We start from the raw sequence: 57,671 nt of genomic DNA on the forward strand, positions 1-57,671 counted from the left end.
ATATTTACTACCTTAGGATTCGCAAAATGGAATTGGTCCATCGGAATAAATTCATAGAAAATACCATAATCCAGCATCAGAAGCATCTCATCACTGTCTGATCTGTCCTGAATACCAAAAAAACCTTCGGAAGCATTATAAATTTCATAGTAATTGATGTTTTTCCCGATGATTTGCCTGTATTGTTCTCTATAGGGTTTAAAACTAATTCCACCATGGAAAAAAACCTCAAGGTTTGGCCACAATTCGGAAATATTTTTGATATCAGTTTCCTTTACAATTCTTTGTAAAAGAACCATCATCCAGCTTGGAACCCCCAAAATACTTCCTACATCCTCATTTTTAACTTCTGAAACGATCGCCTGCAATTTACTTTCCCACTCAGACATCAGGGAGACTTTTTTACTCGGAGTCGTGGTAATTTCAACCCAGAAAGGAAGATTATCGATCAGGATAGCCGAAAGATCTCCAAATTTGGTATTAAAATCGGCATACAATTCCGAACTGCCTCCCAAACGAAGATTCTTATTGGTGAAAAGCTGGTTTTCGGGGTGGTTGTTGGCGTAAATGGAAACCATGTCTTTTCCCGCCTTCATATGGCAGTATTCAAGGCTTTCAGCCGAGATAGGAATAAACTTACTCTTAGCATTCGTTGTTCCTGAAGATTTAGCAAAATGCTTGATGTAGCCCGGCCAGCTTACATCTTTTTGGCCTTGTCTGGCTTTTTCTATATACGGTTCAAAATCTTCATAGGCAACGATGGGAACCTTATTTTTAAAATCCTGATAGCTGGAAATAGAACTGAAACCGTATTTCCTGCCGTATTCCGTGTCTTCCGCATGAAATAACTGGGAAAAAAGGATCCCTTTTTGTGTTTCTACAGGATGATTCATGAAATTCTGTATCTGCTCTATCCTTTGACGGATAAACCAATTGACCACAGTATTGAAAAGTGCTTTCGTTGCCATTTTCAAATATAATGATATTTAACTTTTTAGAGAAAATTTTGCCATTGATAAATAAAAAAACCGCTACAATTCTGTAACGGTTTTTATGAAGGAATATTATTGATTAACAATATTCATCATAAGCGGCCTGAAGGTTGGCTGCAATAGCTCCTGCAGGATTTCCCTCAATATGATGTCTTTCCAGCATGTGAACCAATTCTCCGTCTTTAAACAGGGCTACGCATGGTGAGCTTGGAGGGAATGGAGCAAGATGTTTTCTTGCTTCTACCACAGCTTCTGTATCATAACCTGCAAAAACAGTTGTTAAATGATCAGGTTTTTTATCTCCTGTTAAAGAATAGATTACTCCCGGTCTTGCTGCTCCTGCAGCACATCCGCAAACAGAGTTGATTACTAATAGGGTGGTTCCTGACTGTTTTAATGCTTCTTCCACCTGTCCGGGTGTTGTTAAATCCTCGAAGCCTTTATCTGTAAGTTCAGCCTTCATCGGCATTACTAAATCTGTTGGATACATTTTTTGCTTTTTTAAATCTTGACAAAGTTAATCAATTATTTACTTTTCTTCAATTTATAAAAACTATCAATTTTATTTTAGAAATAGAATGAAAAACAACCTTAAATATCAATATGATATGCATAATTATTTTTTTTTAATAAAAAATTATGAAAAACTGAAAAAAAGTGTTAAATTTGAAATGATTCTAAAAGCAAATAACCACGGAAAAAACTATTCAACGTTTCCCTCAAATTAAATAGAGAGTTTATTAAATCTCTGTACACGAAAAATGAAGGCCGGAACCATTAGTTCCGGCCTTCTTTAATCAAATCGATATGCAAAGGTTGAATATCCGTGTTGGGGATCGAGATTCGTGTTACGTGGTTCAAATAAAATATTACAATATAATTTGAAACCCGGAACTCGCACCTCGACTATGAAAGCAGCTTTTTAGCCATTTCGGAAATGCTTTTTCCGTCGGACTTCCCTGCCAGTGTTTTTGAGGCGACTCCCATTACTTTTCCCAAATCTTTTATGGAATCAGAGGCAGTCTCTCCGATAATTTTTCTTATTTCAAGCTCCAGTTCCTGAGGCGTAAGCTGTTTAGGTAAAAACTGCTCGATCACTTTCATCTGGGCATCTTCCACTTCAGCCAGATCCTGTCTTCCCTGTGCGGTAAACTGCTCGTAAGAATCCTTACGCTGCTTGATCATTCTCTGTAAAATAGCAATTTCCTGCTCTGCCGAAACCTCTGCTCCTTTAGCTTCTGTCTTTAGAAGCAGGATCTGGGATTTCACAGCGCGTAGAGAATCCAGCGCAATTCTGTCTTTCTCTCTCATTGCTGTTTTTATAGCTTCGTTAATGGTATTTTCTAAGCTCATTTTTTAAAATTTAACAATGTATCAATGTAACAGTTTACCATTTGAAATACTTCGACAAGTTCAGTATGACATTTGTTATTGTTACATTGGTACATTTCTACATTGTTATACTATTTAGTCTACGTCTTTATTTAAAAATCTGTTTTCTCTGATCTGTATGGAACCATTGTTTTCAGAAAGGTATGTATTGATATTTTGGTCTGATGCATTAGTCCCGTCAATAGAAATATTTTTTCTTTTAAAAGCAGGAACAGATTCGAACTCGTTCACATTGTCGAAACTTTGGTAACGTGAATTGAATTCTTTCAGTTTATTTCTTCTTTCCATTACTTTCTCCTGGTCAATCGATTTATTCACAAACGTGAATTCATTTTCTGCAGACTTTGGAGTTTCAATTTCCGTTTTATTTTCAAAAACAGGCTTTTCTTCGGCTTTCGGTTCTTCTTTTACCGGCTGGAAAAAAGCTTCCGTTTTCTGAACCGGTTCTTCTACAACAGGAGCAGGAGTCGTGAAGTCTGCTTTTGGCTCATGAACAGGCTCATTGACAAAGAAGCTGAATTCGATAGGCTTTTCTTCCTCATAAGTGTTGGTGAAAGTATTGGTTGAAGGTTCTTCCTTTTGGCCCTCCGTTTCAAATGAAAAGGATTGGATTTCCAAATCGGTCTCTTCTTCTGCTTCTTCATCAAAAGAGAATAAATTAAAAGCCTCCTGTTGAGGTTCTGCTTCATTTCTCCAGCTTTGTTCAGGATTGTTTACCGTATCTTCCTCTCTATCAAAGAATTTGATTTCTGTGGTAACCTCTTCTTCCTCAACAATCATTTTTTTTTCAGTAGACGTCACCTTGAATTGTGGCGTTTCCTGATCTTCATCGTCTAATCTGAAAAGATTTTTTCCTCCGAAATCGGAAGTAGGCTCGGAAGCGATTTCTCTTTCTTCTCTTGTTTTGAATGGCGATGCTTTTGGAGTATCTAGGGCATCATTCAAGCCTATTCTGATTTTCTCAGTGGTCCCTGAAAATTTTTGATTGTCATTGGAAAAACCCGTAGCGATAACAAGAACACTTACAGAATCTCCTAATTCTTCATCGGAACCCACCCCGAAAATGATATCTGCAGTATTTCCCGCTTCTTTCTGGATATGATCCATAATGATACCGATTTCATCCATGGTTACTTCTTCTGCACCACTTCTGATCAGTAACAGTACATTTTTGGCACCGGTGATCTTATTATCATTCAATAATGGAGAATCCAATGCTTTTTTCACGGCTTCTTCAGCTTTGTTTTCACCTGAAGCGGTTCCTGTAGACATTAAGGCAGTTCCTGAATTCTGAAGTACTGATTTAGCATCTCTAAAGTCGATGTTTACATCAAAGTAACCGGTGATAACTTCTGCCATTCCTTTTGCGGCATTGGTCAATACTTCATCGGCCTTTGAGAATCCCTGTTTGAAGCCAAGGTTTCCGAATTGCTGTCTCAGCTTATCGTTATTGATGACAATTAATGAATCGACATTGTTTCTTAGTTTATCAAGACCATTTTCAGCTTGTTCCAGTCTTCTTTTACCTTCGAAGCTGAATGGCACCGTAACAATACCTACCGTTAGGATTCCCATATCTTTTGCTACTTTAGCAATAACAGGGGCCGCGCCGGTTCCGGTTCCACCACCCATTCCTGCGGTAATGAAAACCATTTTGGTATTCTGGCCCATAGCCGCTTTGATCTCTTCGATGCTTTCGATCGCTGATTTTTCTCCTACTTCAGGATCAGCTCCAGCACCAAGACCTTCTGTGATGGTGGTTCCCAGCTGAACTTTATTGGAGACCGGGTTATTATCCAGTGTCTGCGCATCCGTATTACAGATGACGAAATCAACACCGTGAATCCCTTTTTCGTACATGTGCTTTAGCGCGTTGTTACCACCGCCTCCAACACCAATTACTTTTATGATTGATGAATTTCCTTTTGGCAAATCAAATGAAAACCCCTGTGTTCCTATATTTTCCATAACTATATTTTTTATAATTATAATTGATAATTGATTGATGATAATTGATAAGGAAAAAATCATTTATCGCTTATCACTCATCATTTATAATTTTACTCTACTTCTTCAAAGAATTTTTTAACTTTTTCCATTAGTGACTGCCCGAAAGTTAACCTTGCCGCTTTTTTGTTATCATGATGCTCACTAACAATTTCCTGTTCCTGAACCGGAGCTTGCTGAGCAACCGTATTGGCTTCAGAGGCTACTGCCGTTTCTGGCTGAGGTTTTTCCTGAGCCGGTTCTTCAACGTCTACCGTCTGTTTTTTGTCTCGGATTTTTAAACTTTCCATCAATAATCCAATAGAAGTTGCAAATTCAGGACCTTTCAGATACTGGTTTTTATCGTTGGCAACATATTCGTTGGCAAAACCTATTCTGCTGTCGAAACCTGTTGTATAATTGGCAAGCTGACGAAGGTGCTTCAAATTAGAACCACCACCGGTCAGAACAATTCCTGCAATCAGTTTTTTCTTTTGTTCGAAAGCGCCGTAAGCTTTTAATTCCGTATTTACCATTTCAAGGATTTCCTCCACTCTGGCATTGATGATCTGCGCTAAAGTTTTAAGGGAAATTTCTTTATCCGGTCTTCCGTGAAGTCCGGGAATGGTTACGAATGTGCTGTCTTTTTCTAACTCAGGAACGGCAGAACCGAATTTTACTTTCAGTTGTTCCGCATGTTTCTCGATAATAGAACAGCCTTCTTTGATATCTTCAGTTATAATTCCTCCTCCGTAAGGGATTACACAGGTATGGCGGATGATATTGTCTTTAAAGATAGCAATATCCGTAGTACCACCACCAATGTCTACAATGGCAACTCCTGCCTCTTTTTCTTCTTTGGTAAGAACGGCTTCTGAGGATGCTAATGGTTCTAATGTAAGGGCTTCCATTTCCAATCCGGCTTCTCTTACACATCTTGCAATGTTCCGGATACTGCCCATTTGCCCAACAACGACGTGGAAGTTGGCTTCTAAACGTTTTCCGTGCATACCGACAGGCTCCTGGATCTCACCTTCAGAGTCTACCTTATATTCCTGAGGAAGAACATGGATAATTTCTTCACCGGGAAGCATCACCAGTTTTTTCACCTGATCTTTTAATGCTTCAATGTCATCATCTGTGATAAATTTGTCCGGATTTTCACGCATAATATAATCAGAGTGCTGGAGTGAACGGATGTGTTTTCCTGCAATACCTACCGTTACTTTACGGATAGGAACTCCAGCGCTGGACTGTGCTTCAGCCACAGCAGCTTTGATTGAATTAATGGTTTGTGAAATATTATTCACAATACCTTTGTGAACCCCAAGACTTTTGGCCTTTCCAACACCGAGAATTTCTATTTTCCCGTGTGCATTCCTCCTTCCGACAATCGCGACAATCTTCGTTGTCCCGATGTCCAGACCTACTGAATACTCTTGATTTTCCATTGTATAACGATTTGATTTTTTATTCTATTTTAATTTTTGCTTTAGGCTTCGCAGCCGGCTTTTTCTCACTTGTTTTTTTTATTTCTTTTGGTTTTGTGACCGTTTTTGGTTTTGTGCTTTCTTTTGGCTTGGATGAAGTAGCTTTTTTAGGAACCGTTGTTTTCTTCACTTCCGCCATTTTGGGTTTGGTGTCTGTTTTTTTGACAGTCGCCGGAGCCGCAACATTTGCCGCCAATTCTTTATGTCCTGCTTTTAAAATGCTGTCGTTTTCTTTAAAATAAGGGTTTAAGGTTGTGACAATCTGATTCTGGTACTTTACAGAAACCATGCTGTACTTTTGAGGGTCCTGGTAAACAAGATATTTCTCTACAAATTCTTTAAATCCTTTTACTTTAAATTCAATATTATCTAAATCTCCGATCTCCACTTTATAATTCCCTTCACTGGTAAGAAGATTATAATCTTCTTTATCTTTTGAAATCCCGATGAAGTATTTTTTACTGAAATCATCTTTATCGATTTTTTCGACCAACTCAGCCAGTTTTGCATACTCTGATGATTTCACATCACCCGTTACCAACATGCATGGGTGTGAATAGGTTTTTGAAATCGGGAATTCTACGCCTTTTCCGTCTACATAGAAGTCTTTTCCATTTTTATTCAATCTGAAAACAGGGACTCTTTGCTTGATATCAAGATTGAGCTTTCCATTCAGATTCAAATAGACATTCGCACTGTCAACCGCAGGAAGTGCATTAATCTTTTTTTCCAGGACAGGTATATTAAGATCCCCCACCTTTCCGGAAGGGTTTTCTTTCTTTACAATTTCTTTGATGTCTTTTTCATCAATGAAATACACCGGCGTTTTTTCATTCATTTTTACAGAAATCTTGTTATCCGTAATCTTCTGGCCACTGAACCTCTTCAATGAGAAGCTCAGCAGAAGTCCTAGAATGATTATTGTGATAACAATTTTTAATATTCTGTATTTATTTTTCATATTTTTTTGTATTCATGTACTGATATATAATGTATTCATGAATTTTATCTCACGCATACGTTATTACATTACTACTTTTTACATTTCATTCAACCACTTATGGATAGGATCATATAAGGTGTCTATGTTTCCTGCTCCTACCGTAAGAAGAATATCAAATTCTTTTTCTTTTATTTTTTCAAAAGCATCGGATAATGTTGATACTTCTTTTTTATCTAAAGTCACTTTATCTAATAGCCAGCTAGATGTAATTCCTTCAAAATTTTCCTGAAGCTCTCTTGCGGGGTAAATATCAAGCAAGATCAATTCATCAGCTTTGCTTAAGCTTTCCGCAAAACCGTCTGCAAAATCTCTGGTTCTGCTGAACAAATGCGGCTGGAATACTACCAAAAGCTTTTTATCAGGATAAAAAGTCCTGATTGAACCCATTACGGCATTGATTTCGGTCGGATGATGCGCGTAGTCATCAATATATATTTTGCCGCTTTGATAAATATGTTTGGTATATCTTCTTTTAATTCCTTTAAAATTGGCAATGGCCTTTTTCAATGTTTCAAAGTCTACTCCTAAATTGTGAAGGATAGCCAAAGCAACGGTTGCATTTTCCACATTGTGAATTCCCGGGATTTCCCAGATAAAATCTTTTACGGTTTCGGTTGGCGTATGAAAATCAAAATAGATCTTATCATAATCCATTCTAAGGTTGTCGGAATAATAATCCGCTTTCTCATTTACGGCGTAGGTTCTATGATCCCTGCCGATTTCGATTCCTTTACGGATAAACAACTGTTTACTGTCCGGAACTAATGAGGCAAACTGTCTGAATCCTTCTTCAATATGGTTTTTATCCCCGTAAATATCCAGGTGGTCTGCATCTGTGGAAGTCACTACAGCCCAATCCGGAGAAAGGTTTAAGAAACTTCTGTCGTATTCATCCGCCTCTACTACAGAATAGGTTGAACCGTTATATAAAAAGTTCGATTTAAAGTTTTCAGAAATACCGCCTAAAAAACATGAAAACGGAAGGTTGGCTTCTTTACATAAATGGGAAACAAGGGTAGACGTGGTTGTTTTACCATGTGTTCCTGCCACCGCAATACAATCTGTATTCTCCGTAATTAACCCTAAAACTTTTGCCCGTTTTAAAACTTCAAATTGATGTTTATTGAAGTAATCTAAAATCCCCAGCACCTTAATGGCAGGCGTGTAGATTACTAATGTGTTCTCTTTTTGAAGGGATGTTATTCTTTCATCTGTAAGATCTTCGAAAACAATATCAATACCCTCATTCATCAGTTCCTGAGTGAGTTTGGTGTTGGTCTTGTCATACCCCAACACTTTTTTACCGGAGGCATTGAAATAGCGTGCCAAAGCACTCATTCCGATCCCTCCGATCCCAACGAAATAAAAAGTATGATATGTTTCTAAAATTTTCATGTTCTGCTATTGTAATATTTTCTGTTCTTTATCCAAATCCAGTGCATCACCTACGTATAAACCGAATTCAGAAAGGGAATCTTCAAGCGATTCATATGTAAATCCATATTTTATCCAAAAAGAGTATTGAAACATGGCTTTCTGTTTTTCCTCCACATATACTACGCTAAACAAAGGTATCCTGTCATTAACCATTTCTATATACTCTCTGATTTTATCTTTACTTGCAGAGGTATTGACAAGAATATTGGTGGAGTAGTATATCACCTGCTTTTTAACATCAACATCCAGAAAAACATCGGCGTTGTTTTTTGTTTTCACCTCAATATACTTCGGAGTTTCTTCCACAATAGTATATCCTTTACTCTTAAGATATGATGCTACACCAGAAAGCTTAAAATCTGCCGGCTTCACAAGGGTTTGTGCATTCCATAGATGAGCAAAAAAGCCAATCATAAGCAGTATTAAAAATCTTGTTTTCATATTCATGGTTCTAGTTTTTATATTGTATTAAAAATCTCATCTACAATTTCCTTCGCTGCATTCGGCTTGGCAAAATAGAGCAGATTTTTAGACATGTCTTTTCTTATGGTTTCATTTTCACAGATTTCCTCCAGGGTTTCCCAGAATTTGATCTGCATTTCAGAGTCTTTTACCATTTTTGCGGCATGTTTTTCTACCAGATTCATGGCATTTTTTGTCTGATGATCTTCCGCTGCAAAAGGAAATGGCACCAATAAGACAGGTTTCTGTGCAACGGCCAACTCTGAAATGGCAATGGCTCCGGCCCTTGAAACAATAACATCTGCTGCAGAATAAGCGAGTTCCATTTCTTTGATAAATTCAAGAACCTGTATATTTCTGTTATCAATGTCTTTCGTTTCTTCAATAATATCTTTATAATCCAGTTTCCCTGTTTGCCAGATCAGCTGATACTCTTTACTGATAATGTCATTTAAATGTGCCTTCCAGGCATTATTCAATGTTCTTGATCCTAAAGACCCCCCAACGGAAAGTATGGTAAGCCTGTCTTTATTAAGACCCATTTTTTCTTTTGCAATGGTAGTTTCCGTCATTCCCGAAACAATATTTTCCCTGATCGGGTTTCCCAGGAACTTTATCTTTTCATTAGGGAAACCTTCTACTTTCGGATATGCGGTAAATACAGCCTTTGCCTTTTTGCTCAGAATTTTATTGGTAACTCCTGCGTGGGCATTCTGTTCCTGAATAAAAATCGGGATTCCAAGTCTGCTGGCTTCATATAAAGCAGGGCCGCTTGCAAAACCTCCTGTTCCTATCGCTAGATCGGGAGCAAATTCTTTAATGATCTTTTTGGATCTGGATAAGCTTTTCAGAATCTTGAAAGGTAATCCTAGGTTGGATAGAAGATTTCCTCTGTCGATCCCTGCAATATCGATTCCTTCGATCTTATAGCCTGCCTGCGGAACTTTTTCCATTTCCATTTTTCCGTTGGCTCCGATGAACAAAAATTCGGTATCAGGAAATCTTTTTCTGATCTCATCCGCAATAGCGATGGCCGGGAAGATATGTCCTCCTGTTCCTCCGCCGGATAGTAATACTTTCAATTTTTTGCTCATCTTACTTTCTTGTGTTTATGCGATATCGTTTATTTCTGCAACACTTTGCTTTTTCCCCATTCCTTCTTCATCATATATCTGGATTCTGGAACTTACGTTCAGAATAATTCCTAACTGTATATAGGTTACCAACATGGATGTTCCTCCATAGCTTATTAATGGCAACGGCTGTCCTGTTACCGGGATCAGGTTCACAGCAACGGCAATGTTTACCGAAAGCTGTATGAAGATCATTACACCGAGACTGAGAACAAGCAGCGACCCGAAAAATGCGGGCATTTTACTGGCTATCATCACGATCCTGATCATCATGATCAGGTACAGACTGATCAGAAAGGCTGCTCCAATTAATCCGTATTCTTCCACAATAATGGCGAAAATGAAGTCGGAGGCAGATTGCGGCAGCATTTGCTTTAAAGCACTTTTTCCAGGTCCCATGCCTGTGATTCCACCATGAACGATGGCTGCTTTTGCCTGCATTACCTGATAATTTTTGGCTTTTACGCTTTCGTCATCTACATCTGCCGTTTTTGCTTTACTTGAGGTAAATGTTTCTATACGGCTCATCCATGTATGAACACGGTTTCCGCCGATTAAATTGGTGTTTAATGCGATAACTAAGAATAGAACTATAGCAATAAATGAGGCGGAAATAAAGCCTGCAATGTACTTCCAGTGAAGTTGTCCAATGACTAGAACGACTACGGAAACCATTAAGATCATTAACGCTGTAGAACCATTATCTTTTGCCACTAACACAAAAACAAGCAGGATAGGTCCGAAGATGTACATGATATTCTCAATCGGGAGCCTTTCCCTGGTTATTTTCTTTGTCAAATACCTGCATAGGTAAATAACCAACATCAGGAATGCAAAGGACGATGGCTGGAAGGAAATAGGTGTTCCCGGAATTTTCAGCCATCTGGAAGCACTGGCTCCGTCAATCGTCTGTCCCGTAAACATGGTTACCACGAGAAGTAAAATCATCAATCCGAGCAGAATGCTGCTGAGTTTGCCGATATATTCATATTTCACGGTTCCTACCAGTCTCATAATTCCTAAACCAAGAAGCACAAAGAACATGTGTTTGATAACGTGACCGGTTGTGGTCCCGTTATTAACAATATATTCCAGATTCGAACTTGCAGAATATACAGGGAAGATGGAGAAAATGGAGATCACAAGAATGACCATCCAAAGTACTTTATCGCCCTTTAGAAATTCAAATCTGCTTTCTGTGTTCTGTTCGTCCATATGTTTGTATTCATGTATTGATGTACAATGTATTCATAATAAAAAAGCCATTGATACACCTCTACTTTTTACATTTATTTTAATACTTGCTCTTTAAACTGATTGCCTCTGTCCTGATAATTTTTGAATAAATCAAAACTTGCGCAACAAGGGGATAATAAAACAGTATCTCCGTTTTTGGCAATAGATTTTGATACTCTTACTGCTTCTTCCATACTGGAAGTATCATAAATAAACTCTTTTTTATCTTTAAAGAAGTCTATAATTTTTTGGTTATCAATTCCCAAGCAAACAATAGCTTTTACTTTTCTTTTAACCAGATTCTCGATTTCCGAGTAATCGTTTCCTTTATCCTGTCCTCCCACAATCCATACTGTCGGAGTTTTCATGCTTTCTAAGGCATAATAGGTTGCGTTTACATTGGTGGCTTTACTGTCATTGATATATTTTACTCCATCAATTTCAGTTACAAACTCCAGTCTGTGTTCTACTGCCTGGAACGTCATTAATGAATTCCTGATGCTTTCATTGTTGATTTCCAATATTTTACCTGCAATAGAAGCGGCTAAGCTGTTGGCAACATTATGGTTTCCTAATAATGATAGTTCATCAATTTTCATGGAGAATTCATCTTTCAGTTTTACCACGATCTTGTCATCATCAACAAATGCTCCTTCAGACACCATTTCTTTGGTTGAAAAAGGAATCATTTTGGCTTTGATTTCCAGTTTTTCCAGGATTGTTTTGCTCATTTCATCATCTTTGTTGTAGATGAAGAAGTTATCATTCTCCTGGTTTTCAGCTATTCTGAACTTTGCCAATGCATATTCTTCGTAGTTGTAATTGTACTGATCCAAATGATCCTGTGACAAGTTCAGCAGTAAAGAAATATAAGGTCTGAAATTCTGAATATCATCTAGCTGGAAAGAGCTTACTTCCAATACATAATATTCAAAGTTTTCGTCAGCAACCTGTTTGGCAAAGCTGTATCCGATGTTTCCTCCTAAACCTACATTCAATCCGTCATTTTTCAGGATGTAGTAGATCAGAGAGGTAGTTGTTGTTTTTCCGTTGCTTCCTGTGATCGCAATAATTTTAGCATTCGTGAACTCCGAAGCAAATTCAATTTCAGAGGAAAGCCTGATCCCCTTCTGATGAATTTTATGAATGATATCTGCTTTTTTCGGAATTCCGGGACTTTTTACGATCCAGTCTGCATTTAAAATTCTTTCTTCATTGTGGTTTTCTTCTTCAAACTCAATGTCATTGTCTACCAAAAACTGCTTATAGTTATCTTTAATGGCTCCCTTGTCTGAAAGAAATACTTCCAAACCTTTCTTTTTCGCCAGATATGCAGCTCCGCAGCCACTTTCTCCACCTCCTAAAACAACTATTTTCATATTTTTCTTTGATTTAATGATCGAAAGATTTCAAAATTTAAATTATTAAATCTTTCAATTTTTAAATTAACTTATCTCATTTTCAATGTAATAAGACATACAATAGCCAACATTACACCGATGATGATCATCCTGTTTACGATTTTACTTTCGTGAAATCCTTCTTTCTGATAATGGTGATGTAATGGTGACATCTTAAACAATCTATTGTTTTGGGCATATTCCAGCCCGTATTTTTTCTTTCTATATTTGAAAACCGCTACCTGAAGCATTACAGATATGTTTTCTATTAAGAAGATTCCGCACAGAACAGGAATCATTAATTCTTTTCTCAAAATAATCGCTAAAACGGCAATTACTCCTCCCAACATCAAGCTTCCCGTATCTCCCATGAACACCTGTGCAGGATAGGTATTGTACCAGAAAAAGCCGATTACCGCACCAACCATCGCTACCACAAAAATGGTGGTTTCCCCCATGTTCGGGAGGAACATAATATTGAGGTAATCTGCAAAGATGATGTTCCCTGAAACATAGGCGAAAAAGGCCAATGCGAGGAGGATGACTGTACTTGTTCCCGCTGCAAGACCATCAATTCCGTCGGTAATATTGGCTCCGTTGGAAACAGCGGTTACAATGAAGATAACGATAGGAATGAAAACAATCCAGGCCCATTCATGAGCATCTTTATCATTCATCCAGAATAGAATTCCACTGTAATCGAACTCGTTATTTTTAGCAAAAGGAACTGTGGAAACAGTGATTTTTTCTGTAGGCATAAAGTTCTGCTCCACATTATTTCTGTTTACCACTTTGGCATCCGCATATTTTCTTTTAACCGTAATATCGGGATGGAAATACATGGTAACTCCGACAATTAAGCCTAATCCAACTTGTCCTACAATTTTGAATTTCCCGCTTAATCCGTCTTTATTTTTCTTGATCTTTTTCAGATAATCATCCAGGAATCCAATGGCTCCCATCCAAAGAACTGATACAAGCAACAGAACAATATACACATTGGTAATCCTTGTAAACAGCAAAACCGGGATAATAGTGGCCAAAATAATGATCAATCCTCCCATCGTAGGAGTTCCTTCTTTCTGCTTTTGGCCTGCTAATCCAAGATCACGGACCAATTCTCCCATTTGTTTTGTTCTAAGGTAATTGATGATTCTTTTACCGTATACAAGAGCTATGGTCAAAGACAAAAGAACTGCCATTCCGGCACGGAAGGAGATGTATTTCAACATTCCCATTCCCGGAATATGAATTCCCTGACTTGTTAAATATTCGTATAAGTAGTATAACATGCTCTTTTTTTGATTTAAAGATTTAAATGATTTAAGAATGTAAGATTCTAGGCTCTTTCAATATTCTCGGTTAAATATTTAATGAAGTTTGATATATTAGAAGAAATTTCCCTTGACAGGTTTATTATTTCTTCTGCTTTATTCTGGTCTCCTAGTCTTAATCTTTTGCTCACAATCATCATACTTCTAACTTCGGCACAGCTGCCTTTTGCTATTTTTAAATATTTTATAAACTGTCTGTTATTATTATATTCCGAACCTTGCAATATTGTTTGATATTGAAAAGCCGGCTCTTTTTATTTGATTATTAAATTCAAATTCTTTTTCAAAATTTTTAGCTTCAAGAAAATGATAAACCTTTTCAATCAAATCTAAACTCCTGAGATAAACAGGGAACTCTTCAAAATTTTTTGTCATCCTTGAATTTTTAAATGTTTAAATAGTTCAATGTTTAAATCATTTCATTTGCTCATTAATTTCCAAAGCTCATTAATTACTTCTTTATCGTCAAAATGGTGTTTTACGCCATTAATCTCCTGATAGTTTTCGTGGCCTTTTCCGGCAACCAAAACAATATCTTTCGGTTCTGCAAACTTGATCGCCATTTTTATGGCTTCTCTTCTGTCCGGAATTGAAGTGTATTTGCTGAAGTTCTGAGGTTCAACGCCTGCTTCAATTTCTTTTATAATCTGTGCCGGATCTTCTGTTCTCGGATTATCTGAAGTGATGATCGCCAATGTTGATTTTTTAGTGGCAATATTTCCCATTTCAGGCCTTTTGGAATGATCCCTGTCTCCCCCGCATCCGAAAACTGTGATCAGTCTTTCGTTTTTAGTTCTGATATCATTAATGCTGTCCAGGATGTTTTCCAATGCATCCGGAGTATGTGCATAATCTACAATGAAGAAAATTCCGCCATCCGATTTGAAGGTTTCAAATCTTCCGGAAACTCTTTTTAATTTGCTGATCGCCTGAAGGATTTCATCATGTTCAAAACCCAGTTCAGAGGCAATTCCAAATACCAATAATAGATTGTAAACATTGAACTTTCCTGTCAAGGTAGTCCAGAACTCTTTTCCGTTGAAATTCAACAGCATTCCGTTGAAATCCACTTCCAGAAGTCTTCCGTGATAATCCGCCATGGTCTTCAAAGCATAAGAAACTTTCTTTGCTTTTGTATTCTGAAGCATAATGGCACCATTCTTATCATCAATATTGGTAATAGCTACAGCTGTTTCATCTAGCACATCGAAAAATCTTTTCTTCGTTTTCAGATATTCATCAAAAGTTTTGTGATAATCTAAATGATCATGGGTAAGATTGGTAAATCCTGCCACCTGGAAGTGTAATCCTTCGATTCTGTTTTGAGCAATTCCGTGGGAGCTTACTTCCATGAAGGCATACTCACAACCTTCATAAACGGCTTTTGCTAAAATTTTATTGATGGTGATAACATCCGGAGTTGTGTGAGTGGCTGGAATAATTTCGTCACCAACTCTTATTTCTACGGTGGAAAGCAACGCAGAATTGTACCCTAAATTTTTGAAAACATCAAATAATAAGGTGGAAACGGATGTTTTTCCGTTGGTTCCCGTAACTCCGATCAATTTTAACTGTTCGGAAGGGTTTCCATAAAAATTGGAAGCCAACTGGCCTAAAGCTTTTGATGAATCTTTTACCTTTACATAAGTAACATTTTCATTCAAGTTTTCAGGAAATTCTTCACAAACAATTGCTTTGGCTCCTTTTTCAACAGAAGATGCAATAAATGAATGTCCATCCACCACCGTTCCTCTCATTGCGATGTAAAGAGAGTTTTCCGTAACCTTTCTGCTGTCGAAAACCAATTCGGAAACCTCACGGGTATTGTCACCGTGGATTTCTAAAGTTGGGATTCTATTTAATAATTCAATTAATTGCATTGCTGTGATGCTTTATCTTTTAATTCTGTAGAGATAAATAAATTCTCTGATTTTTACTGATGACAGTGCCCTCCAGCGGGAATTGTTCTTTAATTCTTCCTACTCCTCTGTAGTCGACGCGATATCCAAGGTTTTCCAACTGCGGAATTACATTTTTACCGATTAAGCCTACTACATTGGGCATTTGTTTATTGTTTACTGCTACTTTCACATTAGGCTCAACCATTTTGTTAAGGTTTACCTTTTTGTCAACCAGCATTTCTCTTTCAATATTCTGAGGTGTTTTCAGGAATGTTTTTCCTGCGATTTCTTTAAACACCGGTGCAGAAACTGTTCCTCCGTAAAACCCTTTAGCTGTATTCGGCTCACTGATCATTACATAACAGGTGTACTTCGGATTGTCTGCGGGATAGAATCCTGCGAAGGAAGCACGATACTTCATGGGTCCCGGAAGCCAGTATTCAAATCTTGCGGTTCCTGTTTTTCCTGCCATTTTCAGATTAGGAGTGAAGATACTTTTTGCGGTTCCTTTTTCCACGGCTTTCGTTAATGCGCTGGTCATCATTTTGATGGCTTTTTCAGATGCCATTTTGTTGACCATAACTTCAGGTTTTGCGACATACATTACTTTTCCGTCTTTCATGATTTTATCAATGAATAGGGGCTTCAGCATTTTACCACCGTTAGCAACCCCGTTATAGAATGTTGTGAGCTGTAATAAGTTAATGTTGGATGAATATCCGTAAGCAATAGAAGCTAATGTTGCCGCATTCCATCTTTTATTTTCAGGAGTCACGATTTTGGGCTTTGTGATTCCCGGAAGTTCAATATCCATTTTATCAAATAGCTTCCAACGTTTTAGGTGATCGAGAAATATCTGCGGCTTTTCTGCATAATATTTGGTAATCAGCTTGGCTGTTCCTACATTACTGGATTTTGCCAATACGTCACTGATATCGTAAGTTCCGCCACCATGGCCATCTGAAATTCTTTGTTTGGCATACGTCCATACCCCGCCTCCTACATTTACGGTCGTATTTTCATCAATAAAACCGTCATCCATTGCGGCTAAAAGCGAAATGGTTTTAAATGTTGATCCCGGTTCAATATTATCTTTTAGGGCATAGTTGTAGGAATCAACATATTCTCCTTCTTCTGTTCTTTTTAAATTGACCATTGCCCGGACCTTTCCTGTGGCCACTTCCATTACAATTACGGTTCCGTGTTTTGCCTCAAAATTGATCAGCTGTTTTTCAAGGGCGGAATGTGCAATGTCCTGAATCCTAAGATCTAAAGTGGTATAGACATCTTCACCGTCTATAGGTTCCTGGACTTTCCAGTAATCGATTGGTTTCCACTGTGAAGAGTTGATTCTCTGCTCTAGTCTTTTTCCGTCTGTCCCTGTTAAGTATTTTGAGAAAGCTCCCTCCAGCCCTGCTTTAAGGTCACCGTTGTCTATTCCGATGGTTCCGGCTCCGATTTCCGAAGTAGCCAATTCCCTTTTGTAATTCCTGTCGACAATGAAACCGCCTTTATTTTTACCTCTTTTAAAGATCGGGAACTTTCTGATTCTGTCGTACTGATCGAAATCCAACCCTCTGGCTAGGGAATAGTATTGGTTTTTCTTTTTTCTTTGCTCGTCAAATTTTTTTCTGAATTCAGCCCTTGGCTTTCCGAACATTTTGCTTAACGAATCCGTTAAAGCTCCGATATTGTTGGTATAAACAGTATCCTTTATGGTTTTGAAATCCAAATAGATATCGTAGCGCATTACCGTTGTTGCCAAAATAGAGCCATCAGAAGCATATAAATTCCCACGGGCCGCTTTTAAAGTGGCTTCACGGTAATTTTTATTGATATAATCATCTTTTATTTCCTGCACATTGGTGTTCTGAAGAATAATGATTCTTCCCAAAAACATGACAAACACGCACAAAGCCACCACTGCGAAGAGGTAGCCCCATCTTAACGTTTTTTTACGTTTGTTATCGTATTCATTTTGCTTTTGCATCTGTACTATCTAATTTTATCAGCAGTTTGTGGGGATGATTTTCCAATGTCATTAAGGAATCTTCCGCCACTTCTTTCCCTAACTCCGATTCCATTTTTACTTTGATCAGCTTACTCTGCGCATAAGCGTTTCTCGATTTATATTCTTCTGTTTCTTCTTTTAGTGCATTGACGATCTTGATCTTTTTATTAACCAAATGGTTACTGTAGATCATGGCCATCATCAATATGAACAACAGTAAAAAATACTTGTAATGTATTTTTACTTCATCACGGTTCAGAAAGTTTCCTTTTATAATATCTATAAAAGTGAGTTTTTTCTGAGGGCGGTATGTTGTTCTTTTTGCCAACGCTTTGTTTATAATTGATTAATGATAAAGGATAATTAATATCGCTTATCATTGATGATATATCATTATACTTTAATTCCTGTTCTCATTTTTGCACTTCTTGCTCTGGAGTTTTCTTCAATTTCCTTATCATCAGGAATGATGGCTTTACTCTTCAGCAGCTCAAATGCTTTTTTATAATTTCCGTAGATATCTCTTTCGGGCTCTCCTTCGAACATGCCGTTCTTTAAAAATCTTTTTACCAGACGGTCTTCCAAAGAGTGGTAAGAGATCACTACTAATCTTCCTCCCGGTTTTAACACTCTGTAAGCCTGAACCAGCATTTCTTTCAACACTTCAAGCTCTTGGTTAACTTCAATTCTTATTGCCTGAAAAAGCTGTGCATAGAATTTGTTAACCTTATGAGGGGGGATATAACTGAACAGTTTTTTTAAATCCTCCGTTGTTTCTATACTTTTTGTTTTTCTGTGATGAACAATTTCTCTTGCCAGCTTTCTCGCTTCTCTTAGTTCTCCGTAATGGTAGAAAAGATCAGCCAGTTCTTCTTCTTCATATTCATTGATCACTCTTTTCGCATCGAGGCTTTGCATGACGTTCATTCTCATGTCCAAAGGAGCATTGCTTCTTGTGGAAAATCCTCTGTCTGCTTCATCAAACTGATGAGACGATACGCCAAGATCTGCGAGAATTCCGTCTACTCCGGAAACTCCATACATTAATAGAGAGTTTTCAAGGAATCTGAAATTCTGATTAACCAAAGTAAATCTTGGATCATCGATGGTATTTTTAAGAGCGTCTAAATCCTGATCAAAACTGTATAGCCTTCCTTTATCTGAAAGCCTGTTCAGTATTTCTCTTGAATGGCCTCCGCCTCCGAAGGTGCAGTCCACATATATTCCGTCTGGATTCGTCACCAAATCATCTACACTTTGCTTCAACAAAACGGGATTATGATACATGTTTTAGTTTGTGTTTTTCGCTTTTTTTAATTAGCGTGTTATTCTTCATCAAAAGAGCCCATTACATCTTCGGCAAGGCTTGCAAAATCGGCTTCATTGGTAGAAATTACCTTTTCATAGGCGTCTTTGTCCCAAATTTCAAATAATTCTCCTGCACTGGTAACCACAATATCTTTCTGAAGATTTGCAAAGTGGGTGAGGTCTTTTGAAATCTGTAATCTTCCAGCATTATCCAACTCTACTGTTTTTACTCCTGCCGTAAACATTCTTATGAAATCAGCATTCTTTTTAATGAATCTGTTCAGTTTATTAATTTTGTCCATCAGTTTATCCCATGCTTTCATAGGGTACACTTCAAGACAGGGCTGGAACACGGAGCGTTTTACCACAAAAGCCTTATCTTCAAAGTTCTCCATCTGCTTCGTCAGCGATGAAGGTACTTTCAAGCGACCTTTGTCGTCTATTTTACACTCATATGTTCCGATGAAATTCTTCATTTGGGACAAATTTATATAAATATTTCCAAAATTTCCCACTTTTTCCCACTTTTTGACTTAATGTTAATAAGTTTTATCAAGACTTAAGTGTTTGGAATGTAAGTGTTTGATTGTTCGGGCCTTGTAGATGCTGTTATTTAGCCCATAACAAAAAGGTTTTGAAAAAAAGTACCTAAAAGAACATTATTATATTATTTTTATTTTAAATTAGGGATATCAAAATATTTTTGAGGTTTAATTTGTATTTTTGCAAGGCTTTATTAAAGCATTTTTATGATATTTAGTACAAAAAAAGAAAAGAAATTTACCTTTATAGAGGCAGGAGAGGGACATCCATTGGTGCTGTTGCACGGACTAATGGGTGGTTTGAGTAATTTCGATAAGATGGTGCATTTTTTTTCAGAGAGAGGATTTAAGGTGTATGTCCCTCAATTACCGATCTATGATTTACCTGTACTTAACACGAATCTTACCACTCTTGCAAAATATATCATCAAGTTTATTGAAGCTCATGTTTCCGGACCGGTAACTATTGTAGGAAATTCAATGGGGGGTCATGTGGGCCTTATTTTAACTTTGGCGAGACCGGATCTTGTTAAAAATCTTGTCCTTACCGGAAGCTCAGGTTTATATGAAAGAACTTTCGGGGACAGTTTTCCAAGAAAAAATGACAGATCTTATATAAGGAAGAAAACAGAGGAGGTTTTTTATGACCCGTCTGTAGCTACTGAAGATCTGGTAGATGAGGTTTTCAATGTGGTGAATGACAGGATGAAGGGGATTAAAACTGTGATGTTAGCAAGAAGCGCCATTAAACACAATATGCTGAATGATTTGCCTAAGATTACATGTCCTACATGTATCATTTGGGGAAAACAGGATAATGTAACACCTCCGGAAGTGGCGGAAGATATGCATAAGTTTATTCCGAATTCGGATCTGTTCTGGATTGATAAATGTGGTCATGCAGCCATGATGGAAAAACCAGATGAGTTCAATGAAATTCTTTACCACTGGTTAAAAGATAAAATATAAAAAGATGATAGGAGGTAAATTTTACTTCCTATTTTATTTACAATGATATTGAAGTTTCCTTTTTTAATTCTGTTTTTCTTTCTAAGCACTACAATGAGTGCTCAGAAAGAAGCCTGGTTGGTAGGAACCATTAAAGATTGTAAGACAGGGAATTATAATCCGGAACAAAAAAGCATAAAAATATTTGACGGAGACCGGGAAGTTGATTTTATCAATGAAGGATTCGGGGCATTTTATGCTAAAAATATGGAAATGAAAGCCTATTCAGTTCAGTATGAGAATATTTTTGGACAAACGGTAGTTAAAAATGTGAATTTAACGGAAGGCAATAATTTTATTGACTTTTGTCTTGATTATTTTGTGGAGCCAGATATCACTACTTTCGTTTCATCGGTTAATAAATCTGATCCTTTAAAAATAAGCTTTAAAGGGGTTTCAGCTACGAATGTAAATGAACAAAATGCTGTTTTTTACTATAAAGGAAATGACCTTTGGGCTGATTTCAGGAATGAAAGTGGAAGTTTTTCAAAAAAGATAAAACCGGAGATTTTCAAAAAATTAATGATATCGGAAAAGAAAGCTACAGCAGCGGTAGTTTTAAAAGATGAGAGTTCTGATTATAAAAATGTATATACTTTTGAGCTGGGCAATAAGAAAAAGCAAATCATCAATTGTTATATAGATGATTGGAATTTTTACGGCGATTTATTTATTACGATATTTGGAGAATTAAAATAGTAAAAATGGTTATTAAAACAGCAAATTTTGTAAAGAGTAGTGGGAAATGGCAGGATTGCCCGGAACCTACGATTCCTGAATATGCTTTTATAGGAAGGTCCAACGTAGGAAAATCGTCGTTGATTAATGCCATGATGAATCATAAAGATTTGGCTAAAACTTCTCAAACTCCGGGGAAAACGCAACTTATTAATCATTTTTTAGTGAATGAAAACTGGTATTTGACGGATTTACCGGGATACGGATATGCAAAGGTTTCCAAGTCGATCAGAAAAGACTTTGAAAAACTGATCACCAATTATATTTTAAACAGGAGAAACCTGGTTAATCTTTTCGTTTTGGTGGATGTAAGGCATACTCCTCAAAAGATTGATCTGGAATTTATTCAATGGTGTGGTGAAAGTGGGGTTCCTTTTTCCATTGTATTTACAAAAGCGGATAAATTGAAACCTAATGTAGTAATACAGAACGTAGAACATTATAAGGCAGAACTTCATAAAACATGGGAAGATCTTCCGGAATTGTATGTAACCTCTGCCGAAAAGAAAGAAGGATGTGAAGAAATTCTGAATTTTATAGAGAAGACCAATGATTTTTTAATCCTTAATAATGTCAACTTTGATGAGTAATATAATCTGGAAGATAAAAACTTTCGACGAGTTTACGGTTCCGGAGCTCTATCAGGTTTTGAAGGCCCGTGTTGATGTTTTTGTTGTGGAACAAAACTGTCCTTATCCGGATCTGGATGATTATGACCAGAAAGCTGTACATATCTGGGCGGAAGAAAACGGAGAAGTTCTGGCGTATTGCCGCCTTTTTGATAAAGGAATTAAATACCATGAAACTTCCATAGGAAGAGTTTTAACTACAGAAAATGCCAGGGGAAAAAGCTTAGGCAAATTATTGATACAATATGCTGTTGAAACTATAGAAAACAGGTTTCATACTCCTGAGATCAGGATTTCGGCACAGGATTATTTACTGAAGTTCTATGCTGGTTTCGGATTTGAGGATACCGGGAAAAAATATCTGGAAGATGATATTCCGCATACGGAAATGATAAGAAAATAGAAAAGCGAAGATGAATCTTCGCTTTTTTGTGGGAAATATGTTGAATGTTCTTAGTTTTTATTTGCTATTGCTTTTAAAATAATAGGTTCAATATTAGAAGGAAGATCGGCAGATTTTATCTGGTAGTCTTTGATTTTCATTTCTTTGAGCCAGTTTTCCCAGTATTCTTTGATGACAGCTTCTTCAAATGGATTTCCCTTTTCCGGGTTGATTCCCAGAACAATCACCTCAAGATTACTTAAATTATCGTTGGCTTTCACAAAGCCATAACCATTTTTTTCAATAATATTTTTAAAATCTGAATTGATAAGATTGTTAGATCTGATTAGTTTGGTGGTGAGATAAGATGTTTTATATGAGTTGTCTTTTTTTTCCTCGAATTTAGAATCAGCATGATACATATATCCGTCTGTCAGAATAAAAAGAATGTTTCTGCGGTCATCTTTTATACAATAATCTTTCACTTTATTTTTGAAAAACTCCCAAATATCCGAACCAACATAATTTCCGTCTTTAATGGCCGACTGATAAATGTTTAAAGGCAATTCCGAATACTTTTTTTCCACCAGACTAAAATAATCTTTGCTGGTATTTTTATCAAAAGAAACCTTAAGCTCTTTTGTAAATTCATTCATTTTCGGATCCGAAGGTTCGGGATTGAAAAAAATCTGCATCTGATCATCATAAGTAATGATCTTTTTGGATTTGATATGATTTAAAAATCCTTTTTCAATGGCTTTGATGTATTCGGTATCTCTTTGAAAATATTGCATTGTTGGATTAGGATTGGTTTGAGGATCTATTCTGTCTGATAAATCAATTAAAATACTGATGTTGATATTGTTGAGATCAGGTATGATTTTAGTAGGATCTTTAATAGTTTCTCCATCATTTATTGGTTCTTTTCCACAACAAGAAACCAATGAAATAACCATTAATACATAAAATATTTTTTTCATAATCTGCGATTTTATAAAGATGATAAATAAACAAGATTCTGATTATCAGTATTAGCTCCAACAGTTTCAAGATTGGTGTTGTATGTTTCAATGCAGCTGTCAATCATGGTTTGTTTTTCGCTTTTAGAAACTGCAATTTTTTCTCCGATAAACGTTACCCAACCCTGAACATATTCCGATGCATATAATTTATAATCTTTTGTTGGGATGATGACACCATCAATAATGTTCTGAAGCTCTTCGATTCTGCCTCGGGTTTTAATGATAAGTTCTTTCGTATTCCCGATGTTTCCAAGAATTTCTTCAATTTCTTTCTTAAGAGCATTAATCTTTTCTAAAAGAAAAAGTACATTTTTCTGCCTGATTTCCTGCTCATTTTTAATTTTATCTTTTTCACGATGTTCTTTCATGACAAAGTCGAAAACCAATCCCCAAATAATGTATACAATGAACCCCGCGAAAATAATTCCCCAAAACTGAATCTTGGTAAATGCAATTTTAAGATCAAATGGTGGCGAATCGAAAGTTTTATTTAACTCATATAACTTCGATTCAATTTCATACGCTAAAATAGAGTCAAAAATAAAAGTAACAACAAATAAAAGTCCAAGTTTAATATAATTGGCTCTTATTTTATTCTCATTAAACATATGAATCAAAAATCCCAACCCCAGAAAGACAAATGGTATTAAAGTCACAAATGCTCCTTCAATAAGACCTTCATTCCAAGCTTTGCTCCAGGCTTGTGCATCTAAAACGCTTTGTATAATGGTACTTTTTGCATTAAAATTTTTAAAAAATGCAGAATAAGAAGTCGAAATATAAAAAGTCAGCAAATATAAACTTATCGGAATAAGAAGAATTGTGCCAATCCAGAATTTTGTAGAAGCTCCTTTTGTGGCATTTACATTGTATTTTTCCGGGTTTCTGGGTAAATCAAGAATTTCGGATTTTAAAGTTTCGATGGTATTTTGATGATCTTCAATCTCTGTATTTTTGTTTTTTAATTGTTCTTCTTTGGTTTCCAACGAAACGGTTAAAGCTTTGATCTCTGTTTCTCTGTTTTTTTGTTCATTAACATAAGATTCTTTAAGTTTCTGCTGTTTTTCAGTCATTTCTTTTTCTTCATTCTGAAACTTTGAATAAACGGCATCAAGACAGATGGATAAGGTTGAATGGTTTCCGTTAGTCCTCGAACTATCTCTGTATCCGGCTTCATGATAGGTTCTTTTTCTGCTTTCTTCAGCAGATTCTGTATTGGCATCAGATTCCGTTTTTGGATTTTCCTCTTTCGGCGTTTCAATCGGAATTGATTTTAACTTAAATAAGTTTTTTATACTGGTGGTATCCATAGTGTTTAGTTTTTTAATTCATATAATATTTCATTTTTGTCTTTGCCGATTTTTACGGCCTCAATGAGGTAATCGACAATGGCTTTCACATTTTCTTCCAAAAAACCAAACATTACTACATATTTTTCCATTGCAGAATATTCATTTGGAGAAACTACACCGTCTGCCCAGATCATCACCGTGAGATCATACAGATAATCTATTTTTTCTTCAATGGTTTTGGGGACAAGAGATTTAATATTGATTGGATTTAAAAGAATCTCGTCTAAATTTTTCGAGGAAATTCCTCTTTCTTTGGCACAGTTATACATCATTTTCAGTTCTAATGCGCTGAAATCGTCATCACAAATTGCCATTTGATAAAGCCTTAAAAAGTGAGCTTTTAAGGTTTCTGTAATTTGAATGCTTTCCATGGTTGTTTTTAGTCTTCTTTTGGTTTTTTGGGGTTAATAATCACATCTCGTGAAGGTGATCTTAATTGTCTTGTTTGCTCTGAAGTTTCTTCGGAATTTTCATTTTCTTTTTTTTCTTCCTTTTTTTCGGCAAAAGCTATTAAGAGAAATATAATTCCTGTTATGGTATCAATAGGGATCCATAAGCTTTTTCGATATAAATAAATGGGAAAAACAGGATTAAAAATGATAAGTATTATGATGAATATTATACTCCAGTTATATTCTTTATAGCTTAAAAAATTGTATATAACAATGAGTGCTCCAACGGAAACCAAAACTCTTAGAAAAGTATAATATTCAATAGGAAGTCTGAAAATACCAACGAAACAACATATCGCACAGAAGGTGAGGAATGGTTTCATTTTTTTAGATTTAAAATCCTGATTGGAGATTGTATTTATAATTAAAGTTATCTTCAGACATAAATGTGAAAACAAAAAAATCATAAACAGAGATCAGTGCAGGAATGAATGTCCAGCAAAACAAAAGATAAAAAACACCCAATTTGTTTTGTCCTAAATAAAACCTGTGAATGCCTAATCCTCCTAAGAAAAGAGCAAACATTGAAGTTGTAAATTTTGATTTCATAATTTATACTCTTGATAATATTTCGTTCTTTTTTTCTTCAAACTCTTCAGGAGATATGATTCCATTTTCCGTGAAACCTTTTAGCTTTTGTAAAAGAGCAAACGGATCTTCATTTTCTATAAGCAAAGGTTGTGAAGGCAGCTGAGGTTGTGCAATGATAGGAGTGGTATTATTTACCGTTACACCTCCTGCAGAAGCTTTTCTGGATTCCAGATCTTTTTCTCTTCTCACTCCTCTCATTTGTTCTTCAATCTCTTGGGCATATTGATATAGTTTTCTAGCCTGAGCTTTCGGAAGATAATCCATCATGTTAGTGAAATTTCTTACAGTTCTCATCATAAATGTGGAACCGATTATTCCTTCTTTAATATGGCAATCTGCAACATCTATCCAACTGTAATCCTGAAAATCCATGGATAAGCCGAAGTTTTTAGGCCGGCAGAAAATAATTCTTCTGTTGGTAAGAGCAATACAATCCGGAGATAAATTGAGAACAGGCTTTTTCTGAACAGCAATATATTCCACGAATTCCTGTGAAGTGAGAAGACTGTTGATTCTCCCCAAGAGCTTTTCTACTGCTTTTGGGTCTTGTTCTTCGTTTAAAAATTTCTTTAAATTCATAGTATTTTGTTTTTAGTTATTTTTTATTGCTGGAATAGACATAGCCTGTTTTTCCTCCTTTTTTAATCTGTACTTTATACCATGAACCTTGTTTTGATAGTTGAATCAGTTTTGTGTTTTTTGGTACAGTAGCTATTATTTTAGATTTTAAGGAAGGTTTTGCATAAATATTAGTTGTGGCAGTTCCTGCAATGTATCTGGTATTGGTATTGACATTCACTTCATTGATGAAAACAGAAGGAGCTTTATCTGATTTGCTTTTTGGGGAGTTTCCGGATTTAAAATTATCAGTTTCCGAAGCTTTTGATTTCTTAGGCTTACTTTTTTTCGTAGACCGACCAGACGAGCCTCCATTACAAACTCCGCAGGTTCCACCTCCGCTACAATGCCCACACCGAGAGCAGTTTGAACAAGCTGTACAATATGCAGAACCAGTACATCTTCCTTCGTGTCCCACATTGTCATTGGCTTTAAAACAGGAGTTTAAAAAAAATAAACTGAGTGTGATTATGATGAATGGTATTAGTTTTCTCATGGTTAATTATAATTTTCCAAAGTTTGATGAAGCTGGCTCCTGAAATTATAAATCTCATCAAGATTATTCAGAAGAACTTTTTCTCCGGATTCCTTTCCGTTGTGAAAGGTTTCCAGGTATTTGTTTGAGGTATTAAAATGTAGTCTGCAAAGTGGCTTTCTGTTGTTGTCATCCAATAAAACCCCAAAGTATGAAAGTGTATCTCTGTAGGCAATTCTGGATGAAGGAATCTTTTCTCTCAAAATGGCTTTTACAATCTGAAAGCCCTCCAGTTCCTCTTCTGTGGTGACAATTTTGGAATCGTTGTTTTCGTCGATAGGCTGTGGATTCTTTATGTCATCTTCCCCTTTTTCGATCTGTTCATTAATGCTCAATGCAGATTTTAACCTGAAACTAATTGATTCGTTGATGGAGGTTGCCAATGCTTTTTTGGTGTATTCTTTAAAAGAAACCATTCTATTGGCCGTTAAAGGCTTTTCAAAAAAACGGTTTACTAAAAGCTTCACCAATTCATCAGAAGGATTTTCGATTTCCTTTTCAAATTCTTTTCGGATGGCTTTGATGTATTTTAATGCTTCTGCAGAATCCAAAATACTTTCAAGATTGTAATCTTTTTTTGTGAAACTCTCAAGAATTTTAATTGAACTGTCTTTCAAATCTTCAATATTAATGGTAAAAAAAGGTTTTTCATCCATAATATTCGGTTTCTCAAGATCGGTGTAGAAATTATAAACAATTCCGTTGGTAAGAACCCCGAATCTCGTTTTGGAAACATGATAATATCTGTGAAGCTGAGAATTATGGGCATCAGCACTTTCTTTCCAGTGTTTGCATTCTATGATGAAAATCGGTTCATCATTATTCCTGATTACATAATCTACCTTTTCCCCTTTTTTGGTTCCGATGTCACAAATATGTTCGGGAACAACCTCTGTCGGATTGAAAATATCATAGCCTAAAATTTGGATGAAAGGCATTACAAAAGCATTTTTGGTTGCTTCTTCTGTACCGATTTGTTCTTTTAAGCCAACCACTTTTTGATGTAGCTGCTCAAGCTTTATTTTAAGATCCATTTTTTGATTATTATAGAGTTTCATCGAAGATTTCTGCTGTTGGAGCAATCGATTTTATTGTAGAAATAGCTTTTTCCATTGAGGATTTTATTATGTAATATTGGCTTTTCCCAACAATTTCCCCGTTTCTTGCTTTTAAGACAAAATAATGTTTTTCATTTACCGCGACTCTTCTGTCGTATCGGGAATCATCCTGAGAGTTGATTCTCACCGATTCTATTCCTTTATGACAAGACGCTTTTTGAACATAACCTTCACTCATTAAAATAATGTCGTTTCCTTTTTTTAAATTAAACTGATACTCTTTATTGATTCTTTGAGTAATAACAAATTTTCCCATAATTACTATTTTTATTTAGCTAGTGTGGCACTCGTTTGAACATGTTTTGCACCCATTCGACTGAGAATAGTCCTTTTTAGCTTCCTTCACCGCATCTTTGCATGAAGAAAACTGACCTAAGTATTTTCTGTTTTCATTAGTAGGTAAATATTTACAATTTTCATGGTGTACTTCATGATCTCCATTGCTTTGTGCCTTTTTGTTTACATAATATTTTTTCATAACAAAAGTTTTAATTGATTTAACACTTCAAAAATATGAGCATTAAATAACCTTGCCTTACGGGAATCCGTAAAACCAAAAAAACCTCTCAAAAAAATCGAAAGGTTTATTTATGTAAAGATTTTAAAATAGAGCTTAAATAATAATAGTACGTTTCGCAATTACATTATCATTGGGAGAAGAGTTCCATGAAAATCCCGAAGCGGGAAGAGCTCTTTCTTTACCCCAGTTTCTTATGGCTTCTATTCTTTCGGGGCTTGTTTTGCTTAAAGGAACAATATTTCGGAAACATGTTTCATATAATTCATCATTTACAGCTCCATCTCCGTTAATGACAGCCTGAATCGCAACATCTCTTACTGCTCCTTCAAGGTCTGAGCCTGCAAATCCGGAAGATAAAGCAACCAATTTTTCAAAAGTTTCTATAGATGGAGGAGGAAGAAGTCCTTTTTTTATGTAAAGATTAATAATATCTTCTCTTTCTCGTTCTTCTGGTAAATCGACAAAAAATAATTCATCAAATCTACCTTTACGTAGTAATTCCGGAGGAAGTTTTGTGACATCATTTGCTGTGGCAACAACGAAAACTTTTTCAGTGCTTTCCTGAAGCCAAAATAAAAACTGACCAATCATTCTGGTTGTAACTCCTGAAGAATCATTCGCGTTGGCAGCGAGACCTTTTTCAATTTCATCAATCCATAAAATACAAGGTGATGCATTATCTGCGGACTCAAAGGCTTCTTTCAATCTATTTTCCGATTGTCCAACATACATTCCTTGAATAGATGCAAAATCTAATCTGTATAAAGGTAGACTCCAGGTTGTAGCTATGAATTTTGCAGATAAAGATTTTCCACACCCAGGAACACCAACTAACAAAACTCCTCTTGGTGGACGAAGTTTTCTTGCTTTTAAATCTGCTGTAAGGAGTTGTCTTTGACTTTCAAGCCATTGCTGAAGACCATTTAAACCACCTACGGAAAGCATATTAGAATCGACCTTTACTTTTTCCAGTCCGGAAATATCGCTGAATAATTTGTCTTTTTCCTGCGTAAGAAGTTTGATGTCTTCTTTAGTTAAAGAGCCTTTTGCCATTTGAGTTGCCAAAACATTTTCGGCTTCAATTTTTGTCATATTGGCAAGAATGGTTGCAGCCATTTTAAAATCTTTTTCATCCCATTCAATAGGAAAAGAATTTTGATAGGGAAGAACACAATCTTTAACAATCGATAACATTTCATCTTCATTTGGAGGATCTAAAGTCAAAGTCATACCCAATCTTTGAAGTTGTGACCAAACACTTTTTGTAGAAATGATACAAATGCTTCCACCACGTTCGATAGCCTGAACCACACAATCGTAAATATGTCTTGAAACAATATTATCGTCTTCGATATCACTTACTTCTGTAAAAATAAAAGTAAGGTTTTGTCTTTGCGAGATATTTTGAACGGCAAAATCGATTCCGCCAACAACGGAACGGTCATCATTTACTGTTTTTCTTGTTTTAATATCTATTATTCCGTGAGAAAGACTGTGAACGTACATTGGAATGTTGATTTCTTCAGCCAATTCCTGTATGATTTCCAAAACTCTTGCTCTCTCAATACTTCTTATCGAAATAAAGGGAATTCTTGCACGGAACATTCGCAACAGAGAATTCTTGAATTCAATTTTATTTGACATGGTTAAAAGATTATTTTTCTTCTTGTTGATAAGTTTCTTTCTTCTTCTTCGTTATTATTTTGATCCAACTTTTCTACAATATTTTCAGGAAGCCTGAAAGAATTGATGGTGAGAATTATTTTTTCTTTATCCTTGCTTGTATTGGGTAAACTGTCCTTTAAAGATTTTTTAATTTCCGCTACAAATTCTTCTAAATCTTTTCTGAAAACTATTTTCAAATCTTCCGGGAAGCCCTTGGAATCTGAAAATATTGAAAGTGGAATTAGATTTTTTTTACCTGTTAAAAGGAGCATCCCAAAATCATCTACGGATTTTATATTTTGGTTTTCAAAATATCTTTGGAATTTTTCCAGCCATAATTTTTTTCGTGTTTTATAAGCTTCTTCTGCTTTTATGTAAAAGCGTTGTGCTGTTCCTGCATCTAAATCAAAATTTCCGGAATCCATTTCTTCCAAAACGGTGTCGTCTCCGTTTCCAAACCGTTCAAAAATTTCAATCCAATCGGCATAAGTGATTGGTTTTTTCATAATCGTCTTATTCTAGGATTAATAATCTGATTGGGCGGAACGATATCCCATTCTGAGAATTTAGCATTACCTTTTTTTCCTTCTGTGCGTCCTTGAAAAAGATTAGGTCTTGTTTGTTGAGCTGATTTCTGATTTTTATTTTCTTCAGAATTATTTTTAATGTCTTTCATAAATTGTGCTGTTAAGAGGTTTGTAAAATATTTCTTGTATCTCTCGATGTGCTGGAAAAATCTTCAGGAGTTATTGATTGTAATGTTTGTCTCAAAACTTCAGCTTTTGCATCTTCCAATGCAAATTCTTTTCTATAATCAACAGTTTCGGCAATGCAACCGCGTAAAACTTCTTTGGATTTTGTTTTTCTCTCGGTAACGTTCTCTATCGTTTTTTTCTTGGCTTTTCTGTGATTATTAATTGAATTAAAAATGATTAATCCGCCAATTAAACCTCCAATAATACCAATTACTCCAAATTTAAAAATGGCTAAACTTAAAAGAGAAATTATAGCTCCCACAAAAATTAAAACTGTTGGTGAACCAAGTTTTTTCAATTCATTTTCAAGAAATTCAGCCCAATATTTATCATGCTTTTGCAACTGTTCTGTTTCGTCGGTTCCGTCTGTGGTTGAGGTTTTAAAACCATCAATAGTCAATTCTACATTTTCTTCAACATTATTTCTATAATCTGCTGTGAAAGTATCGTGAGCTTCAACAATCCAAGGCTGACTGATAGAAACGGCAAGTGCTTGGGTAACTTTTGTTGCTCCTGATAATTCGGGATCGAATGCCGCATTTGTTAGCATTTGCAAGAAGTCTACTTTTTCATCAAAAATGTGTTTTTCATTATTCATTAAAGCTTGTGCTGCTTTTTTATCTCCTTCTTTTTGAATAATTAATTGATTGAGTCTTACCTCATTTTGCAATGGAAGTTCTTCATCATCAAAATTGGTCACGAGCAGCGATAAGATTTCATCAAGCTGAATTTTCGTTGCTTTAGAATAATCGGTTGTAGTTTCTAAAATCTTTTTGAAATGTTTATCCAATGCTTCATGAGATCTTGCCTGTTTAACCGACGCTTTTAAATCATTCCAATTGGTAGCAAATTCTTCAAGAAGAGGATATTGGCTGGATGAATGAGATCCTTTTGTTTTAAAGAAATTAGTCCATTGATCTTTTTGTTTATCAATATAATTATCGGTTTGCGTCAACTGATCAATCCAACTTTTAACATTCGTAATCATTAATTGATGAGAAGCCGGCTGGAAAACACCCGTGGTAATTGCTTCCAAAATGACAATAAATTCTCTGGCCAGATTATGAGGATTCTGGTGAAGAAAATATCTGTTCATCCATTGTAGACAAGCGTCATTTCTACCCAATCTTCTCATGATGAGCATAAAAAAAAGGGTTGTTTTGTAATCATCCCTCTTCAAACTTTCGTTTAAAGCTTTTTCAGAAGTATTTTTATCATCCCGAATCCAGGAGGCAAGTACGACCAACGCCGGAGCCAACCAATAATTCGGAGCTTTTATCATGACTTCTTCTGTTGTGTAACGCAACGTATCGTCACCTACAATTCCGGTGTCTACACCTTGTAGAATTCCGGTTGCCATTCTTCTAACCTCCGCATAATATCCGAATTTGATTTGAAGATCCTGTTTGAGATTTCCCTGTCGAGTTTCTGCTAGTTGTAGAGATTTATGTTTAATATCAGATTCAACAAAATCGTTGAAGGAATTCATTAAGCTTAATAAATCATTTTTAAGATGATCGTGCTTTGTGTTAATGCTTCCTATCTCGATATTCACTTCGTGCATATCTGCTTTTATTGCTCTCAATGCGCTATTAATGAAAGAAAGGTCTGCGTATGAGATTACTTTTTGTGACATATTATAAATGTTTTCAGTGGGTTAAAGTTTTGTTGCTGTTCCATCTTCTCTTATGAGAATAAGTTTGTCTTTGAATACTTCTACAAATGCATAAGCATTATGCTTGGCGATTGTTCTCGCTTTTTCAAAATGATCGGGAAGTGGTTCTCCAACTTTATAATGCTTGATGATTTGATTGATGCTGAGATCCAGTGTATGCACCTCATGAGGATGTCCCAAGAAGCATTTTGCTAGAATTCCTAAAGGAAGATTTGCCAGTTCGGCAGTTCCAAATTCTTCCTGAATTTTTTCCATTAACTCATTCCTCCCTCTTGTCTCTGTTAAAAGCCCTGTATCAATTCCTTTAATAAGATTCATGTATTGTTGCGAACGTTTTTTAAGAATATCTCTGTCGCTAAATATTTTTGAGGAAGTTTGTTTGTTTTCTGATGAGGAATTCAGAGATTGATTTTGAAAAAGTATTCTCGCCATAGTCTAAGTTTTTCAGGTTGTTACATAGACAAAAGTATTAGGACATATAAAAACTACCTTACGGGAATCCGTAAAACCAAAAAAACCTCTCAAAAAAAATTGAAAGGGTTTTAAATAAATCAGAGAAATGTATTTTTAAATAATCCCGATATCCTTACAAAAAGCAACCAATTGCTCGTTGCTCGTGACTTCAAGATCTTCTTTTAAACTATTTAATTTTTTCTCAACACTGCTCAAACTAAAAGGTTTAATATCCTTTTCCTGAAGATGAGTGGGAATATTTTTCTGTAAAATTCCCTTAGAAAGAAGTGAAACCAATGTAATATCATAAGCGGTAAACTCATAACTGTTAAGCTTTTTCACATCCTGTTTTAAATCAAAGGATAAATAATTTTCATCAATATAAACAGAAGCGATGGATTTTTTCAACTCCTTAGAATCGTTTCTGGCTTTTCGAACGTAGCCGTTGATGTGATAATCTTTGAAAAGAGAATTGATGATTCCCGACTTATGCTCTGCAGAAAAAACAATGACTTTCAAAGAAGGCTGAATTTCTTTTATTTTCTCAATCAGTTCGCGTCCGTCTTTAATGTTTTGTTCGCGATGATCTTCATCATAATACAAATCGGTGATCAAAAGATCATAAGGCTCATTCTCCCGGACAGATTTCTGAATTTTTGCCAGTGCATCATCACAATAATAAACGTAATCAACATTCGGAATGTTGAGATCCTCTAAAGTTTTCTGTACAGAAAGATTGATGCTTTCGTGGTCTTCGGCGATTAAAATTTTTTTGAACATTCTTTTTTAGTTTTTTTAGGAAACAGGAAATGAAATATAGATTTTCAGTCCCTTTTCGATTTTGGTGTCAAAAATAATTTCTCCTTTGATAGTTTCTATACGGGAAACCGTAGAGAAAAGGCCATTCTTGTAAATTATGTCTCCGGAAATCCCGATTCCGTTGTCTGTATAAAATATTTTGATGAGGTTATTTTCCCTTTCAAATCGAAAAACTACGCGGTCTGCTTTGCTGTGTTTTTTCATGTTCACGAGCAATTCGCGAACGATTTGATAAACCTCTTCCTGTGAAGATTCTTTTAAGTCTTTCCAGATATTTTCATCGTTTCCTGCAAGATAGGTATTCAAATTTTCGTTGTTGAACGAGCCAATTAATTCTGAAATTTTTTCATTAAAATCTTTCTCTTCGTTTTTAATTTCCTGTTTTTCGTAGGAAATGTCTCTTGATTTCTCATACACAAATTCCAGTTCGTCCAATGCTTTGTCTTTATCAAAATGTTCCTGATTTTCAATCTTCGTCATCACCTGATAAATTCCATTGGCAACCACATCATGAACTTTTTTGGACATTTTGAGCTGGGTGTTTTTTACTTCAAGCTCTTTTTCATGTTCGAGACCTTTTTTTCTTTTTTTATACCAGAAGAAACCTGTGATTAGTATAAGTGATAAAGCAACTAATCCAAAATTTCGCTGTACTATTTTTATTTCATTTTCTGCATCTTGACGTTTTAGGATTTGATTTTCCGCGTTTTTTTGTTCTACATCATATCTTATAACAGCAAATTGGTTTTTTGCTTTATTTCTTGCAGTTTGAAGACTATCATTTATAGAATTAAATTTTATAAAATTTTCTAAATAATGCTTAGGATCAAGAGGAATAATTTTTTGCAGTGCTTCTAGTTGATCATCCGGACTTTTATTTTGAAGAGCTTTGTCTAACATCATTTTTGAATACTTTAATGAAGCGATTTTATTTTTATTAAAAAAATAATCAGCTAATGTAGCATAGCTGGAATTCATACCCATGCCATTACTTTGCTGCTCTCTTATTTTCAATGCCTTCAATAATTCAGGCAATGGATTATAATTTTCATCTTCCAAAAATTTTGCTTTTGCAAGGTTATTTAATGCTCTTGCATAATTAATGCTGTCTTTTGAAGCGAGAGCATATTTGAGATATTTTTTTGCTGAGTCTAATTTTTTTTGAAGTATAAGTGCATCACCCATATTATTAAAATATATGGTTCTATTTTCTTCAATGTTTGCATATTTTAATGCTTTATTATAATATGAGATTGCACTATCAAAGTTTTTGAGATTTTTTGAATTTATCCCCATATTATTATAATTAGATGCGAGCAAGCTTCTAACAAAACTGTCTTTATCTTTTTTAAGGAATGTATTTGCTTCCAATGATGTTTCAATTCCACCATAATAATCTCCTTTATCAGATTGAATTATGGCCATATTTACTAAAGCTCTTGCAACACCTAATGAATCTTTTTCTGTTAAAAAAACATTCTTTGCTAAATTGAAATAGTAAAAAGCAGAATCGGAAATTTTACTTTTTTGATATTCTTTAGCTTTTTTGAAATATGAATTTGTGGTCAAAATTTGTGTGGATAATTCTTTTTTTTCCTTTTTACAGGAGAATAAAATTATCAGCATGATAATTAATAATGAGTATTTCATAAAATTAGTTTTTCATGCAAAGTAATAAAAAAGGACAGATTGATAAAATCTGCCCTCTTTTTTTATTAAGGTTGTGTAGGATTAGGTGCTGGAGGAGGTGTTTGCCCTGTGTTACCTCCTGTTCCCCCTTCTTCTCCGCCAGACCCTTCTTCACCACCAGACCCTTCGTCTCCGGTATCGCTTTGTACCGTTACTTGATTTTGATTGCTGCTATTACATGATGTGTCTGTATTATGATTTCCGAATGCTAAACCTAGTAGCATTAAAATAAAATGTATCATTTTCAAAAAATTTAATGTTAAAGCATTCGTATTCTTCCCTGCGAAACCGATCGCAGATAGTGCTACACGTTTAAAAATTTCGAAGCGCTTCTTAAATTTTTTGGGAAGTGAACCATCAAAAACGGAAGAGAAACATCTGCTTCCCAACCCGGAGTTTTCTTCCGTTTTATCTGGCGATTTTTGAAATCAGTTTTGTAAATTTGTTTTTGTAATGTTTTGTTTCTCACTGATTTCTATGGCAAAGATGCAACGGAAAAGCAGGCAGGGGTTAGAAAGTTTTTGGAAAGTTTTTGGAAAGTTTTTCGGTGAGATGTTACGGAAAACCGTAATGCTATTGATGTAAAACTTCATAATTTTCGCACTAATAACCGTTGAATATGTCTAAATTTTTACCACAAAAAAGAAAATTGTTAGAGGAGGTCTTTCAGAAAGCATCAAACGACACTCCTGAAAAATCATTTAATGGAATTGCAAACCATCTTGAAAGATCATTAAAGGATGATTACAATATAGTTTTGAGTTATAAATCTTTTGAAACATATTATAAAACTATAGTAGAAAGGGATGAAGATTATAACATAAAAACAATAATTTTAGATGATCTCAGTAGATATTTAGAATATGATAGTTTTAGAGATTTTTGTCTTGATTGGAAAACTATAGAATATGCAGTTAGCCAAACTTTATCTAAAATTGTTATAAACATTACTAATAAGCCAATTTTTACAATGCCTGATTTTTTAAAGAAAAATGGACTGGGTATTATGGAAATGGTTTTTGTTTTATTACTTGTTACAGGAGGGGTTGTTTTTTCAAATGGGAAAAAAGTGGATGGTCAAGGTCTGAGTGGTCTAAGTTTTTTATCAACTGGGAAATCTGACTTAGAAAAAGGCTATATGTATTGGAATGGAGAAAGATATATTGCAACAGACAGTAGTGATCTTGGACCTCAAAAAGAAGTTATTCCAATGAAAGAATATGATTTTAAATATCTTCAACGTATTACAAGAGCCGATACTTTGACGGTAGATAATGCATTGGGAAAAGTTTGGTATGATAAGAGCAATAATAATGTAGAGTTCTTTACGAGTCCCGGGATACATCCCGAAAATGGCAAAGCATTAAAAGATGTTTCGGAAACAATTCTGAATAATTATGCAGGACCAAGCGCAGACTCCCTACAGATCGAAGAATAAACGTCCTTCACAATAATTTAAAATTCAATTAAAACGATTCATCTAATATTCCTTTAATTTCGTTCTTTTTAAGATGAATAAAGGAATATTTTCATTTTTACTGTTTGCGTTTTCTTTGTGTTGGGCTCAGCAAAAGCCGGTGCAGATTGCTTTTCTGTCGGATGTGCATTTTCAGGATTTGTACGGAAGCTTTTCGGATCATGATTTTAGAGGAATCATCAATCCAAAAACAGGAAAGCCAACCATTCTGAGAACAATGGATTCTCAACTGCACTCGACCAGAATTTTTAATGAAAACTATTTTGCTTTCCTAAAAGCCTTGGATGATATTGCAGGAAAAGGAATTAAAATTGTAGCCATGCCCGGCGATTTTTCGGATGACGGACAAGCATATAATATTCGTGGATTACACAAAATTTTAGAAAAATATCATAAAAGATATGAGATCAATTTTTACATCACAACAGGAAATCATGATCCGGTTGGTCCGTTCCGGCAGGATGCGGGAAAGGATGATTTCCTAGGAAAGGATGGGAACCCATTGGGAATTTATAGTAAAGAAAATATTGGAAAAATCAAGAATCAGATTATAACAAAAGACATTGCAGAATCCGGGTATTTAGAAATTTTGGATGAATTAAAGGATTTTGGTTTTTATCCTAAAAAAGAGAATTTATTTTGGAGTACACCTTTCAATTTTCAGGCTGTTAAAAATTACTCTTACGAAAAAGCCCTGCAAAATGCTGAATATTCCAAAAGAATATATGAAGTGTCAAAAGGTTTTTCTGTTCCGGATTTAAGTTATGTCGTCGAACCCGTAAAAGGAATCTGGATGATTGCCATCGATGGGAATACCTACATTCCGAAAAATGTAAATGAAAACCCAGATAATTCTTCCAATTATAAAGGAGCAAGTATCGGTTACAATAACGTTCTTACCAACAAAAAACATTTGATGAATTGGGTGAAAAAAATCACACAGGAAGCAAAATTGAATGGAAAAACAGTCATAGCCTTTACCCACTATCCAATGATCGATTTCAATGATGGCGCCACAAAAGAAATTGAAAATGTATTGGGCGAAAAAAAATGGCAACTGGAAAGAGTTCCTGAAGAAGACGTGGCAAAAGCCTTTATTGAAGCCGGATTACAGATTCATTTTGCTGGACATATGCACATTAATGACACGGGAATCAGAAATTTCAGAGACAAAATGCTGGTGAATATTCAGGTTCCTTCGTTGGCTGCTTACCTTCCGGCATATAAAATACTAACAATTCATTCATCTGAAAAAATGGAGATCCAAACAGAAGTTTTAAATGATGTTCCGAATTTTGATGAATTATTTCCACTTTACGAAAAAGAATATGATGCTTTGAAAAAAAATGGAAATAAAATCCTTTGGAGTAAAGATATTTTGCATTCGGAAACGTATCATGATTTTATGCTGTTTCACCTTAAAGAATTGGTTAGATTGAGGATGATACCGGATGATTGGCCGAGAGATTTCATTGAAAAAGCAGAGAAATTGAATGGTGAGGATTTGTTGTTATTAGTTCAAAATAAAGATCAAATAAAGGAAAGTAAAATTGATTCTAAAGCTTTCCAGAAATGGTTTTTTAGAGACGCTTTACTGGATTTATACAAGTTTCAGTCCGCCGATGAACTGGCAAAAAAAGATATCCCGAAAGAAAGATTACGGCAATATCATATATTAGAAGAATTGTTTCAGAAAAGTAAATCACAAGATCCATTTGTTTTACAATTAAAATCTGTTTTTAAAATTCTTTCTTTACTTTCAAACGGTGATCCGACGGATCATTTTGAAATAGATCTGAAAAAACAGGAGATTAAACGGTTGTGATTTTTATTTTCCCACAGATCTCACAGATATTTGTGTTTACTAGTGAAAAAGATTTGTGATATTAATGCTTAAAAAAGTAGAAAAGACCATCAAATTCTGACAGCCTTCTCATATAAATCTAATTGTAAAAAATGTTCTATTTTCCGTTCACAGGATTCTTTCTCTCATATGTATTGTTATCAAAACTAATTTTATAGTTTGATTTAAAAAGTTTGCTCGGCAGGTAATAATCTGTTGTAATAACCTGTGCCCCACTTTCCATTGCTTTTTCAAATCTTGAATAATCTTCTTTTCTTGCTTCCATCGTATCCGCATCGGCTCTGGTTCTGATAATGTAGCCCAGTTTCACCAATTCGGCAATTTTCGGACTTGGATCATTCATAAATAATACCGCAGACTCAGGCGTTCCCGGCATTGAATTTGTAAAAATCATTCTTCCTTTTAAAGATGGATGATCTTTCATATACAAGTCTCTGTTTTCACTATTGTTATCGAGTACAAACAGGAATTTTCCTTTGGCATCTTTCACTTTTGGCCAGTTTTTGTTTAAAACGGCTTCATTCAATGTTTTGTAAGAACCGCGAATATCATCCGGAGTGATGATTTTATTTTTGCCTAAATAATTTTTTAACTCATTATCGAGATCATCAAAAAGTTTTGAGGTATAATGTTCAGGCTCTGTCCCGAATCGGTTGGCTTTTCCGTCTTTCGGTTCAAGGGTAATAAAAATAGGATCGTGATCGGGATGGGCAGCAGACCATTTTTTCAGGTCTTTCAGGCAATCTTCCAATGTGTAGTACCAGGTCTGATAATCAATATCCGTAATATGGATCATTTTATAGCCCGGTTCTTTCATTTTTCCTTCAGGATCGAAAGGCTGGGATGTTTTTACCAGATCCAGAATTTTAGGATGGGCATATTTTCCGCCTTTACTGTCTGCATAAACATCAATTTCAAGGTTTCTTAATCCCAGATCTAGTTGTTGTGGTATCGGGATGTGTTCGTATTGGATCCTCGGAAGAAAATTCATCGAATCTTTTTTGGATAAATAACTGTAAACTTCAGGAAGAATTGCCTTTTTATAAGAATTGTGCGAACCGATCACCTGAATTTCATTGATCTTTAAATTGTTTAAATTTTGTGATTGCGACCAGAAAAGGTTTAATGAAGATAAAAATAAACCTAGTACAACTGCTTTTTTCATTGCATCAATTTTTGTAACGACGAAATTAAGCACTCATCTTTTCAGGCTGGTTATATATTATGTTAAGTGTTTTTTAAGATTGCGTAATATCTTAAAAATGCTATTTTTTAAATGATTGATATTTAATATGTTGATATTTTCTCATTTTGGGATATTTATATTTTATTGACTTTAAGATAATACTCTGTTAAAACGATTTTGTGGTAGATCCTTTTACTTTGTATGCCGAAATAAAAACTAACGATGGCTTAAAATGAAAACCACTGTTGCGGGAACAACAGCGGCTTTTTATTAAGCAATGTAACGTCTTGCAATTACTTTACTTAATGATATGTACCACAAAATTAATTTTTTTAAGTTTAAAAAGCTAGTTCCTATAGCATTAATATTTTTGGTGGCAAACCAGGTTAATGCTGAAGGTCTTACAATGAGCCATCCTGTATTTTCACAGGTGAATGAAACGATCACGGGTGTTGTTCAGGATCAGGAAGGCAAACCGATAGAAGGCGCAAAAATCACGGTTGTAGAAACGGGTGAAACCGCTACTTCGGATGCGGCGGGGAATTTCAGTATTTCGGCAAATATCGGACAAACCTTATCTGTTTCTTATGACGGATATACAGAACAGATGGTGAAAATTTCAGGCACATCAGTTTCTGTTAGTCTTACGTCTAAAAAAGAAACAACTTCCATCGAAGAAGTAACTTTGGTTGGGTATGGTTCTCAGAAAAAATCTGATTTAACGGGGGCTGTAAGTCAGTTGAAAACTGAAAATTTCAAAGAAGGAATGAATATCTCTGTTGATAACCTAATGCAGGGGAAAATCGCAGGGGTCCGTATCGTTCAGTCGAGCGGTGAACCGGGAGCTGGTGTGAATGTTTCGATCAGGGGAATTGGTTCGATCAGAAGCGGAAGTACTCCATTGTTTGTTGTCGATGGTGTCCCTTTAAGCAATGATGCGGTAAGTGCAACAGGTCCGAACATTGGCTTGGGAAATGCTCAGGCAAAAAATCCATTAAATTTTTTAAATACAAGTGATATTGAATCTATCACTGTTTTAAAGGATGCTTCTGCAGCTGCAATCTATGGAGCGAGAGGTTCCAATGGGGTAGTTTTGGTAACGACAAAAAGAGGGAAAAGGGGAGAGCCGGTGTTTACGTATGATACGTATTTAGGTTTTTCCTCTGTGATTAAAAAATTAGATTTATTAACTGCAGATGAATACAGGGCTGCAGGAATTGACAAATCTTATGATCACGGCGGAAATACCGATTGGCAGGATGAAATTTACAGAAATGCGGTTTCATCAAATCACTCGGTTTCATTCTCAAAATCTACGGAAACTGGAAATTATTTTGCATCAATTGCTCATATGGATCAGGATGGTATCGTGCTGAACAGCAATTTCAGAAGAACAACAGCCCGCCTGAATGCAGAAGAATCTTTCTTCGATAACAAAAGATTAAAGATTAAACTAAATCTTACGGCAAGTGACATCAAGGAAACCGGAATTCCAAATGGAGCCAACGCCGGATCTGACGGGCAGGTGATTATCCATGCCTTAATGGCGAATCCTACACGTTCCGTATATGATGAAAACGGTATGTATACGAACTTTAATATGAATGCTCACTACAATCCATTATATTTATTGAGTGTTTATAATGATAAAACCAATACATTCAGAGTGTTGGGAAATACCGAAGCCACACTGAGAATCTTACCGGGACTGAATTATAAATTCAATTTAGGGATTGATAAAACAATGTCGGAGAGAAACACAACGATGTATCCGAACATTACCGACAGAACTCCGAAAGGAGCCTACACACAGGCAAACCTTGAATCTCTAAATGTATTGTTGGAACATTATTTAACTTATGATTTTAATGTAAATAAGCACGGATTCAATTTACTGGCAGGCTTCTCGTATCAGAAATTCAAGTTTTCAGGAACTTATTTCGGAGTGAGAAACTTCGTTGGACAAGGAACTGGAGTTCCACCGGAAATCAATCCTGGGTATTCAGGTGAAGCATTCATTCCGGGGGCGGGTTATGCTCAGGAAAACGAATTGCAGTCCTATTTCGGGAGGGTAAATTATAATTTTGATAAAAAATATCTATTAACAGCGTCATTAAGAGCCGATGGTTCTACGCGGTTCGGTGTGAATAACAAATACGGATATTTCCCTTCTGTAGCTGTCGGCTGGACGATTTCAAATGAAAATTTCTTAAAAGATTCAAATATTATTAATGAATTAAAATTAAGAGGAAGCTGGGGACAAACAGGAAATCAGGAGGTTCCGAACAAAATTACACAGGCAAGTTACTCGTTATCACAGGGGTCAGGATATTATTTATATGATAATTTAAATCTGATCAATGGGGTTACGGTAAACAGAACAGCCAATCCGGATCTGAAATGGGAAGTTGTAGAGCAAACGAATATCGGTGCGGATTTCAGCTTATGGAAAAATAAATTGTATGGTTCATTGGAATATTACAACAAAACGACAAAAGATCCTATTCTAAATATTCCTTCAGGCGCACTAAGCCCAACAAGTACAATCTGGAAAAATGTTGATGCGCAAATCGTAAATAAAGGATTTGAATTCTCATTAGGTTCAGAAATTATAAAAAATGAAAATTTCACGTGGAATCTTGACGTAAATGGAGCGACAGTAAATAATGTGGTGAAAGATCTTCCGGTTTCAGAGATTTATTCGGGAGAGGTTTCAGGGCCAGGACTTTCAGGAGTTACAGCGAATATTTACAGAAACGGATATGAAGCGGGATCTTTCTTTATGTTAAATTATTTGGGCATTGACGCCAATGGAAAATATATTTACGAAGATGTAGACGGAGACGGGAAGATCGGGCCGAAAGACAGGAAAATTTTCGAAGGAGCGATTCCTAACTTCACTTTTGGGATCAATTCTTATATGAAATACAAAAAATTTGATTTTGCATTTTCATTCATTGGACAAACAGGAGGTTATTTGGTAAATAATACAGCTTTAGATTTAAATATCAACAACTTAGCATCAGACAGAAATGTTTTGAAGAACTTTTATGAATCAGGAGCGAGCTTCACTAACCAGCCTCAATTATCTACTCTTTATCTTGAAAAATCAGACTTTATCCGGTTGAATAATGTAAGGTTAGGATATACTTTCGATATCAATCAGCTGAAATTTTTGAGAAGTATCAATCTTTATGTGAGTGCTCAGAATTTATTTACAATTACCAGCTATTCCGGTTATGACCCCCTTGTAGATACCAACAAACAGGTAGGAGGAAACCAGTCTCTGGGAATTGATTATACGACCTATCCGTCTGCAAAAACTTTCATTTTGGGAGCAACTGTTAAATTTTAATTTAAATTAAATCATGAAATCTAATTTTTTAAATAGTATTAAAATCTTTCTACCCTTTTTTGCTTTGGCTTTAATTGGCTGTACAAATCTGGATGAAAAAGTAATTGACGAGGTATTGGGCTCTGAAAACGCAGATCCTGAAGCAGCCCTTGCTGCAGCTTACGGACAGCTTGGTGACGGAACTTTTGTAGATCATGGAAGTGTTTTCGCACTACAGGAGTACTCCACTGACGAAGCGATGTTGCCGACAAGAGGAAGCGATTGGGGAGATGGTGGAAAATGGAGAGCCATGCACGAATTCACATGGGATGCCAATAGTGACGTTGTAAAAACTACCTGGAATCAATTGAATCTGGGAATTACAAAATCTTTAACGGCCATCGGAAGTATCGATAAAAGCAGCATCAACAACAAAACTTTATTTTTGGCGGAGGCAAAAGGATTACTGGCTTATTATACTTATACAACGATCGATTTGTTTGGGCAGGCTCCTTACAGAGATCCGAATAATATCAATGCCCCGATTGAAGTAAAAAAAGCGGAAACTACCATTGATGCTTTAATTACAGAAGTGGAAGGACTTATTCCTAATCTTGCCGATATTAAAACCCAGAATACACATGCCGGAAGGTTTACAAAGCAAGCAGCTTATGCCTTATTGGCAGATATGTATCTGAACAGGGCGGTTTTAAAGAACAAAACTGCAAGTACATTCAATTTCACGGAACAGGCGGTAAATGGTGGCGGAACAGATATGGATAAAGTGATTCAATATTCAAACTTATTGATTAATGGAGGACTTTTCAGTTTAGAATCTAATTATTTCCACAATTTTGATATTAATAATGATACAAGTAAGGAAATGATTTTTACCGTTGTTCAGAAGAAGAACTCCAATAGAAATGCGGATAATGACTTAGCCTATATGTCGATGGAAAGAATTCAGAAACCGTCTCCGGACAACAGAGGAACAAATGCATCTTGCATCACTCCTGAATTTTATTATTCATGGAACGGAAATTTTAGTGATCCTCGTTTCCACAGGTATTATCAATATGATGACGGAACATGGTTTAAAAATGACGGAACAGATCTAAGTGTACCATCTACAAGTAAAGTGGAGGGAACAGGAAAACCTTGGTTTCACTTCAATAGAGGATTACAGGTGGGTCAGCAATACGGGCCTAAAATTCTTGCCAATGGTAATTTTGATTTAACTGCCGACGGAAGAATTAAAGTATATAAATTATTCACAGAGAAAAATACAACTCTTGCAGCAGACTTCACCCCTGAACTGAATTTTGATAATCCTGCAGAATCGGTATTTACCCAAGCGCAGATTAACAGAGGGGTAAGAAACTTCAAATTTGAATTTGACCCGGGTTATGGAAATAACGGAACTAGCGGAATGGATGTTCCTTTGTATAGATTGGGAACAATTTATATGATGAGAGCAGAAGCTTATTTCAGAAGCGGAAATGTAGCGGCTGCGTTGGCTGATGTAAATATATTGAGAACAAGCAGAACCCGAGAGGCTTTGTTCAACAACGCTCCGGGTGTAGCAATTACTTCTTTGGACGCCAATACTCTGTATAAAGAATCCGGATATGAATTGTATTGGGAAATGTACAGAAGAAAAGCAATGATCAGATTCGGAAAATTTGATCTTCCTGGAACTGCGAAACCTGCTTCCCAACCTTACAGGAGAATTTTCCCGATTCCTCAGGCAACGCTTGATGCATCAAAAGAATTCTCACAAAATCCAGGATATTAGTTTCTTCATATCAATAATATTTTGCGTAAATAAAAAGCGAAGGGATTTTTTCTCTTCGCTTTTTATTTCTCTTATAAACCTACTTATCTAAACAAACCTTCAAGGTTTGAATACATTGTACATTTTTTATCAGATTATTCCTCATTCAGCATACCCAGTTCTTCGAAATGCTTTTTGAATTTCTGGATTTTCGGACCTACCACAGCGCTACAATACGGCTGTGTCGGGTTTTCATTGTAATAACCTTGATGATATTGCTCAGCTGGCCAGAACTTGTCGAATTTCGTAAGTTCTGTCACATAAGTTCCCTGCCATCTTCCAGATTGTTTAGACACTTCAATCGCTTCCGCGGCTTTTGCTTTTTCAGCGTCATCATTATAATAAATGACCGAACGGTACTGAGTTCCGATGTCGTTCCCCTGTCTGTTTAGCTGAGTAGGGTCGTGAAGGAAAAAAAATACATCCATAAGCTGCTCATAAGAAATGATTGCCGGATCATAAGTGATCTGTACTACTTCTGCGTGCCCCGTTTCTCCTGTACATACTTCTTCATAGGTCGGGTTGTCTTTATGCCCTCCGGAATATCCTGAAATAGCAGACTCTACCCCCTTCAACATATTAAAGCAGCTTTCCACACACCAGAAACACCCGCCACCGAAAGTAATCTGCGCTAAATTATTTGTATCCATTTTGAGTTGATTTTTTTTATCGTTTTTCTTCTCCTTCTCGTACATGAGATGATGAAAAAGCCAATCAAAAGTAAGAAAAACTTTTTCATTTTTATCAGCGAATGATTCTCCATTTCACAACAAAAAACACACCATTAATACAATGATGTGCTGATGATTTTTATGTATAGGATGTCTATTTTTCCCAAACCAAAGCGCTGGCTCCAAGAATGGCAGCATCCGCTTCATCAAGTTCACTGAATACCAGCTTCACTTTGTTTCTGAAGATCGGAAGAAGGTTTCTTTCCATATGCAGTTTTGCCGGTTTTAAAATAAAATCTCCGGCTTTAATTACACCTCCGAATAAAAGGATAGCTTCCGGTGAAGAAAACATGACAAAGTTCGCCAATGCTTCTCCCAATTTTTGCCCGGTATACCTGAAAACTTCAATAGCAGTCGGGTCACCTTTTTTAGCACATTCAAAAACAGTTTTTGAATCTATTTCTTCCTCCGGATATTGATTAAGCATTGAATCAGGAAATTCTGCTCTCATTTTTCGGGCAGTAATAGAAATTCCGGTTGCAGAAGCATACGCTTCCAAACTTCCTTCTGAACCTGTGCTCCAATGTTTTCTGCCTCCCGGCTTTACGATAGTGTGTCCCAGCTCTCCGGCAAATCCGTCATGTCCGTAGATTAAATGTCCTCCAGCAATAATTCCGCTTCCAACACCTGTCCCTAAAGTAATCATGATAAAATCCTTCATGCCTCTTGCGGCTCCGTACATCATTTCTCCAAGGGCTGCGGCATTGGCATCATTGGTCATTTTGCAAGGCTTTCCGAACTTTTCGGTCATCAGATCTGCAAATTGGATCACCCCTTTCCACGGAAGATTAGGAGCTTGCTCAATAGTACCCGTGTAGTAATTGGCATTAGGTGCCCCTACACCAATTCCCTCGAATTCTTTTCCCTCACAATATTCGTCAGCCAAAGGCTGTATTTTTTGGTAAAGAGCTTCAATAAAAGCTTCAGGAGTATCAAATTCATCAGTGGGTATAGAACCTTTAACTAAAATTTCTCCTCTGTGATTAACTAATCCGAATTTAGTATTGGTTCCACCGATATCAATACCTAGAGCAACCTGTTTTGACAAATCTACTAATGACATTTCTATTTCTTAAATTCTAAAGGGTTAAATTTATAAAAAAGATTGTATTAATAGATTATTAACGAAATATTTATTGAAAAAGTTTTAAGCGGTTTTTACTGTTTTCTTTTTTCTTCTGCCCCACCATATCATGAAACCCGTTACTGGTAAAGAAGCACAGATTAAACTGACGATAAAAGCGATGATTTTTGTAGGTAATCCTAAAATGGCACCGACATGGATGTCATAGTTGGCCGCAACTGTTTTTTCTCCGAAATTTTTGTCCTTCGGGTCATGGGTATGTAATAGCTCTCCTGAATTTTCATCAAAAATAAGGCTGCTGTTTTTATGATAAGAGTAGGAAAGGTGCTTTACGAAAATCTCAAAATTAGGATGCTCGTGATCATCCATATGTTCATGGCCAAGATCTAGAGAGAAACCATAAGAATCTGGATATTTTTCTTTTACCGTATGGATGATCTTGTCTAATGTAGTTTCTGTTCTTAATTCTATCGGTGCTTTGGTTTTAATATGTGAGAAATCAGGATAGACTGTTTTTCCTCCTGAGAAAACCATATAGATCATTGCCTGAACCACAAAGAATGCGTAGAATAATCCTGTGATTGAAAAAATTAATGCGAAAATAGAGGCATAGAATCCTAAAACATTGTGAAGGTCATAGTTCTTCCTTTTCCAGCTCTTAACGTTTTCCCATTTGAATGAGAAGCGCTGTTTTCTTGCCGCTTTGTTTTTAGGCCACCATAAAATGATTCCGGAAATCAGCATGATAATAAATATGATAACTGGGATCCCTACTACATAAGTTCCCCATTCCTGCTTTAAAAGGTAGCTCCAATGGATCATTTTCACGATATTAAAAAAGCCGTTCTTTTCATCGTATGTTCTCAGGACTTTTCCATTGTAAGGGTTTACATAAGCTACTTTGTAGATAGGGAATTCCTCAAAATAATTCCAGGCTGTTGTGTCATGCTCATACCAGAAGAACATATAAGACATTTTTTTGTCTATGGGAATATTTACCCAATGGATCGGATATTTTTCCTTTACCTGTTCTGCTACAGATTTTTCCAAAACGCGGATAGGAAGAATCTGTTTTTGTTCTATGTTCTGTTCATGATGGTAGATAACATCTTTTCGGGTAAAATTTTCAACTTCGTCCTTGAAAACATACAATGCTCCTGTAATAGATATAATGAAAATTAAAAAACCGATTCCAAGACCCAACCATAAATGCAGCTTTCCTGTCCATTTTTTAAAAAGGCTTGGTCTCTTTTTCTTATGGTGATGTTTCTTTTTCATGCGATAACAAAGTTTTGTAAAGATAGGTTTTAATTTTATTTAGATTAATTAAAATTTATATTCAATCATGAATGTTCCTCTCATTCCTGACGAATTGGTGAAATCACTGTCTCTTGCAGCCCACCATGCAATAGCAGGTTGATACATTTTGTTGAATACATTTTCAATCCCTAAAGAAAGCCTCCAGTTTGTATTAACCTCATATGTTGACTTGAAATTAAATACGGTATAGGCAGGAACTTCACCTTCACCATATACATATAACCCTTTAGCATTGGGATCAAATCTATCCTGTTTGAAAGCATGAAGCATATCTAATCCTACCGATAAAGACTGGATAGGTCTTATCTGAAGATAAGCAAGGATTTTCGGAGCGGAAATTCTGCTGTTATTAATTTTCGCCGAGTAATCCCCATCGTCTTTTAATGAAGTAACCCCTTCCATCCAGCTGTAGCTTCCCCCGAAATTAATCCATTTTTTAGGAGTGAAATGTACATATCCTTCCACACCATACACCACTTCAGGAGCTCTTTGAATGGTTAATGCCCTGTCCGGACTTTGAATGAATGTAGCTCCTAATTTTGAAGTACTTACATAAGATGTAATTTCATAGTTGAGCCATTTTGCAATTTGTCCCGTTGCCCCGAATTCATAATTGTTGACAATTATGGGCTTTGTTTCAAGGTTCGTAATGGTATCTGAAGTAGAGGTTCTTAAAATTCTTCCCAGTTCATTGATGGAATAGGCTTGGGAGAAGCTTCCGAATAAATTGATATAAGGCTCGAAATTATAACGGATACCAATGTTTCCTACCAAAGCATTGTATTCAAGGTCACCGCCTTGTACGAAAATACTTTTGGTGAATGTTCCGTCAGCTTTAAGGGTAGAAAGGGTATTGAAATCACCCACTTTCACTTTCATATTTTCATAACGAAGACCTCCTTTAATGGTCAGTTTTTTCAACAAGTCAACTTTTACCAAAAGGAAAGGGGCAATGTTGGTCATATCCATATCTGGCGTCCAGTAACGGCCGTCTTCCAGCTTTTGGACAGTCTGATCATTAAGGATATCAGCTCCGTAGATGATTTCTCCCTGAGAATTTTGAGCATTCCATAATTGGGTATCTAAATTGATTCTGGCTCCTTTTTTCTTGGAAATAACATTGGATTGGCCTCCGTTGAAGAAGGTATCGCTATATCCGTATACGGTTCTGAAATCCTGGTAATAAAGATTAACGTTTAATGAAGTATTCCAGAACAGGTTTTTGTTGTCGTAACTTAATTTATAGTTGTGATTTCTTGGAGTTCCCTGTGGTGTTGTATCCAGATTTAACCCTCTTCCTTCTCCTATTGTTGGAGTGATGCCATACTTTCCTGTTTTTAAGCCTAAATCCAGATCTGATTTTGAAGCATATCCAATATAAGAGGCTTCAATTCTTTGATTGTCATTAATATTGTAGCCTAACTTCAACATCCCATTGTAGTTGTCCATTTTAGCAGGACTGTAAGTAGGACTTAAATTCACTCCATCTGCATCTTTCATGTAGCCTGTTCTTTCGTAAGCTAATGAAGCAACATAATCAAAATTCTGAGTAATTTTCCCGGATAACAGCTGGCTGGCTCTGAATCCTAAAGTTCCACCATACGGTTGACCCGTAATTCCAATCTGTGAAATACCGGAAATCTTTTTATCCGATTGACTTCTTCTTGTAATATAATTGATGATTCCTCCATCGGCTCCGTTTCCGTAAATAGAGGATGCTCCTTTGATTACTTCAATTCTTTCGATAACGGAAGGGTCAATTACTCTTAAATCTCTTGCTCCGTTTCTTAGTGGAGTAGACTGTGGAATTCCGTCAATTAAAACCAAAACCTGACGTCCTCTAAGGGTTTGGCCGGTGTTGGAAGTCTGTCCTGAACTTGTTGCCAGACTCGGGACCGTATATTGCAGAATACTTGTAATGTCCGAATTGACTGTTAGCTGTGACTGAATCTGTTTTTCACCTACAATAGTAACAGAACTTGGAACTTCCTTAATGTTTTCTTTTTTTCTTGAAGCCGTTAGTACCACTTCATCTACTTCTCTGGTTTGAAGACTGTCTTTAGTTTGAGCATACGCCGCCACTGTTCCAAGGCAGGCTACCGATAAAAGAGCTTTTTTCATTATATTTTTCTATCCTTATTTTTTTTTCTTTTTCCCCACCAAACCAAGAACCCTGTTACGGGTAATGAGGTACAGATTAGTCCTGTAATGAACCAGATAATCTTACCAATCAGACCAAAATATGATCCCGTATGGATGTCATAATTGGCATTGGCATACTTCTCTGCGTTATTAAGTTGATGGTGAGGTTTATTATTTAATAGCTTTCCTGAATATTTATCAAAAACCAGTTGATTCCTCTCACTGAATCTTCCCTCTTTTTGATAAACAGTAACAGGAATATTTTTTAATTCTTTTCCTTTCTTATTTTTTCCATTCAAAGGAATTCTGAAGCTTGAGGCTGCTGAATAAAGGCTTCCTGTTTGTTGAGCACTAAGATCAAAAACCGAATTGTTTTTTGCTAAAAGAGAGTCCGGGGATTTGATTTCCTTTTCCTTGGGCAAATCAGTTGAACCGGCGAATACAAAATTAAATGTATTTTTTACCCAGGGATAAGCGAAATAGATTCCGGAAAGACTTAAAATCAAAGCTACGAATGAAGCATAAAAGCCTAAAACATTATGAAGGTCATAATTTTTACGTTTCCATGTCTTTACACTTTCCCAATTGAACCAGAAGCGCCCTTTTCTTGCTTTTTTATTTTTAGGCCACCATAAAATAATTCCGGTGATCAGCATAAAAATAAATAGTACAACAGGAATGCCCACCACATATTTACCCCAATCAGAATTGAGAAGTAAGCTCCAGTGAATGGATTTTAAAATAGGGAAGAGGTCATATTTTTCATTATAAATCCCCAGAATTTCACCAGTGTATTGGTTAACATACACTAATTTGTTAATCTTTACTTCATCAAAATAATTCCAGGCTTTTTTATCTTTTTCATAATAAAGAAACTCATAGGATTTATTTTTATCCAAAGGAATTTCAACAGAGCTTATCGGATATTTTTCATTAACCTCTGAAGTTACTTTTTCACGAAGAACTTCAATGGATAACGGTTTTTTTCCAATGCTTCCTTTTTCTACATAAAGAGCCTCTTTGCGTAAAACATTTTGTATCTCATCTTTAAAAACATATAAAGTCCCCGTTAAAGAAACAATGAATATAATGACGCCAACGGATAAGCCAAACCACAAATGCAGTTTGGCAGACCATTTTTTGATGAAAGAAGGTTTCTTTTTATGATGATGTTTCTTCCTCATGATAAAAAGTTAACCGTTAGCCGGCTAACTTTAGCTTATAATAATTAAAATTTGTATCCGATTGAAAGTCTCCAGTTTCTGGGCGCATCTGCCTGATAATAGTAATAAGCACCATATGGAGAACCAGAGTACAAGTATCTGTTGAATACATTGAATACATTCAATCCTACTCTGAATTTTGTATTTTCCCAAGAAAGACCGGCGTCAAATTTCACATAATCTGCCATGTCGATCTGTGTGCTTGTACTTGCCCATGCCCATGTGCTTCTGTCAGCAAGATAAGTTCCTCCAAAGCTCAATCCGACCCCTTCTAAAGGTCCGGTGATGAAGGTATAATTCAACCATCCATTAGCTGTATGTTTTGCGTATCCCGGAACTCTCATTCCTACAGGATTATTTGCAGGGTCATTGGATTCTGTAACAGTATTTTCTGTGAAAGCATAGTTAAAGATCGCATTGAAGCCTTTTGTTATTTCACCCTTTAAATCAAACTCAATACCTTGTACTCTGGTTTTCCCAAGTACAATAGAGAACTGCTCGTTTGCCGTATTGTTGGGGTCGGCTGTAGTTGCATTCCTCTTCAGGATATTGTAAACAGATAATGTTGTATTCCATTTTCCGCCGAACCAGTCTCTTTTGATTCCCACTTCCAGGTTATTTCCTGTGATTGGCTTAGCAATTTCTCCGTTTCTGAAGATGGCTGCCTGCGGAACGAATGCCTGATCGTATAACCCGTATACTGATGTATTGGGGTCAATAGAATAACTGATTCCGAAACGGGGTGTTACTTTCTCCGCTTCAGCTTCAGTTCCGTAAGAGTTTTCCTTTACAGTTGTATAGCGGGCAGCAAGGGTAATCCTTAAGGCATCATCAAAGAAACCTAATTCATCCTGTACATACAAACCCGTATAGTTTTGTTCGATAGTTCCATAAGGAGTAGCTCTTTGTACCAAAGGAGTGCTTCCGTCAAATGCAGGATAGCCGTTACTTGGCGGAGTGTAAGTTGTTGAATGGATATTGAATGGTTTTTCGGCAGTATCTAAAGCGCCCCCTTGATTCCAGTCTGCCAAATATTTTTTAGAACCCAAATCTAATCCCGTTAATATTTTATGAGATACAGTTCCTGTTTTTGCATATCCGTTTAAAAATACTTGTCCGAACTTCATCACATTGCTCGCTTCCCAGAAAAAAAGATTTCTAATCATGTTTCCGTCCGGAGTAAATGTTCCCGGCCAGATATCACTACCCATAGTATATTCGTTGATATAGCTTAATTGAGAAGTTAACTTCCAGTTTTCGTTGAATTTGTGCTGTAAATTTACATTGACCGTATGATTATCAACGTTAGTAGGAGCAATACCCGGATCGGAAATAGTATAATCAACAGGTTTTGTTCCATATCCGTCAAAGCTGAATACATAGGCGGAACCTACCTCAGACATTTTAGCTTTTTGATAGATATATTCTGTAGTTAAAGTGGTTTTTTCAGAAAGATTGATTCTTAAAGAGGGATTAATGATATAGCGGTCATTAAATTCATATTTTCTGAAGCTCTTTTTATTTTGTGCCATCAGATTTAATCTGAAGAAAACCTTATCGGTGATTTTAGTATCAATGTCAGCTTCTCCCCTATACATATTGAAGCTTCCAAGAGTTACTCTTGCAGTACCGTTAAATGAATGTCCCGTTGGCTTTTTAGTCACAATATTATAAATACCGCTTGGTTCACCGTTGGACATTAAGAAACCGGATGGGCCTTTAATAAATTCAATATGATCTACATAGCTCATGTCTTCACTTAATGGCCCCCAATTGGAAGTAACATTCACCCCATTCATGAAAGCAGCAGCTCTGGATCCTCTCATGTTTACCCTGGTGTACATATCGCCCCAATGCTCTAATCTTTGTGCTCCTGCAACATTTCTAAGGACACCGTCACTTAAAGTGGTCACTTGCTGATCTTCCAATGCCCTTGCAGTAATAATTGAAATATTTTGTGGAATTTTGATAAGTTCTTCATCAAGACGAAGAGAAGAGGATCCATTTTTCTCCACATACTTCTTGTAATATTTTCCGTTGACAACTACTTCTTCAATATCATTCGATTGTATAGTATCCTTTTCTTGTGAGAAAACCACGATAGAACCTAACAGAGAGGCACAGATCAGTACATTTTTCATGAAAACTTTTTTTTGCAAATATATTGTTTTTAATTATTCTAAATAAATAATACAATTGATATTTATCATAAAATTATTATACATCAAATAATAATAATAAACCCGCTTCAACATCGTTGAAGCGGGCTCTATTTTCATATTATGATTCCTCCTATGCAGGAATTTCTCCTTTATATAAGAAAGAAATTATTTCTTTATTGAGTTTGTCCATCATCTCACTGAATAAATGGAAAGACTCTTGTTTGTAGATAACAAGCGGATCTTTCTGCTCATATACAGCTCCTTGTGAAGATCTTCTCAGATCATCCATTTCACGAAGGTGAAGTTTCCAGTTTTCATCGATAATAGCTAACGTAATATTCTTTTCAAAATCATTGATTAAGCTTTCACAATGTGTTTCATAAGCCTCTTTCAGATCAGTAACAATCGTCATTGTTTTATGACCGTCCGTGAAAGGAACCTGGATCATTTTAAACATTGAGCCCTGATTCTGGTAAACATTCTCAATAATAGGGAATGATTTTTCCTTTAAAAGGTTCAGCTTCATCTGGTAATCTTCCTGAGCTGCTTTGAAAAGAATATTTGTAAGGTCCTGAATATTTTTATTTTTGAAATCACTTTCGGAAACAGGTGATTCCATGGTGAAGTTCTTGATGATATCGAATTCAAAATCTTTAAAGTTTCCGGAGGCCTTACCTTTTGCTACAATAGAATTGGAAACATCGAAGATCATGTTTGTGATATCATACTTCAGGTGGTCTCCGAATAAAGCGTTCTTTCTTCTCTTATAGATCACGTCACGTTGCTTATTCATTACGTCGTCATACTCAAGAAGTCTCTTTCTGATCCCAAAGTTATTCTCTTCTACTTTTTTCTGTGCTCTTTCAATAGACTTGGTAATCATGGAATGCTGAATAACCTCACCCTCTTTATGCCCCATCCTGTCCATCATCTTAGCAATTCTTTCAGAACCGAACAAACGCATCAGATTATCTTCCAAAGAAACATAGAACTGAGAGCTTCCAGGGTCTCCCTGACGTCCTGCTCTACCTCTAAGCTGTCTGTCCACACGTCTTGAATCGTGTCTTTCTGTACCGATAATAGCTAAACCGCCTGCTTCTTTTACTTCTTTGGTAAGCTTAATATCCGTACCACGACCCGCCATATTGGTTGCAATCGTTACAACTCCGGGCTGTCCTGCTCCTGCAACAATTTCCGCTTCTTTTTTATGAAGCTTCGCATTCAATACCTGGTGCGGGATTTTTCTTAGTTGAAGTGCTCTTGAAAGTAACTGAGAAATTTCAACAGAAGTTGTCCCTACAAGAACAGGCCTTCCTGCTGAGGTTAATTTTTCGATTTCTTCAATTACTGCATTATATTTTTCTCTGTTAGTTTTATAAACTAAATCTTGTCTGTCATGTCTTAGAATAGGACGGTTAGTAGGAATTACCACAACATCCAATTTGTAGATTTCCCAAAGCTCTCCGGCTTCAGTTTCGGCAGTACCAGTCATCCCCGCAAGCTTGTTGTACATACGGAAATAATTCTGAAGTGTAATGGTTGCGAAAGTTTGGGTTGCTGCCTCGATTTTTACATTCTCCTTAGCTTCAATCGCTTGGTGAAGGCCATCTGAATAACGGCGCCCTTCCATAATACGCCCTGTCTGCTCATCTACAATTTTTACCTCACCGTCAATGACTACATATTCATCATCCTTTTCGAATAATGTATAAGCCTTTAATAACTGGCTCATGGTGTGAACACGCTCGGATTTTTCGGCAAATTCTGCAAAAAGTCTTTCTTTAGCTTCGAACTCCTCTTCTTTGGAAAGGTTTTTAGCTTCCAATTCAGCGATTTCAGTACCAATATCCTGAAGAACAAAGAAATTCGGATCTTCATTCCCCTGGGACATGTACTCAATTCCTTTATCTGTAAGATCAACCTGATTGTTTTTCTCCTCGATCACAAAATAAAGGTCCTTATCTACGATCGGCATATCACGGTTGTTATCCTGCATGTATTGAGCCTCAACTTTTTGAAGCAACGCCCTGTTTCCGCTTTCAGACAAAAATTTGATCAATTGTCTGTTTTTTGGAAGACCTCTGTAAGCCTGAAGTAGTTTGAAACCTCCTTCTTTGGTATTTCCGGCAGCGATTAATTTTTTAGCTTCATTAAAGATTGTAGAAACCGTTCTTTTCTGAATTTCAACAATTCTGTCGATAGAAGGCTTAAGAACATCAAACTCCTGTCTGTCTCCCTGAGGAACAGGCCCGGAAATAATCAATGGTGTTCTTGCATCATCTACCAATACAGAATCCACCTCATCAACAATGGCAAAGTTTAATTCTCTTTGTACTAATTCTGATGGTGAAGTTACCATGTTGTCTCTCAGGTAGTCGAAACCGAATTCGTTGTTCGTTCCGTAAGTAATATCTGAGTTATATGCTTTTCTTCTTCCGTCTGAGTTCGGTTGGTGATTGTCAATACAATCAATTGACATACCGTGGAATTGGTAAAGAGGTCCCATCCAAGCGGAGTCCCTTTTCGCAAGATAGTCATTCACCGTTACCACGTGAACACCTCTTCCAGGAAGAGCATTCAGGTAAATAGGCAATGTTCCTACCAGGGTTTTACCTTCTCCGGTTGCCATTTCGGCAATTTTACCACTGTGAAGGATAACCCCACCAATAAACTGAACATCATAGTGAACCATATCCCAAACTACAGGAGTTCCTGCAGCATCCCATGAGTTTTTCCAAACAGCTGTATCACCCTGAATTTCAACGAAATCTTTAGTTGCAGCCAATTCTCTGTCCCAATCGGTTGCCTTTACGCGGATTTCTCCGTTTTCAGCCCACCTTCTTGCTGTTTCTTTTACTAAAGCAAAAGCTTCAGGGAGAGTCTGGCTAAGAACTTTCTCTTCAATTTCGTAGGATTCTTTTTTCAGAGATTCAATCTTTGAGAAAAGGGCTTCTTTTTCATCAACATTAGTTGAGTTTTTGATCTGCTCCTTTATCTGTTCTATCTGGTCTGTTATTTTGCTGGTAGCTGATTTTATGTTTTCTTTAAATTCAGCGGTTTTTTCTCTTAAACCATCATCAGACAATTGCTGAATACCAGGTTCAACAGCTTTGATTTTTGTTACAACTTTTTTTACTTCTTTTAGGTCCTGCGCTTTCTTGTCTCCCAAAAACCCTTTAAGAACTTTGTTTAAAAAACTCATAAAATTTTGATTTAAGCCCAAAACTTCAGTTCTGAGCGTTTTTAATTAATACACTTGATGTGTTATGATATATCTAAAAAGCTCTAAGCACATTGCCTAAAGCTTTTAGCTGTTTTTAGTATTCGTCCTCATTCCAAAGGAAATCCTCATCCGTTGGATAGTCACTCCAGACTTCTTCAATGGATTCATAAATCTCTCCTTCATCCTCAATTGCCTGAAGGTTTTCCACAACTTCCATAGGTGCACCAGTTCTGATTGCATAATCAATAAGCTCTGCTTTTGTCATTGGCCAAGGTGCGTCACTTAAATATGAAGCTAATTCTAATGTCCAGTACATAATTTTCTAATTTTTTGCAAAAGTATAAAAATAGGTTATAAAATAAACTTTTTTATGCTTGATTTTCAATTCTTTTTATTAATTTTTATTTGTTTTGTGTCATAGTAAGGATTATCACTATGTCAGC

At 36.1% G+C, this 57,671-nt stretch carries 51 protein-coding genes and 1 pseudogene (1 of these 52 running past the window's edge); 8 read left to right on the forward strand and 44 right to left on the reverse strand.

Annotated elements, in window-relative coordinates; all coding sequences use genetic code 11:
• The 18 genes and pseudogenes from BCF58_RS15060 to mraZ form a co-directional block, all read right to left on the reverse strand.
• Positions 1-968 carry the 5' portion of a GH3 auxin-responsive promoter family protein gene (locus BCF58_RS15060; RefSeq protein WP_121462625.1) on the reverse strand. It extends 547 nt beyond the left edge of the window, so only the first 968 of its 1,515 coding nucleotides appear in the window; it begins with the start codon at positions 966-968; the stop codon falls past the left edge of the window.
• 103 nt (positions 969-1,071) lie between these two features.
• Positions 1,072-1,482: a BrxA/BrxB family bacilliredoxin gene (locus BCF58_RS15065; RefSeq protein WP_121462626.1), complete on the reverse strand. Its 411-nt coding sequence runs from the start codon at positions 1,480-1,482 to the stop codon at positions 1,072-1,074.
• A 416-nt stretch (positions 1,483-1,898) separates the two neighbouring features.
• Positions 1,899-2,345, reverse strand: a complete 447-nt coding sequence (locus BCF58_RS15070) for a GatB/YqeY domain-containing protein (RefSeq protein WP_121462627.1) — start codon at positions 2,343-2,345, stop codon at positions 1,899-1,901.
• A 114-nt stretch (positions 2,346-2,459) separates the two neighbouring features.
• Entirely contained in the window at positions 2,460-4,352 is a 1,893-nt protein-coding gene (ftsZ, locus tag BCF58_RS15075; RefSeq protein ID WP_121462628.1) for a cell division protein FtsZ, read from the reverse strand.
• Between the two features lie 92 nt (positions 4,353-4,444).
• Complete coding sequence (ftsA, locus tag BCF58_RS15080) at positions 4,445-5,821, reverse strand: cell division protein FtsA (RefSeq protein ID WP_121462629.1); 1,377 nt, start codon at positions 5,819-5,821, stop codon at positions 4,445-4,447.
• Positions 5,822-5,840: 19 nt separating this feature from the next.
• Entirely contained in the window at positions 5,841-6,821 is a 981-nt protein-coding gene (locus BCF58_RS15085; RefSeq protein ID WP_121462630.1) for a cell division protein FtsQ/DivIB, read from the reverse strand.
• Between the two features lie 78 nt (positions 6,822-6,899).
• Entirely contained in the window at positions 6,900-8,258 is a 1,359-nt protein-coding gene (gene murC / locus BCF58_RS15090; RefSeq protein WP_121462631.1) for a UDP-N-acetylmuramate--L-alanine ligase, read from the reverse strand.
• 6 nt (positions 8,259-8,264) lie between these two features.
• Entirely contained in the window at positions 8,265-8,741 is a 477-nt protein-coding gene (locus BCF58_RS15095; protein WP_147462070.1) for a hypothetical protein, read from the reverse strand.
• Between the two features lie 17 nt (positions 8,742-8,758).
• Positions 8,759-9,856, reverse strand: coding sequence for an undecaprenyldiphospho-muramoylpentapeptide beta-N-acetylglucosaminyltransferase (gene murG, locus BCF58_RS15100; RefSeq protein ID WP_121462633.1), 1,098 nt, complete (start codon positions 9,854-9,856; stop codon positions 8,759-8,761).
• Between the two features lie 15 nt (positions 9,857-9,871).
• Positions 9,872-11,110: an FtsW/RodA/SpoVE family cell cycle protein gene (locus BCF58_RS15105; RefSeq protein WP_121462634.1), complete on the reverse strand. Its 1,239-nt coding sequence runs from the start codon at positions 11,108-11,110 to the stop codon at positions 9,872-9,874.
• 74 nt (positions 11,111-11,184) lie between these two features.
• Complete coding sequence (murD, locus tag BCF58_RS15110; protein WP_121462635.1) at positions 11,185-12,510, reverse strand: UDP-N-acetylmuramoyl-L-alanine--D-glutamate ligase; 1,326 nt, start codon at positions 12,508-12,510, stop codon at positions 11,185-11,187.
• 71 nt (positions 12,511-12,581) lie between these two features.
• Positions 12,582-13,823, reverse strand: coding sequence for a phospho-N-acetylmuramoyl-pentapeptide-transferase (gene mraY / locus BCF58_RS15115; RefSeq protein ID WP_121462636.1), 1,242 nt, complete (start codon positions 13,821-13,823; stop codon positions 12,582-12,584).
• 47 nt (positions 13,824-13,870) lie between these two features.
• Positions 13,871-14,240 (reverse strand): annotated as a pseudogene (locus tag BCF58_RS17710) (four helix bundle protein).
• A 44-nt stretch (positions 14,241-14,284) separates the two neighbouring features.
• The gene (locus BCF58_RS15125) at positions 14,285-15,745 is read right to left on the reverse strand and encodes a UDP-N-acetylmuramoyl-L-alanyl-D-glutamate--2,6-diaminopimelate ligase (protein ID WP_121462637.1); all 1,461 of its coding nucleotides are present in this window, start codon (positions 15,743-15,745) and stop codon (positions 14,285-14,287) included.
• Positions 15,746-15,764: 19 nt separating this feature from the next.
• The gene (locus BCF58_RS15130) at positions 15,765-17,756 is read right to left on the reverse strand and encodes a penicillin-binding transpeptidase domain-containing protein (RefSeq protein ID WP_121462638.1); all 1,992 of its coding nucleotides are present in this window, start codon (positions 17,754-17,756) and stop codon (positions 15,765-15,767) included.
• On the reverse strand, positions 17,740-18,105 hold the full coding sequence (locus BCF58_RS15135; RefSeq protein ID WP_121462639.1) for an FtsL-like putative cell division protein: 366 nt from the start codon (positions 18,103-18,105) through the stop codon (positions 17,740-17,742). The genes BCF58_RS15130 and BCF58_RS15135 overlap by 17 nt, the downstream gene beginning before the upstream one ends.
• Positions 18,106-18,170: 65 nt before the next feature.
• Positions 18,171-19,064: a 16S rRNA (cytosine(1402)-N(4))-methyltransferase RsmH gene (rsmH, locus tag BCF58_RS15140; protein ID WP_121462640.1), complete on the reverse strand. Its 894-nt coding sequence runs from the start codon at positions 19,062-19,064 to the stop codon at positions 18,171-18,173.
• Between the two features lie 38 nt (positions 19,065-19,102).
• Positions 19,103-19,561: a division/cell wall cluster transcriptional repressor MraZ gene (mraZ, locus tag BCF58_RS15145; RefSeq protein WP_121462641.1), complete on the reverse strand. Its 459-nt coding sequence runs from the start codon at positions 19,559-19,561 to the stop codon at positions 19,103-19,105.
• A gap of 273 nt (positions 19,562-19,834) precedes the next feature.
• On the opposite strand from mraZ, the gene BCF58_RS15150 reads away from it, so the two are divergent.
• From BCF58_RS15150 to BCF58_RS15165, 4 genes are all read left to right on the forward strand, one after another.
• Complete coding sequence (locus BCF58_RS15150; protein ID WP_121462642.1) at positions 19,835-20,596, forward strand: alpha/beta fold hydrolase; 762 nt, start codon at positions 19,835-19,837, stop codon at positions 20,594-20,596.
• A 93-nt stretch (positions 20,597-20,689) separates the two neighbouring features.
• Complete coding sequence (locus BCF58_RS15155; protein WP_121462643.1) at positions 20,690-21,334, forward strand: hypothetical protein; 645 nt, start codon at positions 20,690-20,692, stop codon at positions 21,332-21,334.
• 5 nt (positions 21,335-21,339) lie between these two features.
• Positions 21,340-21,963, forward strand: coding sequence for a ribosome biogenesis GTP-binding protein YihA/YsxC (gene yihA / locus BCF58_RS15160; RefSeq protein ID WP_121462644.1), 624 nt, complete (start codon positions 21,340-21,342; stop codon positions 21,961-21,963).
• Complete coding sequence (locus tag BCF58_RS15165; protein ID WP_121462645.1) at positions 21,956-22,405, forward strand: GNAT family N-acetyltransferase; 450 nt, start codon at positions 21,956-21,958, stop codon at positions 22,403-22,405. Before yihA ends, BCF58_RS15165 begins: the two co-directional genes overlap by 8 nt.
• A gap of 50 nt (positions 22,406-22,455) precedes the next feature.
• Here the strand turns inward: BCF58_RS15165 and BCF58_RS15170 are convergent, their stop codons facing one another.
• The 17 genes from BCF58_RS15170 to BCF58_RS17290 all read right to left on the reverse strand — a co-directional run bounded on the left by BCF58_RS15170 (position 22,456) and on the right by BCF58_RS17290 (position 35,890).
• Positions 22,456-23,364, reverse strand: coding sequence for a hypothetical protein (locus tag BCF58_RS15170; RefSeq protein WP_121462646.1), 909 nt, complete (start codon positions 23,362-23,364; stop codon positions 22,456-22,458).
• Between the two features lie 11 nt (positions 23,365-23,375).
• Positions 23,376-24,716, reverse strand: coding sequence for a coiled-coil domain-containing protein (locus BCF58_RS15175; protein WP_121462647.1), 1,341 nt, complete (start codon positions 24,714-24,716; stop codon positions 23,376-23,378).
• 5 nt (positions 24,717-24,721) lie between these two features.
• Positions 24,722-25,129 (reverse strand): tellurite resistance TerB family protein, encoded by a 408-nt coding sequence (locus BCF58_RS15180; RefSeq protein ID WP_121462648.1) that lies wholly within the window; start codon positions 25,127-25,129, stop codon positions 24,722-24,724.
• An 8-nt stretch (positions 25,130-25,137) separates the two neighbouring features.
• A complete protein-coding gene (locus tag BCF58_RS15185) occupies positions 25,138-25,533 on the reverse strand; it encodes a DUF6804 family protein (protein ID WP_121462649.1) in 396 nt (131 codons plus the stop codon).
• 10 nt (positions 25,534-25,543) lie between these two features.
• Positions 25,544-25,759 carry a TM2 domain-containing protein gene (locus tag BCF58_RS15190; RefSeq protein ID WP_121462650.1) on the reverse strand — a complete coding sequence of 72 codons (216 nt, stop codon included), beginning with the start codon at positions 25,757-25,759 and terminating at the stop codon, positions 25,544-25,546.
• A gap of 3 nt (positions 25,760-25,762) precedes the next feature.
• Positions 25,763-26,380, reverse strand: a complete 618-nt coding sequence (locus BCF58_RS15195) for a PH domain-containing protein (protein ID WP_121462651.1) — start codon at positions 26,378-26,380, stop codon at positions 25,763-25,765.
• 16 nt (positions 26,381-26,396) lie between these two features.
• Positions 26,397-26,915, reverse strand: a complete 519-nt coding sequence (locus BCF58_RS15200) for an SH3 domain-containing protein (RefSeq protein WP_121462652.1) — start codon at positions 26,913-26,915, stop codon at positions 26,397-26,399.
• Between the two features lie 2 nt (positions 26,916-26,917).
• Complete coding sequence (locus tag BCF58_RS15205; protein ID WP_121462919.1) at positions 26,918-27,988, reverse strand: type I restriction endonuclease; 1,071 nt, start codon at positions 27,986-27,988, stop codon at positions 26,918-26,920.
• A gap of 10 nt (positions 27,989-27,998) precedes the next feature.
• Positions 27,999-28,328 (reverse strand): YegP family protein, encoded by a 330-nt coding sequence (locus tag BCF58_RS15210; RefSeq protein WP_121462653.1) that lies wholly within the window; start codon positions 28,326-28,328, stop codon positions 27,999-28,001.
• 357 nt (positions 28,329-28,685) lie between these two features.
• Complete coding sequence (locus BCF58_RS15220) at positions 28,686-30,236, reverse strand: AAA family ATPase (RefSeq protein ID WP_121462655.1); 1,551 nt, start codon at positions 30,234-30,236, stop codon at positions 28,686-28,688.
• A 2-nt stretch (positions 30,237-30,238) separates the two neighbouring features.
• Complete coding sequence (locus BCF58_RS15225; RefSeq protein WP_121462656.1) at positions 30,239-30,763, reverse strand: hypothetical protein; 525 nt, start codon at positions 30,761-30,763, stop codon at positions 30,239-30,241.
• Entirely contained in the window at positions 30,760-30,933 is a 174-nt protein-coding gene (locus BCF58_RS17490; protein WP_170149037.1) for a hypothetical protein, read from the reverse strand. The genes BCF58_RS15225 and BCF58_RS17490 overlap by 4 nt, the downstream gene beginning before the upstream one ends.
• A gap of 11 nt (positions 30,934-30,944) precedes the next feature.
• A complete protein-coding gene (locus BCF58_RS15230; RefSeq protein ID WP_121462657.1) occupies positions 30,945-32,648 on the reverse strand; it encodes a hypothetical protein in 1,704 nt (567 codons plus the stop codon).
• A gap of 21 nt (positions 32,649-32,669) precedes the next feature.
• The gene (locus tag BCF58_RS15235; protein ID WP_121462658.1) at positions 32,670-33,119 is read right to left on the reverse strand and encodes a hypothetical protein; all 450 of its coding nucleotides are present in this window, start codon (positions 33,117-33,119) and stop codon (positions 32,670-32,672) included.
• A gap of 135 nt (positions 33,120-33,254) precedes the next feature.
• Positions 33,255-33,920 carry a response regulator gene (locus BCF58_RS15240; protein WP_121462659.1) on the reverse strand — a complete coding sequence of 222 codons (666 nt, stop codon included), beginning with the start codon at positions 33,918-33,920 and terminating at the stop codon, positions 33,255-33,257.
• A gap of 15 nt (positions 33,921-33,935) precedes the next feature.
• Positions 33,936-35,609, reverse strand: a complete 1,674-nt coding sequence (locus tag BCF58_RS15245; protein ID WP_121462660.1) for a tetratricopeptide repeat-containing sensor histidine kinase — start codon at positions 35,607-35,609, stop codon at positions 33,936-33,938.
• A 65-nt stretch (positions 35,610-35,674) separates the two neighbouring features.
• On the reverse strand, positions 35,675-35,890 hold the full coding sequence (locus BCF58_RS17290; RefSeq protein WP_147462071.1) for a hypothetical protein: 216 nt from the start codon (positions 35,888-35,890) through the stop codon (positions 35,675-35,677).
• A 377-nt stretch (positions 35,891-36,267) separates the two neighbouring features.
• On the opposite strand from BCF58_RS17290, the gene BCF58_RS15255 reads away from it, so the two are divergent.
• Both BCF58_RS15255 and BCF58_RS15260 read left to right on the forward strand, forming a co-directional pair.
• On the forward strand, positions 36,268-37,086 hold the full coding sequence (locus BCF58_RS15255; protein ID WP_121462662.1) for a hypothetical protein: 819 nt from the start codon (positions 36,268-36,270) through the stop codon (positions 37,084-37,086).
• A gap of 73 nt (positions 37,087-37,159) precedes the next feature.
• Complete coding sequence (locus BCF58_RS15260; protein WP_121462663.1) at positions 37,160-38,950, forward strand: metallophosphoesterase family protein; 1,791 nt, start codon at positions 37,160-37,162, stop codon at positions 38,948-38,950.
• A gap of 136 nt (positions 38,951-39,086) precedes the next feature.
• On the opposite strand, the gene BCF58_RS15265 is transcribed toward BCF58_RS15260, so the two are convergent.
• Positions 39,087-40,154, reverse strand: coding sequence for a phosphatidylinositol-specific phospholipase C1-like protein (locus BCF58_RS15265; RefSeq protein ID WP_121462664.1), 1,068 nt, complete (start codon positions 40,152-40,154; stop codon positions 39,087-39,089).
• A gap of 331 nt (positions 40,155-40,485) precedes the next feature.
• On the opposite strand from BCF58_RS15265, the gene BCF58_RS15270 reads away from it, so the two are divergent.
• A complete protein-coding gene (locus tag BCF58_RS15270; protein ID WP_121462665.1) occupies positions 40,486-43,530 on the forward strand; it encodes a SusC/RagA family TonB-linked outer membrane protein in 3,045 nt (1,014 codons plus the stop codon).
• A 13-nt stretch (positions 43,531-43,543) separates the two neighbouring features.
• The gene (locus tag BCF58_RS15275) at positions 43,544-45,304 is read left to right on the forward strand and encodes a RagB/SusD family nutrient uptake outer membrane protein (RefSeq protein WP_121462666.1); all 1,761 of its coding nucleotides are present in this window, start codon (positions 43,544-43,546) and stop codon (positions 45,302-45,304) included.
• A 134-nt stretch (positions 45,305-45,438) separates the two neighbouring features.
• Here BCF58_RS15275 and msrA read toward each other — a convergent pair whose 3' ends face one another.
• The 8 genes from msrA to BCF58_RS15315 form a co-directional block, all read right to left on the reverse strand.
• Positions 45,439-45,993: a peptide-methionine (S)-S-oxide reductase MsrA gene (gene msrA / locus BCF58_RS15280; protein ID WP_121462920.1), complete on the reverse strand. Its 555-nt coding sequence runs from the start codon at positions 45,991-45,993 to the stop codon at positions 45,439-45,441.
• Positions 45,994-46,168: 175 nt separating this feature from the next.
• The gene (locus BCF58_RS15285; protein ID WP_121462667.1) at positions 46,169-47,137 is read right to left on the reverse strand and encodes an ROK family protein; all 969 of its coding nucleotides are present in this window, start codon (positions 47,135-47,137) and stop codon (positions 46,169-46,171) included.
• 84 nt (positions 47,138-47,221) lie between these two features.
• On the reverse strand, positions 47,222-48,436 hold the full coding sequence (locus tag BCF58_RS15290; protein WP_121462668.1) for a PepSY-associated TM helix domain-containing protein: 1,215 nt from the start codon (positions 48,434-48,436) through the stop codon (positions 47,222-47,224).
• Positions 48,437-48,484: 48 nt separating this feature from the next.
• Complete coding sequence (locus BCF58_RS15295; RefSeq protein WP_121462669.1) at positions 48,485-50,599, reverse strand: TonB-dependent receptor; 2,115 nt, start codon at positions 50,597-50,599, stop codon at positions 48,485-48,487.
• Positions 50,599-51,804 carry a PepSY-associated TM helix domain-containing protein gene (locus tag BCF58_RS15300; protein ID WP_121462670.1) on the reverse strand — a complete coding sequence of 402 codons (1,206 nt, stop codon included), beginning with the start codon at positions 51,802-51,804 and terminating at the stop codon, positions 50,599-50,601. Before BCF58_RS15300 ends, BCF58_RS15295 begins: the two co-directional genes overlap by 1 nt.
• Before the next feature lie 44 nt (positions 51,805-51,848).
• Entirely contained in the window at positions 51,849-53,984 is a 2,136-nt protein-coding gene (locus tag BCF58_RS15305; protein ID WP_121462671.1) for a TonB-dependent siderophore receptor, read from the reverse strand.
• 151 nt (positions 53,985-54,135) lie between these two features.
• Positions 54,136-57,207: a preprotein translocase subunit SecA gene (gene secA / locus BCF58_RS15310; RefSeq protein WP_121462672.1), complete on the reverse strand. Its 3,072-nt coding sequence runs from the start codon at positions 57,205-57,207 to the stop codon at positions 54,136-54,138.
• A gap of 115 nt (positions 57,208-57,322) precedes the next feature.
• Positions 57,323-57,544 (reverse strand): DUF2795 domain-containing protein, encoded by a 222-nt coding sequence (locus BCF58_RS15315; protein ID WP_002662059.1) that lies wholly within the window; start codon positions 57,542-57,544, stop codon positions 57,323-57,325.
• Positions 57,545-57,671: the final 127 nt, after the last annotated feature.

It is taken from the genome of Chryseobacterium defluvii (genome assembly GCF_003634775.1).
GTDB lineage: Bacteria > Bacteroidota > Bacteroidia > Flavobacteriales > Weeksellaceae > Chryseobacterium > Chryseobacterium defluvii.

Coding starts and splice junctions, on each gene's coding strand:
- BCF58_RS15065 (WP_121462626.1), bottom strand. CDS start 1,482: ATGTATCCAACAGATTTAGTAATGCCGATGAAGGCTGAACTTACAGAT.
- BCF58_RS15070 (WP_121462627.1), bottom strand. CDS start 2,345: ATGAGCTTAGAAAATACCATTAACGAAGCTATAAAAACAGCAATGAGA.
- ftsZ (WP_121462628.1), bottom strand. CDS start 4,352: ATGGAAAATATAGGAACACAGGGGTTTTCATTTGATTTGCCAAAAGGA.
- ftsA (WP_121462629.1), bottom strand. CDS start 5,821: ATGGAAAATCAAGAGTATTCAGTAGGTCTGGACATCGGGACAACGAAG.
- BCF58_RS15085 (WP_121462630.1), bottom strand. CDS start 6,821: ATGAAAAATAAATACAGAATATTAAAAATTGTTATCACAATAATCATT.
- murC (WP_121462631.1), bottom strand. CDS start 8,258: ATGAAAATTTTAGAAACATATCATACTTTTTATTTCGTTGGGATCGGA.
- BCF58_RS15095 (WP_147462070.1), bottom strand. CDS start 8,741: ATGAAAACAAGATTTTTAATACTGCTTATGATTGGCTTTTTTGCTCAT.
- murG (WP_121462633.1), bottom strand. CDS start 9,856: ATGAGCAAAAAATTGAAAGTATTACTATCCGGCGGAGGAACAGGAGGA.
- BCF58_RS15105 (WP_121462634.1), bottom strand. CDS start 11,110: ATGGACGAACAGAACACAGAAAGCAGATTTGAATTTCTAAAGGGCGAT.
- murD (WP_121462635.1), bottom strand. CDS start 12,510: ATGAAAATAGTTGTTTTAGGAGGTGGAGAAAGTGGCTGCGGAGCTGCA.
- mraY (WP_121462636.1), bottom strand. CDS start 13,823: ATGTTATACTACTTATACGAATATTTAACAAGTCAGGGAATTCATATT.
- BCF58_RS15125 (WP_121462637.1), bottom strand. CDS start 15,745: ATGCAATTAATTGAATTATTAAATAGAATCCCAACTTTAGAAATCCAC.
- BCF58_RS15130 (WP_121462638.1), bottom strand. CDS start 17,756: ATGCAAAAGCAAAATGAATACGATAACAAACGTAAAAAAACGTTAAGA.
- rsmH (WP_121462640.1), bottom strand. CDS start 19,064: ATGTATCATAATCCCGTTTTGTTGAAGCAAAGTGTAGATGATTTGGTG.
- mraZ (WP_121462641.1), bottom strand. CDS start 19,561: ATGAAGAATTTCATCGGAACATATGAGTGTAAAATAGACGACAAAGGT.
- BCF58_RS15150 (WP_121462642.1), top strand. CDS start 19,835: ATGATATTTAGTACAAAAAAAGAAAAGAAATTTACCTTTATAGAGGCA.
- BCF58_RS15155 (WP_121462643.1), top strand. CDS start 20,690: ATGAGTGCTCAGAAAGAAGCCTGGTTGGTAGGAACCATTAAAGATTGT.
- yihA (WP_121462644.1), top strand. CDS start 21,340: ATGGTTATTAAAACAGCAAATTTTGTAAAGAGTAGTGGGAAATGGCAG.
- BCF58_RS15165 (WP_121462645.1), top strand. CDS start 21,956: ATGAGTAATATAATCTGGAAGATAAAAACTTTCGACGAGTTTACGGTT.
- BCF58_RS15170 (WP_121462646.1), bottom strand. CDS start 23,364: ATGAAAAAAATATTTTATGTATTAATGGTTATTTCATTGGTTTCTTGT.
- BCF58_RS15175 (WP_121462647.1), bottom strand. CDS start 24,716: ATGGATACCACCAGTATAAAAAACTTATTTAAGTTAAAATCAATTCCG.
- BCF58_RS15180 (WP_121462648.1), bottom strand. CDS start 25,129: ATGGAAAGCATTCAAATTACAGAAACCTTAAAAGCTCACTTTTTAAGG.
- BCF58_RS15185 (WP_121462649.1), bottom strand. CDS start 25,533: ATGAAACCATTCCTCACCTTCTGTGCGATATGTTGTTTCGTTGGTATT.
- BCF58_RS15190 (WP_121462650.1), bottom strand. CDS start 25,759: ATGAAATCAAAATTTACAACTTCAATGTTTGCTCTTTTCTTAGGAGGA.
- BCF58_RS15195 (WP_121462651.1), bottom strand. CDS start 26,380: ATGAATTTAAAGAAATTTTTAAACGAAGAACAAGACCCAAAAGCAGTA.
- BCF58_RS15200 (WP_121462652.1), bottom strand. CDS start 26,915: ATGAGAAAACTAATACCATTCATCATAATCACACTCAGTTTATTTTTT.
- BCF58_RS15205 (WP_121462919.1), bottom strand. CDS start 27,988: ATGGATCTTAAAATAAAGCTTGAGCAGCTACATCAAAAAGTGGTTGGC.
- BCF58_RS15210 (WP_121462653.1), bottom strand. CDS start 28,328: ATGGGAAAATTTGTTATTACTCAAAGAATCAATAAAGAGTATCAGTTT.
- BCF58_RS15220 (WP_121462655.1), bottom strand. CDS start 30,236: ATGTCAAATAAAATTGAATTCAAGAATTCTCTGTTGCGAATGTTCCGT.
- BCF58_RS15225 (WP_121462656.1), bottom strand. CDS start 30,763: ATGAAAAAACCAATCACTTATGCCGATTGGATTGAAATTTTTGAACGG.
- BCF58_RS17490 (WP_170149037.1), bottom strand. CDS start 30,933: ATGAAAGACATTAAAAATAATTCTGAAGAAAATAAAAATCAGAAATCA.
- BCF58_RS15230 (WP_121462657.1), bottom strand. CDS start 32,648: ATGTCACAAAAAGTAATCTCATACGCAGACCTTTCTTTCATTAATAGC.
- BCF58_RS15235 (WP_121462658.1), bottom strand. CDS start 33,119: ATGGCGAGAATACTTTTTCAAAATCAATCTCTGAATTCCTCATCAGAA.
- BCF58_RS15240 (WP_121462659.1), bottom strand. CDS start 33,920: ATGTTCAAAAAAATTTTAATCGCCGAAGACCACGAAAGCATCAATCTT.
- BCF58_RS15245 (WP_121462660.1), bottom strand. CDS start 35,609: ATGAAATACTCATTATTAATTATCATGCTGATAATTTTATTCTCCTGT.
- BCF58_RS17290 (WP_147462071.1), bottom strand. CDS start 35,890: ATGATACATTTTATTTTAATGCTACTAGGTTTAGCATTCGGAAATCAT.
- BCF58_RS15255 (WP_121462662.1), top strand. CDS start 36,268: ATGTCTAAATTTTTACCACAAAAAAGAAAATTGTTAGAGGAGGTCTTT.
- BCF58_RS15260 (WP_121462663.1), top strand. CDS start 37,160: ATGAATAAAGGAATATTTTCATTTTTACTGTTTGCGTTTTCTTTGTGT.
- BCF58_RS15265 (WP_121462664.1), bottom strand. CDS start 40,154: ATGAAAAAAGCAGTTGTACTAGGTTTATTTTTATCTTCATTAAACCTT.
- BCF58_RS15270 (WP_121462665.1), top strand. CDS start 40,486: ATGTACCACAAAATTAATTTTTTTAAGTTTAAAAAGCTAGTTCCTATA.
- BCF58_RS15275 (WP_121462666.1), top strand. CDS start 43,544: ATGAAATCTAATTTTTTAAATAGTATTAAAATCTTTCTACCCTTTTTT.
- msrA (WP_121462920.1), bottom strand. CDS start 45,993: ATGGATACAAATAATTTAGCGCAGATTACTTTCGGTGGCGGGTGTTTC.
- BCF58_RS15285 (WP_121462667.1), bottom strand. CDS start 47,137: ATGTCATTAGTAGATTTGTCAAAACAGGTTGCTCTAGGTATTGATATC.
- BCF58_RS15290 (WP_121462668.1), bottom strand. CDS start 48,436: ATGAAAAAGAAACATCACCATAAGAAAAAGAGACCAAGCCTTTTTAAA.
- BCF58_RS15295 (WP_121462669.1), bottom strand. CDS start 50,599: ATGAAAAAAGCTCTTTTATCGGTAGCCTGCCTTGGAACAGTGGCGGCG.
- BCF58_RS15300 (WP_121462670.1), bottom strand. CDS start 51,804: ATGAGGAAGAAACATCATCATAAAAAGAAACCTTCTTTCATCAAAAAA.
- BCF58_RS15305 (WP_121462671.1), bottom strand. CDS start 53,984: ATGAAAAATGTACTGATCTGTGCCTCTCTGTTAGGTTCTATCGTGGTT.
- secA (WP_121462672.1), bottom strand. CDS start 57,207: ATGAGTTTTTTAAACAAAGTTCTTAAAGGGTTTTTGGGAGACAAGAAA.
- BCF58_RS15315 (WP_002662059.1), bottom strand. CDS start 57,544: ATGTACTGGACATTAGAATTAGCTTCATATTTAAGTGACGCACCTTGG.